Source organism: Aequorivita vladivostokensis (genome assembly GCF_000952855.1).
Taxonomy (GTDB): domain Bacteria; phylum Bacteroidota; class Bacteroidia; order Flavobacteriales; family Flavobacteriaceae; genus Aequorivita; species Aequorivita vladivostokensis.
This window is the reverse complement of sequence record NZ_JSVU01000005.1, coordinates 172,765-229,431: the sequence shown is the minus strand read 5'-3', so window position 1 is coordinate 229,431 and position 56,667 is coordinate 172,765. Positions and strand designations below refer to the sequence as shown.

At 41.1% G+C, this 56,667-nt stretch carries 60 protein-coding genes (2 of these 60 cut by a window edge); 22 read left to right on the top strand and 38 right to left on the bottom strand.

Translation table 11 applies throughout. The annotated features are described in order from the left end of the window. Positions 1-1,541, bottom strand: partial view of a DUF6029 family protein gene (locus tag MB09_RS09980; protein ID WP_045080746.1) — the 5' portion only. It extends 106 nt beyond the left edge of the window; only the first 1,541 of its 1,647 coding nucleotides appear in the window; its start codon is at positions 1,539-1,541; the stop codon falls past the left edge of the window. A gap of 29 nt (positions 1,542-1,570) precedes the next feature. Further along, a complete protein-coding gene (locus MB09_RS09975) occupies positions 1,571-2,053 on the bottom strand; it encodes a TlpA family protein disulfide reductase (protein ID WP_045080745.1) in 483 nt (160 codons plus the stop codon). 232 nt (positions 2,054-2,285) lie between these two features. On the opposite strand from MB09_RS09975, the gene MB09_RS09970 reads away from it, so the two are divergent. After that, the gene (locus MB09_RS09970) at positions 2,286-3,584 is read left to right on the top strand and encodes an Omp28-related outer membrane protein (RefSeq protein ID WP_045080744.1); all 1,299 of its coding nucleotides are present in this window, start codon (positions 2,286-2,288) and stop codon (positions 3,582-3,584) included. Between the two features lie 74 nt (positions 3,585-3,658). Here MB09_RS09970 and pruA read toward each other — a convergent pair whose 3' ends face one another. Then, complete coding sequence (gene pruA, locus MB09_RS09965; protein ID WP_045080743.1) at positions 3,659-5,284, bottom strand: L-glutamate gamma-semialdehyde dehydrogenase; 1,626 nt, start codon at positions 5,282-5,284, stop codon at positions 3,659-3,661. Between the two features lie 204 nt (positions 5,285-5,488). Between pruA and MB09_RS09960 the strand changes: the two genes are divergently transcribed. Further along, complete coding sequence (locus MB09_RS09960; protein WP_045080742.1) at positions 5,489-6,202, top strand: NRDE family protein; 714 nt, start codon at positions 5,489-5,491, stop codon at positions 6,200-6,202. 42 nt (positions 6,203-6,244) lie between these two features. Here MB09_RS09960 and apaG read toward each other — a convergent pair whose 3' ends face one another. The 3 genes from apaG to MB09_RS09945 form a co-directional block, all read right to left on the bottom strand. Further along, positions 6,245-6,631 carry a Co2+/Mg2+ efflux protein ApaG gene (gene apaG / locus MB09_RS09955; RefSeq protein WP_045080741.1) on the bottom strand — a complete coding sequence of 129 codons (387 nt, stop codon included), beginning with the start codon at positions 6,629-6,631 and terminating at the stop codon, positions 6,245-6,247. Positions 6,632-6,634: 3 nt separating this feature from the next. After that, positions 6,635-7,603, bottom strand: a complete 969-nt coding sequence (locus MB09_RS09950; RefSeq protein ID WP_045080740.1) for a DUF3667 domain-containing protein — start codon at positions 7,601-7,603, stop codon at positions 6,635-6,637. 166 nt (positions 7,604-7,769) lie between these two features. Then, entirely contained in the window at positions 7,770-9,023 is a 1,254-nt protein-coding gene (locus tag MB09_RS09945) for a type IX secretion system plug protein (RefSeq protein ID WP_045080739.1), read from the bottom strand. A 279-nt stretch (positions 9,024-9,302) separates the two neighbouring features. Here MB09_RS09945 and MB09_RS09940 point away from each other — a divergent pair, with 279 nt between their 5' ends. The 8 genes from MB09_RS09940 to MB09_RS09905 all read left to right on the top strand — a co-directional run bounded on the left by MB09_RS09940 (position 9,303) and on the right by MB09_RS09905 (position 16,866). Further along, complete coding sequence (locus MB09_RS09940; protein ID WP_045080738.1) at positions 9,303-10,655, top strand: Na(+)-translocating NADH-quinone reductase subunit A; 1,353 nt, start codon at positions 9,303-9,305, stop codon at positions 10,653-10,655. Positions 10,656-10,660: 5 nt separating this feature from the next. Beyond that, positions 10,661-11,860, top strand: coding sequence for an NADH:ubiquinone reductase (Na(+)-transporting) subunit B (locus tag MB09_RS09935; RefSeq protein ID WP_045080737.1), 1,200 nt, complete (start codon positions 10,661-10,663; stop codon positions 11,858-11,860). A gap of 2 nt (positions 11,861-11,862) precedes the next feature. Then, the gene (locus MB09_RS09930) at positions 11,863-12,612 is read left to right on the top strand and encodes a Na(+)-translocating NADH-quinone reductase subunit C (RefSeq protein ID WP_045080736.1); all 750 of its coding nucleotides are present in this window, start codon (positions 11,863-11,865) and stop codon (positions 12,610-12,612) included. A 3-nt stretch (positions 12,613-12,615) separates the two neighbouring features. Next, positions 12,616-13,260, top strand: coding sequence for an NADH:ubiquinone reductase (Na(+)-transporting) subunit D (locus MB09_RS09925; protein ID WP_045080735.1), 645 nt, complete (start codon positions 12,616-12,618; stop codon positions 13,258-13,260). Between the two features lie 74 nt (positions 13,261-13,334). Then, on the top strand, positions 13,335-14,075 hold the full coding sequence (gene nqrE, locus MB09_RS09920; protein ID WP_045080734.1) for an NADH:ubiquinone reductase (Na(+)-transporting) subunit E: 741 nt from the start codon (positions 13,335-13,337) through the stop codon (positions 14,073-14,075). Between the two features lies 1 nt (position 14,076). Beyond that, complete coding sequence (gene nqrF, locus MB09_RS09915; RefSeq protein WP_045080733.1) at positions 14,077-15,387, top strand: NADH:ubiquinone reductase (Na(+)-transporting) subunit F; 1,311 nt, start codon at positions 14,077-14,079, stop codon at positions 15,385-15,387. A gap of 112 nt (positions 15,388-15,499) precedes the next feature. Beyond that, positions 15,500-15,862, top strand: coding sequence for a hypothetical protein (locus MB09_RS09910; protein WP_045080732.1), 363 nt, complete (start codon positions 15,500-15,502; stop codon positions 15,860-15,862). Continuing rightward, positions 15,859-16,866, top strand: coding sequence for an FAD:protein FMN transferase (locus MB09_RS09905; RefSeq protein ID WP_045080731.1), 1,008 nt, complete (start codon positions 15,859-15,861; stop codon positions 16,864-16,866). Before MB09_RS09910 ends, MB09_RS09905 begins: the two co-directional genes overlap by 4 nt. Here the strand turns inward: MB09_RS09905 and MB09_RS09900 are convergent. From MB09_RS09900 to MB09_RS09870, 7 genes are all read right to left on the bottom strand, one after another. Next, the gene (locus MB09_RS09900) at positions 16,855-17,619 is read right to left on the bottom strand and encodes a class I SAM-dependent methyltransferase (protein ID WP_045080730.1); all 765 of its coding nucleotides are present in this window, start codon (positions 17,617-17,619) and stop codon (positions 16,855-16,857) included. The two genes, MB09_RS09905 and MB09_RS09900, sit on opposite strands and share 12 nt — an antisense overlap. 46 nt (positions 17,620-17,665) lie before the next feature. Continuing rightward, positions 17,666-18,040, bottom strand: coding sequence for a GxxExxY protein (locus tag MB09_RS09895; protein WP_045080729.1), 375 nt, complete (start codon positions 18,038-18,040; stop codon positions 17,666-17,668). A 50-nt stretch (positions 18,041-18,090) separates the two neighbouring features. After that, positions 18,091-18,897 carry a type I methionyl aminopeptidase gene (gene map, locus MB09_RS09890; RefSeq protein WP_045080728.1) on the bottom strand — a complete coding sequence of 269 codons (807 nt, stop codon included), beginning with the start codon at positions 18,895-18,897 and terminating at the stop codon, positions 18,091-18,093. Between the two features lie 4 nt (positions 18,898-18,901). Next, on the bottom strand, positions 18,902-19,309 hold the full coding sequence (locus tag MB09_RS09885) for a BT0820 family HAD-type phosphatase (RefSeq protein WP_045080727.1): 408 nt from the start codon (positions 19,307-19,309) through the stop codon (positions 18,902-18,904). Between the two features lie 51 nt (positions 19,310-19,360). Then, positions 19,361-19,951: a thioredoxin family protein gene (locus MB09_RS09880; RefSeq protein WP_045080726.1), complete on the bottom strand. Its 591-nt coding sequence runs from the start codon at positions 19,949-19,951 to the stop codon at positions 19,361-19,363. A gap of 4 nt (positions 19,952-19,955) precedes the next feature. Next, positions 19,956-21,473 (bottom strand): 2,3-bisphosphoglycerate-independent phosphoglycerate mutase, encoded by a 1,518-nt coding sequence (gene gpmI / locus MB09_RS09875; RefSeq protein ID WP_045080725.1) that lies wholly within the window; start codon positions 21,471-21,473, stop codon positions 19,956-19,958. Between the two features lie 118 nt (positions 21,474-21,591). Further along, on the bottom strand, positions 21,592-22,338 hold the full coding sequence (locus MB09_RS09870) for a M15 family metallopeptidase (RefSeq protein WP_045080724.1): 747 nt from the start codon (positions 22,336-22,338) through the stop codon (positions 21,592-21,594). 36 nt (positions 22,339-22,374) lie between these two features. Here MB09_RS09870 and MB09_RS09865 point away from each other — a divergent pair, with 36 nt between their 5' ends. Next, on the top strand, positions 22,375-22,809 hold the full coding sequence (locus MB09_RS09865; protein ID WP_045080723.1) for a GNAT family N-acetyltransferase: 435 nt from the start codon (positions 22,375-22,377) through the stop codon (positions 22,807-22,809). Between the two features lie 666 nt (positions 22,810-23,475). On the opposite strand, the gene pepE is transcribed toward MB09_RS09865, so the two are convergent. Next, the gene (gene pepE, locus MB09_RS09860) at positions 23,476-24,180 is read right to left on the bottom strand and encodes a dipeptidase PepE (protein WP_045080722.1); all 705 of its coding nucleotides are present in this window, start codon (positions 24,178-24,180) and stop codon (positions 23,476-23,478) included. An 88-nt stretch (positions 24,181-24,268) separates the two neighbouring features. On the opposite strand from pepE, the gene MB09_RS09855 reads away from it, so the two are divergent. The 4 genes from MB09_RS09855 to MB09_RS09840 all read left to right on the top strand — a co-directional run bounded on the left by MB09_RS09855 (position 24,269) and on the right by MB09_RS09840 (position 28,457). Next, the gene (locus MB09_RS09855; RefSeq protein WP_045080721.1) at positions 24,269-25,087 is read left to right on the top strand and encodes a carboxypeptidase-like regulatory domain-containing protein; all 819 of its coding nucleotides are present in this window, start codon (positions 24,269-24,271) and stop codon (positions 25,085-25,087) included. 112 nt (positions 25,088-25,199) lie between these two features. Next, a complete protein-coding gene (locus tag MB09_RS09850; protein ID WP_045080720.1) occupies positions 25,200-25,703 on the top strand; it encodes a DUF6702 family protein in 504 nt (167 codons plus the stop codon). 33 nt (positions 25,704-25,736) lie between these two features. Next, positions 25,737-28,043 carry a M1 family metallopeptidase gene (locus tag MB09_RS09845; protein ID WP_045080719.1) on the top strand — a complete coding sequence of 769 codons (2,307 nt, stop codon included), beginning with the start codon at positions 25,737-25,739 and terminating at the stop codon, positions 28,041-28,043. A gap of 126 nt (positions 28,044-28,169) precedes the next feature. Next, complete coding sequence (locus MB09_RS09840) at positions 28,170-28,457, top strand: Sec-independent protein translocase subunit TatA/TatB (RefSeq protein WP_045080718.1); 288 nt, start codon at positions 28,170-28,172, stop codon at positions 28,455-28,457. On the opposite strand, the gene MB09_RS09835 is transcribed toward MB09_RS09840, so the two are convergent. The 10 genes from MB09_RS09835 to MB09_RS09790 form a co-directional block, all read right to left on the bottom strand. Then, positions 28,454-29,095, bottom strand: a complete 642-nt coding sequence (locus tag MB09_RS09835; RefSeq protein ID WP_045080717.1) for an O-methyltransferase — start codon at positions 29,093-29,095, stop codon at positions 28,454-28,456. The genes MB09_RS09840 and MB09_RS09835 overlap by 4 nt on opposite strands. A gap of 10 nt (positions 29,096-29,105) precedes the next feature. Further along, complete coding sequence (locus MB09_RS09830; RefSeq protein ID WP_045080716.1) at positions 29,106-30,662, bottom strand: peptide MFS transporter; 1,557 nt, start codon at positions 30,660-30,662, stop codon at positions 29,106-29,108. Positions 30,663-30,779: 117 nt separating this feature from the next. Beyond that, positions 30,780-31,916, bottom strand: coding sequence for a hypothetical protein (locus tag MB09_RS09825; RefSeq protein WP_045080715.1), 1,137 nt, complete (start codon positions 31,914-31,916; stop codon positions 30,780-30,782). Next, a complete protein-coding gene (locus MB09_RS09820) occupies positions 31,916-33,001 on the bottom strand; it encodes an amidohydrolase family protein (RefSeq protein WP_045080714.1) in 1,086 nt (361 codons plus the stop codon). The genes MB09_RS09825 and MB09_RS09820 overlap by 1 nt, the downstream gene beginning before the upstream one ends. Before the next feature lie 24 nt (positions 33,002-33,025). Beyond that, positions 33,026-33,811 (bottom strand): SDR family oxidoreductase, encoded by a 786-nt coding sequence (locus tag MB09_RS09815; protein WP_045080713.1) that lies wholly within the window; start codon positions 33,809-33,811, stop codon positions 33,026-33,028. A 53-nt stretch (positions 33,812-33,864) separates the two neighbouring features. Continuing rightward, on the bottom strand, positions 33,865-35,313 hold the full coding sequence (locus MB09_RS09810) for an aldehyde dehydrogenase (RefSeq protein ID WP_045080831.1): 1,449 nt from the start codon (positions 35,311-35,313) through the stop codon (positions 33,865-33,867). 21 nt (positions 35,314-35,334) lie between these two features. Continuing rightward, positions 35,335-35,763: a RidA family protein gene (locus MB09_RS09805; RefSeq protein WP_045080712.1), complete on the bottom strand. Its 429-nt coding sequence runs from the start codon at positions 35,761-35,763 to the stop codon at positions 35,335-35,337. Between the two features lie 92 nt (positions 35,764-35,855). Continuing rightward, a complete protein-coding gene (locus MB09_RS09800; RefSeq protein ID WP_045080711.1) occupies positions 35,856-37,259 on the bottom strand; it encodes an FAD-dependent oxidoreductase in 1,404 nt (467 codons plus the stop codon). Between the two features lie 101 nt (positions 37,260-37,360). After that, a complete protein-coding gene (kynU, locus tag MB09_RS09795) occupies positions 37,361-38,626 on the bottom strand; it encodes a kynureninase (protein ID WP_045080710.1) in 1,266 nt (421 codons plus the stop codon). A 52-nt stretch (positions 38,627-38,678) separates the two neighbouring features. After that, a complete protein-coding gene (locus tag MB09_RS09790; protein ID WP_045080830.1) occupies positions 38,679-39,377 on the bottom strand; it encodes a hypothetical protein in 699 nt (232 codons plus the stop codon). A gap of 93 nt (positions 39,378-39,470) precedes the next feature. Here MB09_RS09790 and MB09_RS09785 point away from each other — a divergent pair, with 93 nt between their 5' ends. Then, a complete protein-coding gene (locus MB09_RS09785) occupies positions 39,471-39,773 on the top strand; it encodes a GNAT family N-acetyltransferase (RefSeq protein ID WP_045080709.1) in 303 nt (100 codons plus the stop codon). A 32-nt stretch (positions 39,774-39,805) separates the two neighbouring features. Here MB09_RS09785 and MB09_RS16525 read toward each other — a convergent pair whose 3' ends face one another. Continuing rightward, a complete protein-coding gene (locus tag MB09_RS16525) occupies positions 39,806-39,937 on the bottom strand; it encodes a hypothetical protein (RefSeq protein ID WP_262480967.1) in 132 nt (43 codons plus the stop codon). A gap of 36 nt (positions 39,938-39,973) precedes the next feature. Then, entirely contained in the window at positions 39,974-40,132 is a 159-nt protein-coding gene (locus MB09_RS15920) for a lmo0937 family membrane protein (protein ID WP_014781235.1), read from the bottom strand. Between the two features lie 157 nt (positions 40,133-40,289). Between MB09_RS15920 and MB09_RS16580 the strand changes: the two genes are divergently transcribed. After that, entirely contained in the window at positions 40,290-40,700 is a 411-nt protein-coding gene (locus MB09_RS16580) for a class I SAM-dependent methyltransferase (RefSeq protein WP_317619481.1), read from the top strand. 6 nt (positions 40,701-40,706) lie between these two features. Further along, positions 40,707-41,111: a hypothetical protein gene (locus MB09_RS16575; protein WP_317619480.1), complete on the top strand. Its 405-nt coding sequence runs from the start codon at positions 40,707-40,709 to the stop codon at positions 41,109-41,111. Positions 41,112-41,129: 18 nt separating this feature from the next. On the opposite strand, the gene msrA is transcribed toward MB09_RS16575, so the two are convergent. The 3 genes from msrA to MB09_RS09760 all read right to left on the bottom strand — a co-directional run bounded on the left by msrA (position 41,130) and on the right by MB09_RS09760 (position 43,791). Continuing rightward, positions 41,130-41,801, bottom strand: a complete 672-nt coding sequence (gene msrA, locus MB09_RS09770; protein WP_045080829.1) for a peptide-methionine (S)-S-oxide reductase MsrA — start codon at positions 41,799-41,801, stop codon at positions 41,130-41,132. A gap of 109 nt (positions 41,802-41,910) precedes the next feature. Further along, on the bottom strand, positions 41,911-42,693 hold the full coding sequence (locus MB09_RS09765; RefSeq protein ID WP_045080708.1) for a zinc ribbon domain-containing protein: 783 nt from the start codon (positions 42,691-42,693) through the stop codon (positions 41,911-41,913). 3 nt (positions 42,694-42,696) lie between these two features. Continuing rightward, positions 42,697-43,791: a Nif3-like dinuclear metal center hexameric protein gene (locus tag MB09_RS09760; RefSeq protein ID WP_045080707.1), complete on the bottom strand. Its 1,095-nt coding sequence runs from the start codon at positions 43,789-43,791 to the stop codon at positions 42,697-42,699. Positions 43,792-43,894: 103 nt separating this feature from the next. Here MB09_RS09760 and lpxK point away from each other — a divergent pair, with 103 nt between their 5' ends. Next, the gene (gene lpxK, locus MB09_RS09755; RefSeq protein WP_045080706.1) at positions 43,895-44,902 is read left to right on the top strand and encodes a tetraacyldisaccharide 4'-kinase; all 1,008 of its coding nucleotides are present in this window, start codon (positions 43,895-43,897) and stop codon (positions 44,900-44,902) included. On the opposite strand, the gene MB09_RS09750 is transcribed toward lpxK, so the two are convergent. The 6 genes from MB09_RS09750 to MB09_RS09725 form a co-directional block, all read right to left on the bottom strand. After that, on the bottom strand, positions 44,903-47,149 hold the full coding sequence (locus MB09_RS09750) for a response regulator (RefSeq protein ID WP_052671347.1): 2,247 nt from the start codon (positions 47,147-47,149) through the stop codon (positions 44,903-44,905). Positions 47,150-47,178: 29 nt separating this feature from the next. Then, the gene (gap, locus tag MB09_RS09745) at positions 47,179-48,177 is read right to left on the bottom strand and encodes a type I glyceraldehyde-3-phosphate dehydrogenase (RefSeq protein ID WP_045080705.1); all 999 of its coding nucleotides are present in this window, start codon (positions 48,175-48,177) and stop codon (positions 47,179-47,181) included. Positions 48,178-48,189: 12 nt separating this feature from the next. Next, positions 48,190-49,062, bottom strand: a complete 873-nt coding sequence (gene lipA / locus MB09_RS09740; protein WP_045080704.1) for a lipoyl synthase — start codon at positions 49,060-49,062, stop codon at positions 48,190-48,192. 110 nt (positions 49,063-49,172) lie between these two features. Continuing rightward, positions 49,173-49,739 (bottom strand): RNA polymerase sigma factor, encoded by a 567-nt coding sequence (locus MB09_RS09735; RefSeq protein ID WP_045080703.1) that lies wholly within the window; start codon positions 49,737-49,739, stop codon positions 49,173-49,175. Continuing rightward, positions 49,730-50,824: a glycosyltransferase gene (locus MB09_RS09730; protein WP_045080702.1), complete on the bottom strand. Its 1,095-nt coding sequence runs from the start codon at positions 50,822-50,824 to the stop codon at positions 49,730-49,732. Before MB09_RS09730 ends, MB09_RS09735 begins: the two co-directional genes overlap by 10 nt. A gap of 49 nt (positions 50,825-50,873) precedes the next feature. Further along, complete coding sequence (locus MB09_RS09725; protein ID WP_045080701.1) at positions 50,874-51,095, bottom strand: hypothetical protein; 222 nt, start codon at positions 51,093-51,095, stop codon at positions 50,874-50,876. A 90-nt stretch (positions 51,096-51,185) separates the two neighbouring features. Here MB09_RS09725 and MB09_RS15495 point away from each other — a divergent pair, with 90 nt between their 5' ends. After that, the gene (locus tag MB09_RS15495) at positions 51,186-51,812 is read left to right on the top strand and encodes a fasciclin domain-containing protein (protein WP_052671346.1); all 627 of its coding nucleotides are present in this window, start codon (positions 51,186-51,188) and stop codon (positions 51,810-51,812) included. On the opposite strand, the gene murB is transcribed toward MB09_RS15495, so the two are convergent. Further along, positions 51,809-52,822, bottom strand: coding sequence for a UDP-N-acetylmuramate dehydrogenase (gene murB, locus MB09_RS09715; RefSeq protein ID WP_045080700.1), 1,014 nt, complete (start codon positions 52,820-52,822; stop codon positions 51,809-51,811). The genes MB09_RS15495 and murB overlap by 4 nt on opposite strands. After that, entirely contained in the window at positions 52,822-54,012 is a 1,191-nt protein-coding gene (locus MB09_RS09710) for a pyridoxal phosphate-dependent aminotransferase (RefSeq protein ID WP_045080699.1), read from the bottom strand. The genes murB and MB09_RS09710 overlap by 1 nt, the downstream gene beginning before the upstream one ends. Before the next feature lie 115 nt (positions 54,013-54,127). On the opposite strand from MB09_RS09710, the gene MB09_RS16045 reads away from it, so the two are divergent. Next, positions 54,128-55,456: an aspartyl protease family protein gene (locus MB09_RS16045; RefSeq protein WP_165586696.1), complete on the top strand. Its 1,329-nt coding sequence runs from the start codon at positions 54,128-54,130 to the stop codon at positions 55,454-55,456. Positions 55,457-55,512: 56 nt separating this feature from the next. Here MB09_RS16045 and MB09_RS09700 read toward each other — a convergent pair whose 3' ends face one another. Beyond that, positions 55,513-55,908, bottom strand: a complete 396-nt coding sequence (locus MB09_RS09700) for a DUF1573 domain-containing protein (protein ID WP_045080698.1) — start codon at positions 55,906-55,908, stop codon at positions 55,513-55,515. 128 nt (positions 55,909-56,036) lie between these two features. On the opposite strand from MB09_RS09700, the gene MB09_RS09695 reads away from it, so the two are divergent. Further along, positions 56,037-56,667, top strand: partial view of a valine--tRNA ligase gene (locus tag MB09_RS09695; protein WP_045080697.1) — the 5' end (the start) only. It continues 2,000 nt past the right edge of the window; only the first 631 of its 2,631 coding nucleotides appear in the window; the start codon lies at positions 56,037-56,039; its stop codon lies beyond the right edge, outside the window.

Genomic DNA, 56,667 nt, shown 5'->3' with positions numbered 1-56,667 from the left:
GCAAAGCGAGCTCTGCCTTTAGAATAGCTTCCGCCAACACTGTAATAGTGAAGCTCTTTTTCGCCGCCGTAGTTCCACGAATCTGCTGCATACACCGTAATGGCTGGATTAAAATTATACTCTAGTACCCCGGCAGCCCAATTCTTATCATCATCCGCAGTCCATAAATGCTGGAGCTCCATACGCAAGGCTTTACCCTTTTCAAATCGTCTTGTGCCCTCAATAACTGCTATCTGTGCTCTAATATCTCCTTCTGAACCAAGAATTCCTCCTTTTGAAACAGCTTTATCAATTATAACATCTTGGTATGAAAGCACCGTGTTCCATTTAGAAGACCAGCGGTTTTTAATTTCAATGTTTAAATCACGAAAGTAGCGATCGCCATCACCAATAAATTTGGCGTCATAGGTCAAGTCGTCGGCGTTATAAGTTGCTTCCAAGCCAGCCCAATAAGAGAAGTTTCCGGCTAATTTGGTTCCAATTTTTCCTAAAGTAGATTCTTTGTCAAATGAATAATACACATCTACTTGGGCCCCCACTTCCCCGGCTCTTTTCTCATTTTCACTAAATAGGAGTCGTGGTTGGGAATTGTAAACGTAAATATTTGAAAGTAAATAATCGTGTTGTTTTGTTATTGCCGGTACGTAGTTTACCAACTGCTCATTGTATTGATTGCCTTCTGCATATCTATCGGCATAAAAAGTAAAATTCTCCAACCTTCGGAAAGTAGAGTTTATGCCCAATCCTTTTTGTGCATACCCCAGATTAAGTTGTAGTGCGGTCCCGTCAAAGAGTTGCGGGGTGGTAACCACTTCTTCATTTATCAGTACATCGGGATCTTTTGTTATGGCCTCAATTCCCCCGTAGAAATTGGAAACCACGAAATCCAATCTTCCACCATAAGCATTGACATTGGCCGGAATGGTATCGCTGGAACCATTGGATTGGTAGCGCCCTACATAACTGGCGCCCAACTTTAAATCTACGGCATCAATTTTCATGAGATCGCTTAGATCCAAATTGGCGTCGAGCCCCTGAATAACACCTTCAGAAACGTCAAATCCATTTCTGGTCTGTCCATAAACTCCGGTAAGATTAAACGTTGTCGAGGGACTGAATTTTACGCGTACTCCCTTCAAGGCATTATTAATTCCCAGTTGCCGATCCTCCCATGTTCGGAGAATCAAACCGCTGCCAAATTGTTCGTAAAAATAACCCCCAGTAATATCCAGAGTTTCATTTCGGAAATTAAGATAATAGGTTCCAATTCCGTTTTCACCGTCCCAGGTGGGAGAATATCCCAAAAGAGCAGATGGCAGATACGATTCATATTGAATTCCGGCAGTGAATTTTCCCAGTGTATAATTAAGTTGTAAATAATTATTCGCTCTAAATTGATCTTCTGGGGCAATAAAATCAAAATCTTCATCATCTAGAAGCCATTGTGAATTGGATTCAAGACCTCCGAAGAAATAGCCGTTATCTTGTGAAAAGCCGAGGACGCCCATTAGCATAAAGGCGCCGAAAATAATTTTTTTCATTTTAAAGTTTTGGTTGGTTGAAATTTCTGCTAGTTGGAATATTCCTTTATTTTTTCATAAAGCTCATATTCAGCCCCAGGGCTATATCCCGAATGACGATAAACAATTTCATTGTTTTTGACGAGTAATGTTAATGGCACCGTAGCGGCACCGAGGGCGCGCTTAAAGTCATTGTTAGTGTCCAATAAAACGGTATAATCCCACCCTTTCCCATTAATCAAGGGTTTCACTCTTTTTACGGTTCGACTATCATCCACCGATACGGCAAAAAGTTCGACGCCTGTTTCGGCCTGCCAATCAGCGTAAATTTCGCTTATCGCATCAAGTTCTTTTAGGCAGGGCACACACCAAGTAGCCCAGAGGGAAACAACGACAACTTTATCGTCTTTTGAAAGATCTTTAGAGCTTACGGTGGTGCCATCAACCGTTGATAGGTCAATCCTGGGCATTTCACTTTGCGAAAAACTTACAAGCGATACAAACAAGAGAAGAAGGGGGATTAATTTTTTCATGTAGGAATAGATTTAAATTTCATTTTATTCCAGCAATATTAAGTTTTTTTTAATAAAATCGAATTGGTTTAGTTGAAAAATTGCTCATTTAACAAATTAATTTCATGGGTTTTTCAGAATTAAGCTATATTAGCCTTCTTAAATATTTCATAAATTTTTATTAATTTGAAGTGCCAATGATTTCTTATTGGATTGGCTTCTCAAATCATTTTAAATCTCAAACATTATTCAGATGAAAACCTTTCCGTATTTAAAGATTTTGGTTGTTTTTACTGTTATAACCGTTATTTCCTGCAGTAAAAAGGAAGACCCGTATATTCCCGAGGAACCTGCATTGGCTCTGGAACTAAAAAGTGATGCCGGAACCGGAGAACTTGAAGTTCTATCCCTTGATGAGGCCGTGGTATTTACCGTAACGGGGAGCGATGGGGAAGATTATTCAGAGATATCCACTTATTATGTGAATGATACTGCCATAGCGGGCAGAACTTATACTTTCTCAGCTACCGGAACTTATGCGGTAAAGGCAGTTTATAATGAAGTAACGAGCAATCAGTTAAATTTTGAAGTACTGGCGCCTACTGAAAGAGCATTGACCATTGACGCTCCCAGAGCTATGAAAAATCAAACCGTCACCTTCGGTTTGCTTGACGCCAATGGCGACGATACGGCATCGGAGGCTACTTTTTATGTTAACGGCAGTGCTATTACAGGCTTTACCTTTACCTCTGCAACAGAAGGCAGTTTTGAAGTATATGCCGAATACACGGTTGAAAATGAGAATTATAGTACGCCAGTCAAGAATTTCTCAGTTTACACTCCAAAAAGGAAAGTAGTAATTGAAGATTATACGGGTACCTGGTGCGGTTTTTGTCCAGCCGTAGCCCTTGCAATCGATACAGTGAAGGCAGCCACAAACCAAATTTCGGTTGTTGCAATACACGAAACAGGTTCTACCCTGCCAGATCCGATGCATTTTGAAAGAATAGGGGAGTTAAAAGATGTCTTTGGAATAGGAGGTCTCCCGCAGGCTCGCTTGAATAGAACCCAAAAATGGGTCGACCCCTATAAAGTGGAGGATGTTCTTGCGATGGCCGGAAATGAGACAAATTTAGCTATTGCCATTGATTCCAAACTTACAGGTTCAAATTTAACTGTTGATACTAAGGTGGTTTATGCAAATGGTTCTGAAGCCGGTGATAAGATAGTAGTCTACCTTGTAGAGAGCGGCATTATCCATGCCCAGGCAAATTATTTCAATAACACCCCCAACCATCCTTTGGAAAATCATGGAAACCCAATTCCCGACTTCGTCCACAACGATGCGCTCAGAAATTCTCTGTCGGATATTTTTGGCGATGCCATTGCCAATACTTCGCCCTATACGGAATTTAAGAAACAATACAGCTTGGAGATACCTGCGGACTATAACGTTGACAATTTAGAAATTGTCGTGATGGTTGTGAACGCAAACAATGAGGCTAAAAACTCACAGTTTTCTAAGGTGGGCGAAAACAAACGCTACGAATAGGAAATATATCGCTAAAAATAAAAAACCATCCAGAATATTTCAGGATGGTTTTTTTTATGGCTTAAATTGCTATTTTACCCCAAGAAAGGATATCGATAGTCAGTAGGTGAAACGAAGGTTTCCTTTACCATTCTAGGCGAAATCCATCGGTAAAGGTTTTGCTTGCTTCCCGCCTTGTCATTGGTTCCGCTGGCGCGTGCACCGCCAAATGGCTGCTGGCCCACAACCGCGCCTGTAGGTTTGTCGTTAATGTAGAAGTTTCCAGCTGCATTTTCAAGAATTTTCACAGCTTCTTCCAAAGCATATCTGTCTTCGCTGAAAACGGCTCCCGTTAAGGCATATTCACTGGTTTCATCAACCAGATGCAAGGTCTCTTCCCATTTCTTATCGTCATAAACATACACGGTAAGTACGGGCCCAAAAAGCTCGGTACACATAGTGGTATATTTCGGATCTTTAGTAACGATTACCGTAGGCTCAATAAAATATCCTTTACTTTTATCGTAACCGCCGCCCGCTATAATTTCCACGTTCTTATCTTTTTTGGCTTGGTCTATATAGCCTGCAAGTTTGTCAAAGGAACTCTCGCTGATAACGGCGTTTATGAAATTGCCCATATCCTCGGGCGTTCCCATTTTAAAGGAGCGGATATCGTCAACCAAATAATTTTTTACGTCTTCCCAAATGCTTTTCGGAATATAGCAACGGCTGGCCGCACTACATTTTTGGCCTTGATACTCAAAGGCACCACGGGCCATTGCGGTAGCCACTTGTTTTGGATTTGATGAACTGTGCGCAACAATAAAATCCTTTCCGCCGGTTTCCCCAACAATTCGTGGGTAGGTTTTATAATTTTTGATGTTGTCGCCAATTTTTTTCCAGATTCCCTGAAAAACCCCAGTAGAACCCGTAAAATGGACACCACTGAAATCCGGGCTCGCCATAAGCGTGTCTGAAATCATCGCGGCATCGCCCATTACCATATTGATTACCCCCGCCGGAACGCCCGCCTCGCGGAATACGTCCATTATTACTTTTGCGGAATATATTTGTGAATTACTCGGCTTCCAAACAACCACATTGCCCATCAAAGCGGCACTTGCGGGAAGGTTCCCGGCAATCGCCGTAAAATTGAAAGGCGTAATGGCATAGACAAAACCTTCCAAAGGTCTGTATTCAATTCGGTTCCATGCCGATGAGGTAGATTCGGGCTGCTCGGCATAAATCTCGGTCATATACTGCACGTTGAACCTTAAAAAGTCAATAAGCTCACAAGCCGAATCAATTTCGGCCTGGTAAATATTCTTGGACTGCGCAAGCATGGTTGCGGCGTTTATTTTTGCTCTGTATGGGCCGGCAATCAGTTCGGCGGCGCGAAGAAATATTCCCGCACGTTGCTCCCAAGGCATAACGGCCCACTTTTTTCGGGCTTCCAGTGCGGTGGCAATTGCCTCTTCCACATTTTTTTTGGTAGCTTTATGATAGGTTCCCAACACGTGCTTATGATCGTGCGGCGGAGACATCGTGCCGGTTTCTTTGGTTTTAACCTCTTTACCGTTAATAAATAAAGGCACCTCAATTTTCGCCTTATACATTTTTCTGTAAGTTTCAAGCACCTCTTCCCGTTCCGGCGAACCTGGAGCATAGCTCTTTACTGGTTCGTTTACCGCGATTGGCACTTCAAAAAATCCATTTCCCATAACTGTTTCAATTTTTAATTTATGAAGATTGCAAAGGTACAATTTTTTTAGTGTTCAGTTGGCAGTGGCAGTAGGCAGTTTTTGGTTGCGTTTAAGAAAAACGCTTGTCTGATTATGTGTAAAATTTATTTTAATCAGTAGATTTACCGACGATCTACGGGCGGGCGACTGCAAACTGCTACTGAAAACTGTAAACTTTAAAGAATGTGTACGATTACTTTTATTCCGAAATCCAACAACGATTTTATACTAACATCAAACCGCGATGAAGCTCCGGGACGCGAAACTTTTCCTCCTGAAATATATGAAGAGGAAGGGGTAAAACTGCTTTACCCTAAGGATGCCTTGGCGGGGGGAACGTGGATTGGTTTGAGTGAAATGAAGCAGTGCGTAACCTTAATGAACGGAGGTTTTGTGGCGCACAAAAGAAAATCCTATTACAGAAAAAGTAGGGGCGTGGTAGTGAAGGATTTATTGAAGGCAGCTAATTTCCAAAGCGAAATCAAAACGTACGATTTTCAGGGTATTGAGCCATTTACGGCAATCGTGGTAGAATGGAAAGCGGAAATTCAATTGTTTCAATTGGTTTGGGACGGTACGGAGAGTCATTTTTCTGAAGAACCTTTGGCGCCGCAAATCTGGTCTTCTTCCCCGTTATATCCACAAAATCTCAAGAAAAAGCGCGAACAATGGTTTTCAGAATTTTTAATGAAAACCGTTAGACCATCCGAAGAAGAACTGCTAAAATTCCACAAAACCGCTGGTGAAGACGATTTGAACAGCAATCTTATAATGGACCGCGGTTTCGTAAAAACAAAAAGCATTACCCAAATTTCAAAAAAGCAAGGGATTATTAAAATGCGCTATGAAGATCTGCAAAGTGGTAAAATCGTTAATTCCGTAGTGGATGGTTGGTAGTCGTGAGTCAGTTCGGGCTTTCATGTGGGAGAACGGCTCTCTCTAATTCATCGAAAACGGGGCGCTCAAATTAAAGAGTGGAATGGAAACACGGAATTTCCGGGTAGTGGTGAAATTTACCATATTATAGTGGCCTTTCATTGCGCCAAAGGGAGAATATAAAAGGCATCCACTGGTATATGCATGTCTCTCGCCGGGCTGTAAAATGGGCTTTTGGCCTATAACGCCCTCGCCTTCCACGGTTTCGGAATGGTTTAGGGAGTCTTTTATTTTCCAGCAGCGCGAAGTTAACTGGACCGTGTCCTTGCTTTGGTTTTCAATAGTAATGGTATAGGCAAAGGCATACTGCATTTTACGGTTTTTGTAAAACGTGCCATCAAATTCAGTCTTTACCGAAATTTTAATTCCTTGTGTAACCTGTTGTACCATTTTTTAATAGACTGCTGCGCTTGCCGCCACAAATAGACCGGTGGCCGTTACAAAGCTCAGAAAAAATACAATGCTTAAAAATACAAATTTAAATAATGTCTGCCAGTTTCCCTGGTTATAAAATTTCCGGAGCGCCAGATAAAAATACACGGGACCCACTAAAAGGAATAAAATGGATTGAAAAAAATCCGAGCCCACGATTAGTTCCGGAATCCTAAAAATGACCATCGTTAAAAAAATAAAACTGAATATATGGAACACAAAAATTACGTGTTCCATATAGGTGAATTTTTTTCGGGAATAGAGCAGCCAAAAGAAAAATGCGTAGAACGGGGTAAAAAAGAAAAGGAAGAAAGGGATTTTGGATGAAATAAAATCTACGAATGCCTGGGGCTTATACAGAATGTTATACCAAGTAATAGCTCGAGAATATAACCATCGGTTTTTAAATGTATTATTGTGGCTCAAAGAGTTAAGTGCAGTAATGGGGTTTTTCTCTTTGGTGCGATAAAAGTAAGCAAAATACAAGGACATTCTTTTGGTGTGTCTATCAAGAAATTTCAAATTATTAAGCTCAGCTTCTGAAAAATAAAAAGGAATGCTAAGTTGTGTTGCTTTAAGGGAATCAAGTTTAGAAGATGATGCGAAAATACCGGGAGTTTGATTCGCAAAAACTGAATCCAGAGGAGCCTCTCGTGGAGATTTAATGTCAAGACCCAAAAGATTTTCTTCTGATGAAGTAAAAAAGCCGATAAATCCCTGCAATAAAAAATAAATTATCGAAACACTCAAAAAGAACCGGAACGGATTGGCATATTTTAACCGTTGTCCGTTTACGTAATTGCGGGTTATAACTCCGGGTCGGAACAACAGATCTTTGAGAGTGTTTCTCAGCCGCGAATCATAGACCAGGATACTGCTGAGGAATTCCGCGAAGAAATCTTTTACTGATAGCTGCTTTTTACTATTCAATTGGGAACAATAGGGGCAGTAAACATCATACGTCCAAAGGTTGATTGCAATTCAGGCATTTAGTACCGCGATATTGCAAAGATTTTCTGCCGGTAGAAATCTCGCCTTTCTTGCGTTTCATGGCTGATTGGATAAAAGGTTAAAGTTTCGAATAAAATATTGAAAATCAGTTGTTGCTAATATTCCTCGAGTTAGCATAGCCCGTGCCAATAATACGGTCATATCTTGCGCCCAGATCTCGGAAATATACTATTACGGTATAGTCATTTTCCGTTTGCCAGAAATCTCCACTTACAGCTCCTTCATCTATACTCCCATCGCGGTTTACAACTACATATTTGTAATTGTAAAAACCTTGCTTAAACAAGCGTTCATTTTGGTAGGAATTGCTCTTGGGGTCGTATTTCATATAAGTGCTTCCGTCGATAGTCCAATTGTTGAAATTTCCGTAGAGATGCAATTCTTTGTCTCCAAGGTCATTATAATACTGCAGATTAAAATGCATTCGTACATACTCCGCCTCCAGATCTTGGTTTCGGGCATCTACGTTGCGCACTACAAAATTTCCGTTTATGTCTGGATTGTAGGTATAGGGCCTATCATAGCGGGGAATGTCCGTGTAGAGATAATTTTCGTAAACATCGGTAAGCTCGATGGAACGCACGCCATTTGTGGCAGAGCGCTCGTCTTTATTGTCGAAAGCAAGAAATTCATTACCGCCACCGAAGTATGCCTCCTTATCATACCTATAGATAAGCTCATTGCCCATGGTATATTGCGGCACAAGATCTGTAATGGCAGTTTTTAGATTGCTATTTTGCAACACCAGGGTTTTCACGGTTTGTTTTGGGTTGACCAATAATAAATTTGGAGAATTTATGGTGAAATGCACTACCTGCTTTTCCTCGATAACCTTTAGGTCGCGCGCACGTTTTATTTCTACGCCTACGGAAGCTATGTTTTCAATCACCAAAAATTTCCTCGTAAATACCAACTCTCCATCGCTGTTGAAAATGCTTAATAGGTAATTACCGCTTTTTTGAATAGCGCGTGTATCACGATTGGGAATGGTAAGTTGATAATGCGAAAATATCTGGAGCGTATTTACCGAGTTTTGATAGGTGTCTATGCGCACGTCGTCAAAACCATCCAAATATTCACTTTTTGAGAGGTCGCTGGGGGTCCAGTCAAAGTCGTGATGGGTGATAGTGTAGTAATAGTCCTCTTCTTCGCCATTTAGCGCGTCAAAGGAAAGTTGCAGCTGGCCGCCCAGCCGGATTACGGGCAATTGGCTCAAGTCAGTCCCCCCTCGAAATTGTATGGTGCTGATGTATGGAGGCTCTACTTTCTCTATAATTTGGGAAAAGACTGGAAAAATAGCAAAGAAGAAGATAAGGCTAACAGAAAGTGTTTTAGACATGGCAATGGTTTAAAAGGCTAAGATAACAAAATTTGTGCCTGATACGATTGCGGTTTTCGCACATTTTAAAATGGTTTGGTTTTGAAATTATTGAATTCGACCAATTTCATAATTTAAAAACGTTTTAAAATAGCAGTCCATCCCTTTTTAACACAGAAAATTATAGGCATTTATTGTGCAATGGTATATTTAATTTATAAATTTGCACGCCCTTATTCCCCGCACATTTGTTTTTAGGGGAAATAGGGTGTTAACAAGGCATTATTAATATCCATATTTATGTCCAAAGACATTAAGATTAAAAAAGGTCTTACCATTAAATTGAAGGGCGAAGCAGAGAAAACGCTATCCAGCGCCCCGCGATCCAGAACTTTCGCAATAAGACCCTCCGATTTTCATCTCATCACCCCCAAAATGGTGGTTAAAGAAGGTGGAAAACTTCAGGCTGGCGACACCATTTTCTATTCAAAAAGCAACGAAGCTATTAAGTTTGTTTCTCCCGTTAGCGGAACGCTTACCACAATAGAGCGCGGCGCAAAGCGTGTGATCACTGAAATAACCATCGAGGCAGATGCTCAAGATAGTTTCAAGGATTTCGGCATTTTAAGCCCAGATTCTTCAAGTGCGGAGGCTATTAAAGCGCGCTTACTGGAGTCTGGATGCTGGCCATTTATTATGCAGCGTCCGTATGCCGTAATTGCAGATACAGAGCAAGAGCCTCGAGATATTTTTATTTCAGCATACAATACCGCCCCATTGGCAAACGATTATGATTTTTCTTTGAAAGGAAAAGAAAAGGAACTTCAGGCAGCCGTAACCGCGCTAAGCAAACTCACTAAAGGACAGGTACATGTCGGCATAGGCAAGGGCAATGATTCTCCTTTTAAAGGATTAAAAGATATTTCCCTTCACAATGTTTCTGGTCCGCACCCTGCAGGAAATGTGGGTACCCAAATTAATAAATTGGCCCCTGTTAACAAAGGTGAAATAGTTTGGACCATTGCACCACAGGATCTCGTAATTATTGGTGAATTGCTCCTTACAGGTAAATTCAATGCGGAGCGTATCATCGTGCTTTCCGGTTCCGAAGTAAAAACCCCAAAATATTATAAAACCCGAATAGGTTCTGAGGCCGCTACTTTTTTATATGACTCCGGTCTTAGGGATGAGAATGTTCGCGTTATAAGCGGAAATGTGCTTACGGGTACAAAAATTTCTCCGAAAGGCCATTTAGGCTACTATAGCAATACCGTTTCAGTGATTCCGGAAGGAGACGATTATGAACTCTTTGGGTGGAACAAACCGGTTTTTGATAAAATTTCAACCTCACGTGCCCTGACTTTCTCTTGGTTAACGCCGAATAAGAAATACGACCTCGACACCAATACTAACGGAGAGCACCGCGCTTTTGTGGTAACCGGCGTTTACGAAGAAGTATTTCCGTTGGATATGTACCCACTGCAAATTTTGAAAGCCTGTATGGTTCAGGATTTGGACGAAATGGAGGCGCTGGGAATGTATGAAGTGGCTCCGGAAGATTTTTCGCTTACCGAGTTTGTTTGCGTGAGTAAGCAGCCGCATCAACAAATTATCAGGAACGGTCTTGATTTAATGTATAAAGAAATAGGATAACCGCTATGGGATTGAAACAGAATTTACATAAGCTAAAGGAAAAGTACAAGGGAACCAAGATGGCCCCCGCGTTCAACGCACTGCATACCTTTTTGTACACTCCAAATGAAACTACGCATTCCGGGTCACACGTTCGCGCGGCAGACGATTTAAAGCGTACCATGAATACTGTGATTATGGCGCTTATCCCTTGTTTGATTTTTGGGATATTCAACGCCGGTTATCAACATTATGCGGCAATTGACAATACATTGCGACTGGATCCCTTGGGCAATTTCTTTACTTGGGATAATTTTATCTTGGGAGCATGGACGGTATTGCCTTTGGTAATCGTTTCCTATGTAGTGGGTCTTGGAGTGGAATTCATTTTCGCAATTATAAAAGGTCACGAAGTAGAAGAGGGATATTTGGTTACGGGAATGCTCGTGCCACTTATTGTTCCCATTGATATTCCGCTGTGGATGCTTGCCGTTGCTGTAATTTTCGGGGTTGTGATCGGGAAGGAAGTTTTCGGTGGAACGGGAATGAACATCCTAAACCCTGCGCTTACCATCCGTGCCTTTTTATTCTTCGCTTATCCTACTTGGATGAGTGGCGATAAAGTATGGGTACACGGGGCAAAGGAAATGGCCGGCCAGCCAGATGCCATCTCAGGAGAAACAATTTTAGGAAGCTTGGCTCAAAACCACGAGCCGGTCTATAGTATGTGGGATAGCTTTTGGGGCTTTATTCCCGGATCTGTGGGTGAAACCTCGACTTTTCTAATTCTTATTGGGGCATTGTTTTTAATTTTCACCAAAATAGGAAGTTGGAGAATCATGCTTTCTGCCGTGCTGGGTGCATTGGCTATGGGGCTTATTTTTAATGGTGTTGTGGACGCAGGATGGATTAAGGATGGCAGCAGCTTTTACGGGCTGATGAGTGAGACCTTCTGGCATCACCTTATAATCGGTGGATTGGCATTCGGTATTGTATATATGGCGACTGACCCTGTAACGGCTTCACAAACTAATAAAGGCAAATGGATCTATGGTTTTCTAATAGGTTTTATTTCGGTATTGATACGCGTATTCAACCCAGCATATCCAGAAGGGGTAATGCTTGCAATATTGTTGTTGAACGTGTTTGCGCCTACTATAGACCATTATGTGGTAAGAGGAAATATTAAGAAGAGAATGAAACGTTTAAAAGCTAAAACAGCGTAATCATGGCAAAGTACACAGATAAAAACTCATACACCATAATCTTTTCAGTGATCATGGTTGTGGTAGTGGGATCGCTTTTGGCCGGTGTTGCTCAAGGATTAAAGAGTAAGATAACCCTTAATGAGCGTTTTGAGAAAATGCAAAACATTCTTTACGCTATGGGGATAAATGATAATGAAGGCGATGGCGATATCAACTTTATTTCCACCGATAGAGTGGAAGAGGTATTTGCCAAAAATATTAAGAAGCAGTTGGTAATCCAGGGAGATGAAGTAACCGAAAATCCCGAAGCTTATTTGATTGATATCAAAAAAGAGGAAACCATGGCGAAAGACCCAAATTACCAACGCAGATTGCCACTTTTTGTTGGCGAGAAAGATGGTGAAACTCTTTATATAATACCAATGCGGGGAAAAGGTCTATGGGACGCCATTTGGGGTTTTGTAGCAGTTGATAAATCATTGGTGGTAAGGGGCGTCTTTTTTGACCACGCAGGAGAAACTCCAGGACTTGGCGCGGAGATTAAACAGCGCTACTTTATGGACGATTTCAAAGGTGAAAACATTATGGATGGAGACGCCTTTAAAGGAATTACCGTGGCAAAAGGTAATAACGACCCCGTTAACGAAAACAAAACAGATAATAAGGTTGATGCCATTGCGGGAGCTACCATCACAGGAGATGGTGTAACCGCTATGATAAAAAAGGACGTGAGAATGTACTTGCCTTACCTAAAATCATTAAATCAATAAATTATGGGATTGCTATCAAAAAAAGACAGTAAGTTAATTCTAGACCCATTGGCAGACAATAACCCTATAACCATTCAGGTATTGGGAATTTGTTCGGCACTGGCCATTACCGCTCAATTAAAGGCCTCTATTGTTATGGCCATCTCGGTAATTTTTGTTTTGGGAATTGGTAACGTGGTTATTTCCCTTATGCGAAATATTATTCCCTCGAAGATCCGTATTATCGTTCAGCTTGTTGTAGTTGCTGCCTTGGTAATTATCGTAGATCAGGTATTAAAGGCTTTTGCCTATGAACTAAGTAAGGAATTATCGGTCTTCATCGGATTAATTATTACCAACTGTATCATTATGGGACGTTTCGAGGCTTTTGCTTTGGGCAACGGTCCTTGGCGCTCCTTTTTGGACGGGATAGGTAATGCCGCGGGATATGGGATAATTCTTATAATTGTTGGATTTTTTAGAGAGTTGCTTGGCTCAGGTACACTTTTGGGCTTTAAAGTGCTCGGTGATCCTATTTCCAAAACGGGCTTATATGCAATAGGCTATGAAAATAACGGATTTATGCTCCTGTCGCCAATGGCTTTGATTGTAATTGGTATCATTATATGGGTCCAGCGCTCCAGAAATAAAGCATTAATAGAAGAATAACAAACTTGGCGGTAGCTGATAGAGGCAGTGGGATTCTGCCACAAACAGCAACTGTAAATTGAATACTCAAAAAAATGGAACATATAGAGTTATTTTTTAAATCGATATTTATAGACAATATGGTATTCGCAACCTTCCTCGGAATGTGCTCATATCTTGCGGTGTCTAAAAAAGTATCAACGGCTGTAGGATTAGGAGCTGCGGTTATATTCGTACTTGCGGTTACCGTGCCTATTAACTGGTTGCTGGACCAATATTTATTGCGAGATGGTGCTTTAGCTTGGTTGGGTGAGGAATATGCTTCCTACGACCTAGGGTTCCTCTCGTTCATTCTCTTTATTGCAACCATTGCCACAATGGTTCAATTGGTTGAAATAGTGGTTGAGAAATTTTCACCTTCCCTATATAACTCATTGGGTATATTTCTTCCGCTTATTGCCGTGAACTGTGCTATTTTAGGAGGTTCCTTGTTTATGCAATCCAGAGAGATTCCTACTTTGGGATTGGCATTAAATTACGGAATCAGTTCGGGTATCGGATGGTTCTTGGCTATTTTGGCAATCGCTGCGATTCGCGAAAAAATACGTTATTCAAACGTTCCGGCCCCTTTAAGAGGTTTAGGGATTACCTTTATAATTACAGGTCTTATGGCAATTGGCTTTATGAGCTTTGGAGGAATGTTGACAGGGGGCGACGAGGATACTTCATCATTGGAGGGACAACCGGAAAATATAGGAATACATTCAGAAGATATTCAAAAGGAAAATACAGATGCCGCTCAAACGGTGGAAGTTTCAACTATAACGGAGCAATAGTATGTTTTTAGCAGTAAGTACACTTGGAGTTATTTTGGTAACGGTTATTGCCTTTCTGGTGCTAACCTTGCTATTGGTTGCATTATTACTTTTTACCAAACAGAAGCTTTCGCCATCTGGGCCAGTAAAAATTACGATTAATGATGAAAAGGTAATTGAAGTAGAAAGCGGTGGCACGCTACTATCAACCCTGGGCGGAGAGAAGATATTCTTGCCATCTGCCTGTGGTGGGGGCGGAACCTGCATACAATGTGAATGTCACGTGCTTTCGGGCGGTGGCGAAGCATTGCCCACGGAAACCCCGCACTTTACCAGAAAGGAATTAAAGGAAGGCGCACGACTTTCCTGTCAAGTGAAGGTGAAGCAGGATATGAATATCCGCATTCCCGAAGAGGTTTTCGGTATAAAGAAATGGGATGCTACGGTAGTTCGAAATTACAATGTTGCTTCCTTTATTAAGGAATTTGTGGTTGAAATCCCTGAGGATATGAATTACAAAGCTGGTGGTTATATTCAAATCGAAATTCCCCCCTGCGAGGTGAAGTTTGAAGATATGGACATTACGGCGCACCCAGAGGAGCACGATAGACCCGATAAGTTTCAGGATGAGTGGGACAAGTTTAAACTTTGGCCATTAGTAATGAAGAACACCGAAACCGTGGAAAGAGCATATTCCATGGCCTCATATCCTGCGGAAGGACGCGAAATCATGCTTAACGTGCGTATTGCCACTCCACCCTTCGATCGTGCAAAAGGTGGATGGATGGCAGTTAATCCTGGAATTGCTTCCTCCTATATATTTAATTGTAAGAAGGGGGATAAGGTAATTATTTCTGGGCCTTACGGTGAATTTTTCATTAATGAGTCTGAAGCCGAAATGCTTTATGTAGGCGGAGGAGCAGGAATGGCGCCTATGCGTTCGCACCTGTACCATCTGTTCAAAACTCTTAAAACGGGGCGGAAGGTTACTTATTGGTATGGAGGACGTTCTAAAAGAGAGCTTTTCTATCTAGATCACTTTAAGGAATTGGAGAATGAATTTCCAAATTTCAAATTCTACCTTGCGCTCTCTGAGCCGATGGAGGAAGATAACTGGAAGGTAAAAAAGGATATCCACGACGAATCAGGTGATGGCTTCGTAGGTTTTATTCATCAAGTTGTAATTGATAACTATTTAAATCATCACGATGCTCCGGAGGATATTGAATTGTATTTCTGTGGTCCACCATTGATGAACCAAGCAGTTCAGAAAATGGGCGAGGACTTCGGTATACCCGATGAGAATATTCGCTTTGATGATTTTGGAGGATAATTAAGGTCCCATAGATATATTTTGTAAAACCGTTTCTAATTTTAGAAACGGTTTTTTTATGCTTTGGAAGTAGAAATAATAAGTTCAAATATTCGTAATTTTGAAATCACTTATGAGCGAAAAACTTAGCAAACAGGAACTCCACCACCTCGCAATGAATATTGTGGGGAAACAATTGGAAGATGAAGGCTATGAATTTTTGGGAGTCAATTCAAAATTGAAAAGAGACCCGCAATTTGTGGCCTTAAAGAATAAGGAGCTACATTTTATAATTGTCCGTGCCATCACTTATCCACAGGATGCCCACGCCTACGACCCTGTTTTTATGCAGACTATTAAGGAACACGCGGCCAAGTTTGAGGCCAAAACCTATTATGCAGGTGTGGGTTTAGGCCACGGTACCAATTATGGAAAGCCAGTGATTAAGGGGGAGGATTATACTATGGTCTATAAAGGCTTACAAGAAATACTATGAAAAAATTACTTCTAATACCTGTTTTATTTCTTTTTGTTTTTTGCGAAAATAGCGAAAGCACACACCGCTTTATTCAAGGTGAAGCGTTTGGGACCACCTATAATATTCAGCTTTATTCCGAAAAGGATATTGATTTTAAAAAAGGATTGGATTCGGTGATTGCCGCCGTAAACCATTCCGTGAGCACCTATATTCCCGAAAGCGATATTTCCAAAGTAAACCAAGGCGATTCCACCGTGGTTGTGGATTCCATTTTTAAGGAAGTTTTTGAAATTTCTAAAGAAGTAAACACCAAAACAAACGGCTATTTTGACCCGACAATCGGGGTTTTGCGCAACGCTTACGGTTTTGGCGATGTGAAACCATTGAAGGAAATTGACAGCACCACATTGGATTCCTTGATGAAATATGTGGGTTTCCATAAAGTAAAAATTAACAGCGACGGAACCGTTTCAAAAGCATATCCGCAAATCTATTTCGACTTTAATGCAGTGGCAAAAGGCTTCGGGATTGATTGCCTTGGCCGTTATTTGGAATCTAAGGGCGTTACCGATTATTTAATTGAATTGGGAGGCGAGATTCTTACAAAAGGCGAAAACCTTGATAAAAACCAAAAATGGGTCGTGGGTATTGAAGCCGTAGATTCTGAACTTGAAGACCGAAGCTATGAAGCTACGGTTACATTGAAAAATGAAGGGATGGCATCCTCGGGCAATTACCGCAAATTCAGGATTGATTCCCTTACGGGGAAAAAATACGTCCATACATTAAATCCATTGACTGGTTCTGCAGAAATGAGCGATATAACCAGCTCTACCGTCATTGCCCCCACTTGCGCCCTGGCCGATGCCTATGCCACTTCGTTTATGGCATTGGGTTTGGAAAAATCAAAAACATTGCTGAAAAATCTCCCGAATGTGGAAGCGTATTTAACCTTCAATGATTCCCTGAACAACCATCAGGTTTTTATGACCGAGGGTTTCAGAAAACGTTTAGGAAACTAATTTTTTGCCTACAGGAATTAACTCACCTTTTGGTAATCTGTATTTTTCAATTTCCTCGGAAGAGAGGTTTTGGGTGTAATCTACCGCCTCAACTTTAAAGCCGATACTTTCAAGCTTGGTAAAATAATCCATCCCATACACCCGAACGTGATCGTACTGCCCGAAAATCCTGGCGCGCTCTTTTGGGTCGGTAATGCTATCGTCCTCAAATGTTTTTTCCAAATCTGATTTATAGGGAACTTGAAGAATTGCCGTGCCGCCGGGTGCAAGGACGCGATAAATTTCCTGCATCGCCTTGGTATCATCCGGAATGTGTTCCAAAACGTGGTTACAGATTATAAAATCGAATTCGTTATCGGGAAAGGGTAAATCACAGATATCAGCTTTCACATCTGCAATGGGTGAATTGAGGTCGGTTGTGGTATAATTTAGGTTTTTCATTTTCCGGAATTTCTTATAAAAAGCCTGCTCGGGTGCAAAGTGGAGCACTTTTATATTTTCAGTAAAAAACCCTGTTTCATTTTGAAGATACAACCAAAACAATCTGTGCCTTTCCAAAGAAAGCGTTCCGGGCGAAAGCACATTTTCACGAACGGTTTCATAACCGTACGGAAGAAACTTTCGGTATGATTTGCCGTCAATAGGGTCGGTGTATTTATTTCCCCTAAGAAAAAATGCAAATATAGGCCTGCCGATAATGCTCAATCGTATAAGCAGCGGACGGGGAATGGTATTTAGGAGTTTTTTGAACAAAAGTTTTGGGTTGTTACACAGAGTTGCACAGAGGTTCCGCGGAGTTTCACTGAGAATTTATAAATCTTTTTAAGCCGTTTTTTAAAAGTATTGTATGAAAGTTGAACATCAGGCCTAAAGGATACTTTCCTAATTTAAGATATGTTAAAACTTGTGCTGTATGCACATCTGTGAAATTTTCTACAGTTTTGATTTCTATAACGACTGAATTTTCAACCAATAAATCAATTCTATATCCGTGATCTAATTTTATGTCTTTATAAATTATAGGCAAGGGTTTTTCTTTTTCAACAATTAATCCCTTCGCTCTCAGTTCAAATAAAAGACATTCCTGATAAGCAGATTCTAATAGACCCGGTCCAAGGTTTCGATGAACCTCTATTGCTGAACCTATTATAATTTCTGTTAATTCGTTGTTCATTTCTCCGCGAATCTCTGTGTTTCTCAGCGTAACTCAGTGTAATAGCATTTTCAGTTTGCTCGGAACTCCTTTTCCTCATCGCTCACAATGCCCAAGGCTTCATACACATAAGCAAATGTAGAAAGCAGTTCGGGTTTTCCGTTTACCAAAGCAATATTGTGCTCAAAGTGTGCGCTGGGCTGTCCATCTTGGGTTACGATGGTCCAGCCATCCTTTAATTGTTTCACTTTGTGGGTTCCCATATTTATCATCGGTTCCAGTGCAATGGTCATTCCCTCAATAAATTTCTTTCCACGACCGCGACGCCCGTAATTTGGCATTTCAGGGTCTTCGTGCATTTTTCTTCCGAGTCCGTGGCCAACAAGTTCACGAACCACGCCATAGCCGTGTGCTTCGCAATAATTTTGAATGGCGAAACCTACATCGCCTACGCGATTGCCAGCTTTAAATTCGCGGATACCGACGTAAAGGGATTCTTTTGTGATTTTCAACAGTTTTTTTATTTCGGCAGCCACTTCGCCTACTTCAAAAGTATAAGCGTGGTCGCCGTAAAAACCGTTTTTTATGGCGCCGCAATCAATAGCCACAATATCGCCTTCCTTTAAAGGAATGTCTGTTGGCAGGCCGTGGACCACAGCCTCATTTACACTGGTAAGCAGCGTTGAAGGACAATCATACAATCCCAAAAAGCCGGGAACGGCATCTTGGCTACGGATGTAGTCTTCCGCCATTTTATTGAGTTGGTTGGTGGTAACACCCGGTTTTACCTCTTTTGCGAGCATTCCCAAAGTACGGGAAACCACCAAGGCGCTTTCGCGCATCAATTCTATTTCTTCTCTTGTTTTTGGAATTATCATAGGGTTATTTTAAAAAGGAAAACAATCCCTTTTTTTGTGTTTTGGGTTTTGCGGGTGCGGGCGCGCCAACCAATTGTTGGTATATTTCGCCCCAACTTTTAAGGCCGCCGATGTTACGATCGTCAATAAAAACGTCCGCATGTATTTTTCGACTGTACGAAGCGTCAAATTCCTCTTCAGGGAAACTTTGGTTTACGGCATAAAAAACAATGCCGTTTTCTTCACAGAATTTTACGGCTTCTTCCAAAGTGCGCCCTTTTCGATAGGTCCATAAAATAAGCCGATGCCCTTCATTCTGCAGTTTTTTCAAAGTATCAAAAGCAAAAATAATGGGTCGGCCAATGCGTGGATATTCATCTTCCACAATGGTTCCGTCAAAATCTACGGCTATGGTGAGGGTTTCTCTAATCATCGTCATTTTTCGAGCCGCAAATTTACAAAGAATTATGCCGTTGCTAAAGTTTTATTCGGCGTAAGCGTGTTTGTATTCCTTGCCGCTTAAAATGGCGAGCATGTCTTTTTCAAGGCTTTCAATAGGGTACTCCACAATTCGGCTCAATTCCTTTCCGTTTTTATAGAAAATTAGCGTCGGAACGTTGGTGATGTTTTTGGCATCCTCAAAACCCTGGGGCGTTGTTTTTTCATCAGAAACGGTAATCAAGGTGAGTTTTGATTCATCAAAATTGGCTTCGTCCAAAATTTTATAAAAATGTGGCGTCTCGCGCTGGCTGTCCTCGCACCAAGTGCCCATAAAAACAGTGATGGTCGCATCTTTTAAAAGCGGTTTCAATTTTTCCAAAGTTTCAGAATCTACTTTGTAATTTTCATAACCCGTGTTGAACCAACTTTTAAAAGCGTCCATTTGGAACCCTTTGCGGTTGGCTTTTCCCAAAAGCATCACGGTATCTTCGTAGGGAACGGTGTCGTTTATTTTTTCTTTGTTGTTTTCTGAAATCATTTCTTTGGAGGTGTTTTCATCCAGTTTGTTTTTTTCTTTGGAAGAATTGCAGGCTACCAAAAGTGTTGCCGAGAGTATTATAAATAGTTTTTTCATAGTATTAAATCAAGGAATTTTGCGTCATTATTTCGGGTTTTTCAATACCCATAATTTTTAGGATTGTCGGGGCGATATCTCCCAAAACACCATTTTTTACCGTTTTAATTTCATCATCCACAATGATGATTGGAACGGGATTGGTAGTATGCGCCGTGTTGGGCAAACCGTCGGCATTTCGCATAGTTTCACTATTGCCGTGGTCTGCTATTATGATTGTGGTGTAATGGCTTTCCAAAGCTTGCTTCACGATTGCCCGGGCACAATTATCCACGGTTTCACAGGCTTTTACGGCGGCTTCAAAAACACCGGTATGGCCAACCATATCTGGGTTTGCGAAATTAAGGCAGATAAATTCAGCAGTCTCTTTTTCAATTTCGGGAAGTATCATATCCCGAAGTTCATAAGCGCTCATTTCGGGTTTTAAATCGTAAGTGGCGACGGTAGGTGAGGGGCAAAGGATTCGTTTTTCACCCTCAAAGGGAATTTCCCTTCCGCCCGAAAAGAAAAAGGTTACGTGCGGGTATTTCTCGGTTTCCGCAATTCGTATTTGCTTCTTTTTATTTCTTTCCAAAACTTCGCCCAAAGTATCGTGCAGGTTTTCCTTATTGTAAACCACGTGGATATTTCCGAAGGAATCGTCATAGTTTGTAAGCGTTACGAAATAGAGGGAAATCGTTTTCATTCCATATCTTTCGTAATCCTTTTGGGTCAAAACCTCGGTGAGCTGTCTACCGCGGTCGGTCCTAAAGTTGAAGAAAATCACCACGTCATCTTTTTCAATGGTTGCAACGGGTTTGCCTTCGGAAGTAGTCATCACGATGGGTTCGATGAATTCATCGGAAATGCCTTCCGCATAACTTTCTTCGATACTTTTTACGGCGTTGGTTGAAGGTTTCCCTATTCCGAAGCGCAGCAAATCGTATGCTTTTTTTACCCGTTCCCAACGCTTATCGCGGTCCATAGCGTAATAGCGGCCAATAATGGAAGCGAGTTTCCCGCCTGTTTTTTCCAAATGGTTTTGTAAGTCAGCAATAAAACCCTTTCCCGAATGTGGGTCCACATCACGGCCATCGGTAAAAGCGTGGACGTACATATCTTTTACACCAAATTCTTGAGCAGCAGATAGCAATCCCTTTAAATGGTCAATGTGCGAATGCACGCCCCCGTTGGAAACAAGGCCTAAAAAATGTACTTTTTTGTTGTGAAAAATTGCGTGATTGAATGCTTTTTCCAGCTCAGGTTCACTTTTCAGTGTTCCGTTTTTCACGGCTATATTTATTTTGGCGAGGTCTTGATAAACGATTCTTCCCGCGCCCAAGTTCATATGTCCCACCTCGCTGTTGCCCATTTGGCCCTCGGGAAGACCCACGTTCATTCCGTGGGTGAGCAATTGTGCGTGCGGATATTTTTTATAAAGCGAATCGATAAAAGGGGTATCGGCCTGTGCGATGGCAGAAACGGCAGGGTCTTGCGTAATGCCCCAACCATCGAGTATCATTAAGAGAACTTTTTTGTTCATGGTGCAAAGATAAGTTTAAATGTTTATGGGTTTAAAAGTTTAGAAGTCGATGAGTTGAGAAGTTTATATATGAGGAAACAAAAATCTTGAATTTTAAAACCTTGAATTTTGAATCAATTTAGGAAAGCAACTTCGGATTAATATCAAAAATATTTTCTTTTACATATTTTGAAACGAAAGCTTCGGAAAAATGTTCATTGCCCATTATTTTTTCTTCGGAAAGCATTTTTTTCACGTCAATCTGCTCTTTATAAACTTTCAGCATTGGGATGGAAACTGGTGCATAGCTGAAATGCCACGGTTCATATTTAAACCCTTTTCGATTGCCGTTGTCGGTATAGACTTCGTAAAAGTCGAATTTCTCCGCATTGTCATTCAACCACATTTTCAGTTTGCAGAAAGGTCCGTTTCCGTGGAAATTTTCGGGCATTAACACATTTGTGGGCCGTGGGGCGTTGGCGTCAATAATGTCGATATCTGTTCCCCAATGGTGGCGCGAAGTACCGGGAATGGTGGAATATTCTATGATTTTTTCAATGGCCTTTTCGGGAGTGAGCCCTTCATTTGTAAAGCGCTTGTATTTTCCCTCAAAAATTTCCTTTTGTCGCTGAAAGCTTCGGTACGCGGAAACCACTTCGATGTTTATATTTTCCTTGGCGGCCGCAGCTTTCATTTTTAAAAATGCTTCCTTGGCGGTTTTGTGCATCTTTGAGGTATAGCTATCGCCCACAATATCCGGGTTGCCTTTTCCGATTAATTGGTTTCGGGTAAATTCTTCTGAAAAATTACGAAAGGAAATTTGCGGAAAAATAGCCAAACCGAGTCCGGCAATGCCTGAAATTTTAATAAATTCGTTGCGCTTCATTGTATGAATTAGTGAAGTTTTAAAAGTACCAATATTTTGAAAGATAACGCCATTTCCATCCGTATTATTGACCCAAAAGAAATTTTCACCATTGTCCCTTTTTTGCAAAAACTTGGAAATAATACGGTTGAAGGACCTGTTATCAAAGAGCGTTTGCAGGAAATGATTCAGCAGAATTACGAATGCCTTGGGATTTTTGACGAAGAAAAACTAATCGGCACTTGTGGTTTGTGGTTCCAAACCCGACACTACGCAGGGAGAAGTCTGGAAATGGATCATGTAATAATTGACGACGCCTACCGAGGTCATGGTGTTGGCAAAATGCTTGTAGAATTTGTAAGCGATTATGCCAAGAAAAAATCCTGCAATTGGGTGGAGCTAAATAGTTATGTGCATAACTTCCCTTCACATAAATTTTTTTATAACCAAGGTTTTGTGGCGAAGGGCTATCATTTTGTGAAGGAACTTTAACTTCAACTTTGCGCAGTCAACAGTCTCTCGATCATTGAGCGCAGCTGAAATGACACTTGGGCCGGCCCACAACTAAGCCTGCAATTCAAACAAAAACCTGTTGGATTTTTAATATTACAAAGCCCATTTCTGACCTCTTTGGCGACAGCAAATGCGCAAATCCTATACTGTCAATATCACTTTAAAAATAATCAACCGTCCCAAATAAGTACTGCTTGGGTAAAACATAAGTTATATTTAGATTTCAATTATAACGTATATAAAGTGTATTTATAGTATATATATAGCGTGTTTAAAGCGTATTTATAGTGTATAATAGTTATATAGACTTCTACTTTAATATAACTCCAAAACGATTGCAACCCTTAAAAAGAATCAGGTAAATAAAAATCCTATTGTTTCTATTATAGCTGACTTCGCTACCCCTAGACCCAACAGTAGGTTAGGGATAATGCTTTTAAATACCAAACTCTTGGAATAGATTTTCTAAAGTGTATAAATGCGGAACACCTAACTAAAAAGATAGATAATAGAAACTCTCAAAGGGTTTAAAATTGTTGAATTGTAACAGAAAGATATAGCAATAAAAAAGTTATCAATCCCAGAGAATAACAATATTACAATCGTAGCCCGTCCTAAGCGTCTACCGTTCAATAATATACAACCTTAATGAAATTTTAGCGAAGTCCCGCTTTTCACCTCATACGGCTCTTTTCCCTGTTCAAAAACGCGGGCTTTCAATTCACCTTTTAACATAATCTCATCGCCTTTTACACGAAGCCAACTGCCCTCGCGCAGCCCGATAACGGGAATTGTGTTTTGGGTATGAAATTCCGCAATACGGGTCTCTCGGGTTTCGCCCATGTGTTTGCTATTTGGATCAGGGTCCAAATAATGCGGGTTGAGGTTGAAGGGAATCACGCCCAAAGTTTTAAAAGAGGGCGGATAAACAATAGGCATATCATTAGTTGTTTGCATGGAAACTCCGCAAATATTGCTGCCCGCGCTGGTGCCCATATACGGTAATCCGTTAAAAATAGCTTCACGAAGCGGTTGCATAATTTCCAAACGGTAGAGCGCACTTACCAAAACAAAGGTATTTCCACCACCTGTAAATGCGCCTTTTGCGTTTTTTAATGCTTCCAATGGATTATCAAAAGTGTGCAATCCAACCAATTTCTTGCCGATTTTGGAAAATGTTTTTGCAGCTTTTTCGGTGTAATCGTCGTGGCTGATGCCGCCGGGACGGGCGTATGGGATAAAGATTACTTCATCGGTATTCTTAAAAAGTTCGGCCATTTCGTCGGTTATATAATCTAGATATTCCCCGCCGTAAACGGTGCTGGTGCTTGCTGTTATTAGGTTTTTCATTATTGTTTATTTTCAGAAATGTAAATTTAACTATTGCATCTGTAAACTTTACCTTTTCGATAACAAAACAAAACCGTACTTTTAGGGAATGACAAAAAAACTACTCCTTCTATTATTAATTCTTGCAGCACCGGCACTCTTTGCGCAGGATATTGACCGCACAAAAGTTTTCGGCAAAGTGCATGTTCCCCAAGGGGAGGATGCCGAGGGCATTTCGGTTTATAATATTTCCTCACAAAAAGGAACTGTGACTGATGCCGATGGAAACTTTGAAATTGATTTGGCGGAAAACGACCGTGTGCAAATAACCGCGCTGCAGTACCAATCTTTTACGGTTATTGTTGATAAAGGAGTCATAACCAGAAAAGTGATGAATATTTTCCTGAATCCTTCCGTAAACCAGTTGGAAGAAGTGGTAGTCCGCCCATACGACCTTTCTGGAAATATAAACGTAGATGTAAAAAAAATCCCCACCTATAACGTTACAAAGGACTGGGACCTGAGTTATAAAAACCTGGAATACGGCTACACCTTTGTGCCTGATGATAAAACTGCTGTTCCGGGGAATGCCGCAGAAGAAGCGCTGCACGGCAACGCACTTAAAAATGGCGCAAATATTCTGGCACTTTTGGGAGGAGTGGCACAATTGCTATTTCCGGAAGGCAAAAAAATAACGTTGGTTGAAAAACAGGAAACCCAAAGCGCAATTAGCAATAACATACAACAGCGATTTAGCAAGGATTTTATTGCGGCAAATTTTGATATTCCAGAAAATAAAGCCGTTGACTTCCTTTTCTATGCCCAAGAAAACGGACTTGACCAAAATTTACTGAAATCTGAAAACGAAATGCAGTTGATGGAATTTCTGTTCAAAAAAAGCAAGGAATATAAAGCGCGCGGTGAGTAAATTTAGAAATAAGACGTCTGAAAAAAGTGTATTTCAAAAACAATCTTCCAAAAAACCTGTAACATTTCAGAAATGAACCGTCTAATGTTCCATTAGTTTGCCCAATTTTTATATGAAGTATTTTAGAATCTTACTTTTATTACTCATCTTTCCGCTTATTTCGGCTACTTCCGCACACAAATTTTATGTGAGTATTACCAAAATTGAATATGTGAAGGAGAAAAAATCACTTCAAATAATCACTAAAATTTTTACCGACGATATTGAGGATGCGTTACAGCATCGCTACGACCCCTCCATTTCGTTGGACACCAAAAAGGAAACCGAAGCTGCCGATGAATATGTGCAGAAATATATTCTTCAAAAGCTAAACATAAAAGTTAACGGAAAACCGGTGCAACTTAATTACATCGGAAAGGAATATGATCTGGATATGCTCGTTGCCTATATTGAAGTTACGAACGTGCCCAATCTAAAATCCATCGAAATTGAAAACAAGGTATTGATGGAAATGTTTCCGGAACAGCAAAATATAATTCACCTAAAAACAACAAATAGCCGAAAAAGTTTGATGCTTGACAAGGACGAATCCAGCGGCAAACTGAAATTTGACTAAATCAACAAAATCACTTTAAATTTCCCAATTAGTATGCGATTATTCAATTCCCTTTTATTTACGGCGCTTTTCCTCTTGGCGGGAACGGTTTCAGCCCAGGATGAAACAGATTCCCAAAAACGGGAGCCTGGCCATTATAACACAAACCGTTTTAAGCAGCTTTACGAAGAATTTTCAACCCCAAACATGTTCCGGACCGCAAGTGGAGCTCCCGGCCCCAGCTATTACCAGCAGCAGGCGGACTATGTTATGGACATAGAATTGGACGATAAAAACAAGAAGCTTTCGGGTTTTGAAACCATTACCTATTCAAATAATTCGCCCGACCCGCTTGAGTTTCTTTGGGTGCAATTGGACCAGAACAAAAGGGCAAAGGACTCAAAGTCGCCCTTGATTGAGCCTTCCGATGCACTGCCGGGCGATATGGCCGAAAATTTTGTAAAGAATTATATGGGAAATCCGTTTGACGGCGGGTTCAATATTTTGGAAGTAAAGGACGCTAAGGGTAATCCGTTGAAATATACCATCAACCAGACAATGATGCGGATTGATATGCCGAAAGTTTTAAAGCCCGGAGAAAAATTCGTCTTTTCAATAAAGTGGTGGTACAACATTAATGACCACGTAGTGGACCGTGCCCGTAGTGGGTACGAAACCTTTGAGGACGGTAATCGCGGTTATGTCATTGCCCAGTTCTATCCCCGGATGGCGGTTTATAATGATGTGGAAGGCTGGCAGAACAGCCAGTTTTGGGGAAGGGATGAATTTGCGCTGCCCTTCGGAAACTTTGAAGTGAACATAACCGTGCCCGCAGACCACATTCTGGATGCCACGGGAGAACTTCAAAATAGAAAGGATATTTTCACCAAGGAAATGATGGCGCGCTATGAAGCCGCCAAAAAATCATTTGACAAGCCTGTCGTCATCGTAACCCAAGCCGAAGCGGAAGCCGCTTCAAAAGGTTTTTCAACGGCAAAAAGAACCTGGAAATTTAAGGCCGAGAACGTGCGTGATTATGCCTTTGCAACTTCCCGAAAATACATTTGGGATATGATGGCCGTGAAAATGGGCAGTGGTTCCGTAATGGCGGTTTCACTGTATCCGCCCGAATCCAATCCACTTTGGGAAGATTGGTCCACCCGAGCGGTTGCCAGTACTTTAAAAACCTATTCTCGGATGACTTTTGATTATCCGTATCCTAAGGCAATTTCAGTAAGTGCAAAAAACCAGGGAATGGAATATCCCATGATTTGCTGGAACCACGGCCGCCCAAACAAAGATGGAACCATCAGCGACCGTACAAAATATGGAATGATAAGCGTGATAATCCACGAAGTGGGGCATAACTATTTCCCGATGATCGTAAATAGCGACGAGCGCCAATGGACCTGGATGGACGAAGGTTTGAATACCTTTACCCAATACGTTGCCGAACAGGATTTTGGAGAGCAATATCCCGAAGCCATTGCGCCCAATAAAAAATATCCATCGCGCCGCGGTCCCGCAAAAAACATTGTTGACTATATGGCCGGCGACCAAAGTCAGTTGGCGCCCATTATGACCAAGGGGCTCAATACCTATAATTTTGGCGCAAATGCCTACGCAAAGCCTGCAACGGCGCTCAACATTCTTCGCGAGACCATTATGGGCCGCGAGCTTTTCGATTTCGCCTTTAAAACCTACGCCAACCGCTGGATGTTTAAGCACCCTACGCCGGAGGATTTTTTCAGGACGATGGAAGATGCCTCCGCAGTCGATCTGGATTGGTACTGGAGAGAGTGGTTCTACACAACCGATTATGTGGATATTGGCGTGAAAGAGGTGAAGAAATTTTACGTTACTTCCAAAATAAATGCGGAAGCCAGACAAATGATGGACGCCAATGGTATAAAGGAGAGTGATTTGCCGCCTTTGGTATATTTTGTAAAAGAGGATAGTGAGGATTTTGAGGAAAGTATGCGCGATGTGAAAATTGAAGACGTAAAAACGCTTAAGGAATATATAGCCGATAATATTCCCGCGGAAGAGCGGGCCAACCTAAAAAATCCGAGATTTTTCTACGAGATTATATTTGAAAAGCCCGGAGGAATCCCGATGCCGATAATTGTACAGTTGACTTACAGCGATGGAAGCTCTGAAAGAATAACTTATCCTGCTGAAATATGGCGCAAAAATGATGAATCCGTTGGCAAGTTTTTTGGATCCGAAAAAGAAATTATCAAAATTGAGGTAGATCCAGACGAAGAAACCGCCGACATTGACACGAGCAACAATACGTGGCCAAAACGCAAAAAACTGGGTGCTTTTGACAAATTCAAAAATAAGACGAACCCCGATTAATAAAAAAAATTTCTAAAAATGCCCTTCTTCAATATTTATTGCGGAAGGGTTTTTTGTATGCTATCATTTTCAGAAAAACTCCTCGCACATCACCCGTAACTCATAACTCATTACTATATTTGCACCATGATTTCACAGGCAATCTTTCTTTTTATCAGCGGTGCCGAAATAGGTTTCATCCTGTTCATCGTGCTATTGGTATTTGGCGCAGACAAAATTCCCGAGATAGCACGCGGAATGGGCAAGGCTATGCGACAAGTAAAAGATGCCACCAACGATATTAAATCTGAAATAACCAAGAGCGCCGAAAAACAAGGGATTGATTTAGACATTACCAAAGATGTCCAAAAACAGATAGACCAAGTAAAAGAAGACGTTGATGAGGTTACTGGCCCTATCAAGCGAAAATTTTAAATCACCCTTGAAATGGTCAGTCCATCGCGGATGGGCAAAATCACCGTTTCCAGTTTGGGGTGTTCATTCAGCAATTTATTATACTGAAGAAGCGCCTTGGTGTCTTCGTCATCTTCCTTTAATTCTTCAACTACTTTTCCGCTCCAAAGTACGTTATCACTTAAAATTACGGAACCTTTTTTTAGCTTCGGAAGAATGATTTCCAAATAGTTGGGATAATTGTTTTTATCGGCATCAATAAACACCAAATCGAAGGTTTTCTCGAGCTTTGGAATAATATTCAACGCATTTCCCAAATGCTGAAAAATCTGTTTCCCGAAAGGCGATTCGTTAAAATATTTTCTTTGGAAATCAAACAATTCCTCGTTGATGTCTATGGTGTGGAGTTCCCCATTTTCTTGCATTCCTTCCGCCAAACAAAGTGCGGAATACCCCGTATAGGTTCCAATTTCCAAAATATTTTTCGGGCGAATCAATTTTGAAAGCATGCTCAAAACGCGACCCTGTAAATGGCCGCTCAGCATCCGCGGCTGCAACTGTTTTTGCCAGGTTTCGCGATTCAATCTTTGAAGCAATTCGGGTTCGGGTTGCGAATGTTTTTCAACGTAATCGTTTATTTTTTCGGGAAGAAAATCCATTTTGAAATTTTTAGTGAATGCCGCCCATCATTTTTTTGACAATTGGCGAAATAAGTATTGCAAATATACCAACAACCACGCTAATTACGCCAAAACTTGCATATACCGAAACGTAAGAAAACAACTGCTGAAACGCATCGCTTTGCCCCGAAGCTATCTGCGGCGATAATCCGGTGATGTATTTTGTAATATTTCCGAAGAATCCTTCTGAAAAAACGTTTGAATTTCCATTGGAAACTGTGGTGAGTTTCGCAATTTTTCCTGCGAAAAAGTGTCCGTAAAAATTAGCGGAAAACCACACGCCCATAATGAAAGCTACGTATTTTATGGGCGAAAGCTCCGTCATTTTTGAAAGCCCGATAGGCGAGAGGAAGAGTTCCCCAACGGTCAAAACCATGTAACCGATTACCAAATAGCTCATCGAGGTTCTCGCAAAATCGTCAACGCTGTGGGCCGAAAGGGCGAAAACGATAAAACCGAGACCGAGAAACAGCAATCCCAAACCAAACTTTACGGGCGAATTTGGATTGATTTTTCTTTGGCTTAAAAAAGTCCAAAGCATCGAAAACGGGATGGCGAAAAGTATGATGAACCCTGCATTGATACTATTGGTTCCAGCGGCGTCCATCCAAACCAGATTTACATTTCTATCGGCAAAAAGCGTCAGCGAACTTCCGGCCTGTTCAAAAATTGCTGCAAAAAGGGTGTATAAAATGGTGAAGTAAACGGCCACGAGCAATCGTTTTCTTTCCCTTGAAGTCACTTTTGTAAGAATATACCCAATGTAAAAAACCAAAAACGCTGAAACAATCCACACCAAATACCCTTCAAATTCATTAAAACGGACAAGCGTCGCAAAAACCCCAACCGAAGCGATGGAAGCCAAAACAATCCATTTCCCGCGATTTAACCCCAATTTTTTACGCTCGTAAAGCTGCTGATTTGGCACATGGCCCTTATTTCCGAAGACATTATTTTTCAACCCACTTTTAAAAACCAAAAGTCCGGTAACCATGCCAATTCCCGCCAAAACAAAGCCGTAATGCCAACCGTATGCAATGGCAAACCATGCGCATAAAAGCGGCGCGATGGCTGCGCCCAAATTTATTCCGAGGTAAAAAATTGTGAAGCCCGAATCGCGCCGCGCATCGCCCTGGGCATACAATTCGCCTACAAATGAGGAAATATTTGGTTTGAAAAATCCATTCCCAACAATAATCAATCCGAGGGAGCCATAAAAGAAAACGGGCATTTCAATAGAAAGGAAAAAATGCCCAAAAACCATCAAAATACCGCCGAGGATAATTGCTTTTCGATAGCCCAAAATTCTATCGGCCAAAATCCCGCCAATCATCGGCGTTACATAAACCAAAGACATATAAGCCGCATAAACCCCGAAAGCCATATCGTCGTCATATAGCAAATGTTTCGTCATATAAAGCACGAGCAGGGCGCGCATTCCGTAAAAGGAAAAGCGCTCCCACAATTCTGCAAAAAATAGATAAAGAAGTCCTTTTGGATGGCCGAAAAGTTGCGGTTGTTCCGCCTCGGAGATTACATTGCCCATAACTGAAAATTTAAGTTTGGACGAATGTAGAACGGATTGTAAGCGGAAACTTTCGCAGTTTCAAATTATACCAAAAAATAGCGGAATGTGATTAATTGTGAATGCGGTTACAATGAGTTACAAAAACGCTTTATAGTCTTTGTTTTCGGCGCTTTCTGAGAATTCCTCCAGCAGTCTTTTGTCGATTGAAATGTTATTCGGAACAATTCGCAAACGGTATTTGCTCTCGCCAATAAAGGTAAAAAGGTCGCGACGGTCGAGCTTTTGCGAATCGTCCAATTGAAGAATATCGTTGATGTTTTCGATAATTCGGGTGAGATAGGTTTGGTTTTTTATTTCACCACCAAGATTTACTGGAATGGTTTGCGAATCGCCTTCAGCAAACTTTCTTCGGATGGCAAATTTCAGCAGATTTTTATACTGCGTGGTTTTGGAACCGAAATCGATGGTTTGGTCGTAAATGTTTTTGGTGGGAATATTCAATTTTACCAAACTCCAATCCAAAAAATGGATTGTAATTTCATTCGGTTTTGGAGTACTCGCAAGCCGAATAACCCAAGTTGTCGCCAACACCAAAAAGATAGAAATCAAAGAAGTCTTTGCAATGATTTTGATGAAATTGTTGCTAAAATCATTTCCGAAGGTTAGGAAAACTTCAGAAATCTGGGAAACGAAAATTAAAACTATCACCAAAATCGAAATGACGCCAATCACTTTCAACCCGCGATAGGCAAAGGTTCTATAGAAGGAAACGCCTAGTAAATAACACAAAAAGGCAGAAAGCGACAAATCTGGAATTCCGCTTATGCGTATGTTTTTCACGATATTATTTTCGTTCAAAACAAAGGGCAACACGAAGGTGAGAATTGAGGTTAAAATGATGACCGCAATAATTTTTTTGATGTTTTTTTTGTTGTGATAAATAAAACCCGGCGCATAATAAAAGTAAAATAGCGCGAGCAACAAAAACATATTGTTGACGATAGAAAATAGGTTTACAGCAATATTGTAACCTTGGGTTTGTGTGTAGTTGAAAACAGTGCCCCCATAAATCCAGCAGCCCGAAAGCACCCAGACAAACATGGCGCAACTCAAATAGAGCAAACCTTTGTCAACCCTTTTTTGCGAATCGTCCTCCTCTAAAAGTTGGCTAAATCGGTTGCGGATGTTGAACCAAAGCGCGAGCAGCAAAACTCCGCCAAGAAAGGCGATGCAAATATGTGAAAGGATGTAAAACTTGGCTACTTCGGTCATTATTCGCCCAAAATTCTTTTGACTAATTTTTGTCTGGAAGCTTCGTCGTCGCCGCAAAGCCATTGTATCACGTTGTCTTCCCACATGGCATCGGCTTCTTCGAGGGTTACAATCTTTCGTTCCAAGGCCAGATCCAAAATTTTTCCAGGATAGGAAGATTGGGGGGCGCTCTCCATTTCACCCAGTGGATATGGGTCATCCAGCCCCACCAAAACCTGTTTGGCTCCCTGATTTCTTACCAACAATTCCAGGGAACCCGTATCGTGGACCAAGGTATCAAAGAAAATATTTTTGTGGCCAACAGCTTTCCGGGGATGCGTTTTTCCTTCAAAAAGATCGGGTCGACCGTCAAAGCCTTGGATTCTTCTTCCCAAATTTATCTGTGCCAACTGGCCGCCGTGGGCAAAACAGGTGCGCATTCCGGGATATTTATCTGCATAACCGTTCAGTGTTAAAAAATGATAGGCATCCGCACACTGCGCGAGCATCCAGATAAGGTGAAAACGCCAAGCCGTGTTTTCAAGTTTTATAAATTTTTCGCCATCGTAGGGATGGATTTCTACAGCGAGATTATATTTTGAAGCGAGTTCAAAAATAGGCTCGTTCTCCTCGTCAAAAATGCAGCGCCACGTACCAATGGTATCCATATAATGCGTGGGTAGGCACAGCAATTGCAGACCAAGTTCTTCCACACAGCGCTCCATTTCCCACATTGCCCCTTTGATCAGACCGGGATGTACCACAAAACCGCAGGTAAATTTTGATGGATGGTCGTGCTGTACCTTTGCGTTGAAATCATTCTGAAAACGCAATGCCTGCTTCATTTCTTCCACGCGCAGCCCGTTTCCGTAAAGTTGGGAAAGGTTTAAAACCACGGCGTGGTCTATTTTGAAACGCTCCATCCATTCCAGTTTTTCATTCAAAAAGAAACTGGAATCGGTAACGGGGCGGCTCCAATCTTTTTGGAGCATAAATTTTCGGTCCTTATCTACCCAAAAAATTCCTTTATCCTGCATAAACTGCGGAATTTCCTCGGGATAGGGAAGAAGGTGTGAGTGACCGTTGATGCGGAGTTTTCGTTTCATAAGAAAATTTAAAGAATGCTAAAGTTACAAACTTTTAGTGCGTCCACCATCTACTGGAAGGTTTATTCCGTTGATGTAGCTCGCGGCTTCACTGGCCAAAAATGCAACAGCATTTGCAATTTCACCCGGTTGGGCGAAACGCCTTGCCGGAACAAGACTTTTCATAAACTCACAGGCCTCTTTTTCGGTTTTATTCATGCGTTTTGCAGCATTTCCAACAATGTCATCCAACCGGTCAGTAGCTGTAAAACCTGGCAAAACGTTGTTCACCGTTATCCCGAATTGGCCCAACTCATTCGCCAGAGTTTTGCTCCAACTTGCAACCGCGCCGCGAATGGTATTGCTCACGCCCAGCCCGTCGATAGGCTGTTTTACCGAAGTGGAAATGACATTGATAATTCTGCCGTAATCAGCTTCCTTCATGCCGGGGACGAGCGCCTGTACCAAAATCTGGTTGCAAATTACGTGCATTGAGAATGCTTTTTCAAATTCCTCGGTTTCCGCGGAAACGATGGGACCGCCTTTTGGGCCGCCCGTGTTGTTTACCAAAATATGAAATGTTTTGTTGGAAGCGGCCAGCTCGGCCTTTTCCTTTACCTGTTTCGGATTGGTAAAATCCGCCACAAAATAGTTGTGTTTTTGGCCTTTTTCAAAAGGAAGGTCAATCAAAGTATCTTTTAATTTTGCTTCATCGCGGGCAACCAAAGTTACGGTCGCCCCAAGTTTTGCCAATTGAATAGCGGTTGCTTTTCCAATGCCAGCGGTGCTTCCGCAAACTAGGGCGTTTTTATCTGTTAAGTCTAAATTCATAGTCAATATTCAATGTTCAATTCTTAATTCTCAATTCTCAATATTTTTATTCCTCATCCCTCATACCTAATACAAACATTCTTCGCCTCCGTAAAAAATCGAAGTGCTTCAAAACCGCCTTCGCGACCCACGCCACTGTCTTTCATTCCGCCGAAAGGCGTGCGTAAATCACGGTTTAGCCAAGTGTTTACCCAAACAATGCCCGCTTCAATTTCTTTTGAAATGCGCATCGTGCGGTTCAAATCTGAAGTCCAAAGGGTTGATGACAATCCATATTTTACGGAGTTAGCCATTTGTAAAGCTTCTTCTTCAGTTTCAAAAGGCATTAATGTAACCACGGGACCGAAGATTTCTTCTTGGTTTACGCGGCATTGGTCATCAAATACCTCGATAACTGTTGGTTCTAAATAATAGCCGTTTTCAAAACCTTTTACGCTTACTCTGTTTCCACCGCAAAGGATTTTTCCGCCTTCTTTTTCGGCGAGTTTTATGTACGATTCCACTTTTTCCAAATGTGGTTTGGAAACCAAAGCGCCCAAATTGGTTTCGGCATCAAACGGATTCCCGATTTTTAGTTGTTTTACTTTTTCAACAAAATCTTTTTTGAATTTTTCGTAAATCGGTTTTTCAACAAAAATCCTGCTGCCGCAAAGGCAAATTTGGCCTTGGTTTGCGAAGGAGGAACGCACTGTTACTTCCAGCATTTTTTCATAATTGCAATCGGCAAAGATGAGGTTTGGGTTTTTTCCACCGAGTTCCAAAGAAAGTTTTTTGAACATTGGCGCTGCGGTTCGGGCAATGTGTTCACCGGTTTTGGTTCCACCTGTAAACGAAATTGCTTTAATGTTTTTATGCTCCACAATCGCTTGCCCTGTGGAAGGTCCCGTGCCGTGAACAATATTTAAAACTCCTTTTGGCAAACCAGCTTCGGAGCATATTTCACCTAAAAGAAAAGCCGTCATAGGGGTTACCTCACTGGGTTTTGCAATAACGCAGTTTCCAGCGGAGATTGCCGGGGCGATTTTCCAAGTAAATAAATATAACGGAAGGTTCCACGGCGAAATACAACCCACAACGCCGAGTGGCTGGCGCAAGGTAAAATTCATCGTATTCAACCCCACACTCTCGTGGGCTTCACTTGAAAACTGGGTGATTGCATTCCCAAAAAAACGGAAGTTTGCAGAAGCTCTCGGAATATCAACAGCCAACGCCAAACTCAAAGGTTTGCCATTGTCCTTTGCTTCGGCTTCAGCCAATTCCATTAATTTTTCGTCAATTAAATCGGCGATTTTTAGAAGAATTCTGCTGCGCTCGTCAATTGTTGTATTGCTCCATTTTGGAAAAGCATATTTTGCAGCTTGATAGGCATTTTCAATATCTTCAGTATTTGAATTTGCTATCTGCGAATACACTTCGCCATTGGAAGGATTGTAATTATCCAACCATTTTTTGGAAAGCGGTTCTATGTATTCGCCGTTTATGTAGTTTAGGATTTTCTGCATTTCACTCATAACTCTGCACTCTTAACTCTTAACTGGAGAATAAGCCATCGCCTTAATCTCCACAACCAAATAAGGATGCGGCAATTGATGCACGGCAACGGTAGTGCGCGTTGGTCCCGTTTCTTTATTAAAATACTCAGCGTAAACCTGATTGTAACCTGCAAAGTCATTCATATTTACCAAAAAACTTGTTACGTCCACAACATCTGCCATTGTTGCGCCTTCGGTGGCTAAATAATCTTTTATGTTTTCAAGCACGGCGCGGGTTTGTTCTTTTATATCGAAATGCATCGTGCCCATTTCGTCAATTTTATGAACGCCGGCAAATGTATTATCCGGCAGACGCGAACTTGTTCCGCTTATAAATATAAAATCGCCCACGCGTTTTACATGTGGATATGCGCCGCGCGGCGTTGCTTTTCCTTCTACTAATCTGCTTTTGTTACTCATTCTATTACTTTTTTGTCACACTGAGCGCAGTCGAAGTGTTTTTAAGTTACAATTTCAATCGGGCTTCAACTGCGCTCAGCCTGACATTTTGTTTATTTTAAATTTCCGGCCACTTCATCATCGTGAAGAATGGCTTCGGTTTCTTTTTTTACCAGTTCCAGTTTTTCTTTTAGCGACATTTCATCTTTAATTTTTCCGTCGTCCAAAAGATTTAAAATTGCTTTGTCCTGTGCGCGTCCACGTTTCAATGCTTCTGAATAGGTGATTGATTCCTTAAAGGTAACCAAAGAATATTTGCTGTAATACTCGTCGGGAAATTCTGCTTCAAAAGCGGTTTCCAGCTTTCTTTTCCTTTGGAAAATTTCCATTGCGGTGTGCTCTTTCATTTCGTGGAAATTATCGACAGCCAAATCTGCAATTGCGTCTGTATCTTTTTTCCGAAGGGCTTCGTATTCCTTGAAAAGATTGTTCCAATTGATATTTTCTTCAGAAGTATATTTCTCTAGAATTTCATCAAAAACCACCACGTCTTCAAAGGATGCATTCATTCCCTGTCCGTAAAAAGGAACGATTGCGTGTGCGGCATCGCCCATTAAAAGCACTTTTCCGAAACTATTCCAAGGGGAACATTTTACAGTTCCCAAAGGCCCAGTTGGGTTTCCGAAAAATTCCTCTGCAAGGTTTGGAATCATTTCTACCACATCGGGAAATTCTTTGTTGAAATATTCGTGCACCATTTCTGGCGTAGTCAAATTTGCAAAACAGTAATCGCTGTTTTCATACGGCAGAAATAACGTAACGGTAAAACTTCCATCCAGATTTGGCAGGGCAATCAGCATATCTTCGCCACGCGGCCAAATGTGCAAGGCGTTTTTATAGGTTCTATATCCGTTGTTTTCTGCGGCTGGAATTTCAAGTTCTTTGTAACCGTGGCTGAGCCATTGCTGCAAAAAACTAAAAAGAAACTTGTGACTCTCAAACATACTTTTGCGAACCGCCGAGCCTGCGCCATCAGTACCGAAAATTACATCAGCTTCTATTTTTATTTCTTTTTTTGAATTGAAATCCTTGAATATTGCCGAAGCATTTTCCAAATCAACTTCTTCACAAGCGTGGTTGAAAATTATATTGACGTTCGGCATTTTTTCAGCTTCATCGAGTAAAAGCATATTCAGTCCGGGCCTGGATATCGAATTGATGTATTCGTCTTTTCTGCCGCTATAAGGACTCAAAAAAGTGTTTCCCGCTTTGTCGTGAATCATCCGGCCGTGCATTGGGATACAGAGTTTTTTGGCTTCTTCCTCAACGCCCGCAAGCCTTAAACCGCGCAACCCGCGATCGCTCAAGGCCAAGTTAATGGAACGTCCGGCATCTTGGGTTACTTTGCGCAAATCGGGGCGTTTTTCAACCAGGGTTATTTCATAGCCACGCTGTGCCATTCGCAATGCGAGAAGGCTCCCGCAGAGGCCTGCGCCGATGATTAGGATTTTGTTCATTGTTTATAATTATTTTTTATGACTTATGACGGTAAGACATAAGACATAGGACTATTAATGATTGCAAAAGGGTCTTACGTCCAAAGTCTTAAAGTCGTATGTCAATTCTTCAAAACATCTTTTAATTTTTCCGAAAAACGATACACATCCTCAAAACTATTGTAAAGTGGGGCAGGGGCTACACGGATTACGTCGGGCTCACGCCAATCACTAATTACGCCAGTTTCGGTCAATTTTGTGTGTAAATTTTTATCGGCATTTTTCACTTGAATTGAAAGTTGGCAGCCACGTTCTTCGGGATTTCTTGGAGTGATTACGTTGATTGCATCATTTTTCATTTCGTCTAACAAAAACTCCAAATAGCCCGTGAGTTTTTCAGATTTCTTCCGAAGGTTTTCAAAACCCGCTTCCGCAAAAGTATCCAAAGAAGCACGAATGGCAGCCATTGAAAGTATCGGCGGATTGCTGAGTTGCCAACCCTCGGCTCCGGGAAGCGCATCAAACCCTTGGCGCATATTGAAACGCGTTTTTTTGTTGTGCCCCCACCAGCCTGCAAAACGGTTCAATTTTTCATTGTTTGCGTGACGTTCGTGCACAAAGCACCCGCCAAGACTTCCCGGGCCGCTGTTTAAATATTTATAGGTACACCAAACGGCAAAATCGGCTCCAGTTTCGTGTAGATTTGGCTGAATATTTCCTGCGCCGTGTGCCAAATCGAAACCTACCTTGCAATTATATTTATGGCCGAGTTCGGTAATTTTTTTCAGGGGAAAGGATTGTCCTGTATAATAATTGGTGCTGCCTATCATCAACAAAGCGATTTCGTTGCCGTGGGTTTTCATAATTTCTTCCAAATCCTCAAAACGGCAGAGTTCCTCGCCTTTTCGGGGTTTCCAAAGAATCAATCCGTCTTTTGGGTCGAAACCGTGGAATTTGAGTTGGCTTTCAACGGCGTATTTATCGCTTGGGAAAGCGTCGCTTTCAACCACAATTTTATATTTTGTTTTTGTAGGCTGGTAAAAGGAAACCATCATTAAATGAAGGTTCGTCGTCAGCGTATTCATCACCACAACTTCCGAAGGTTTTGCGCCAACGATTTTCGCCATGTTTTCGGTAAGGAATTCGTGGTATGGAAGCCACGGATGTTTTCCTTCCACGTGGCCTTCAACACCCAGATTTGCCCAATCTGCAAGCTCTTCCTTTATATATTCTGAAGTGATTTTTGGTTGCAAGCCGAGGGAATTTCCGCAGAGATAAATAAGTTCTTTGCCAGTGGTATCTTTGGGAATGTGGAATTTATTTCGGAAAGCGGCCAAAGTATCTTCGGCATCATGCTTTTTTGCGTATTCTAAGGAATTTTGAAACATTTGAATGGGTTGGGTTTTGGATTTTAACAAAAATAGGGAACTAATTACAAGCTTATTTTTTCACCGAAATATCGGTAAAATACAATTTGAAGTTACCCGTGCTATCCTTGTGCATTTTTGCAATTTCTATTCCGTTGAAATTTTCATAATCCTCCCAAGTAGTACTCATAGAGGGAGTTTCGGCATTTCCTTTTCTATAGTTCCATTCCTTTATTTTGAAATTTTCATCATAAAAAAAATCGTATGCATCGCCGGGCGTATAGCCGCCCTCATTTCCATAAACGATGGTTAGTTGGCTTAGGGTGTCTTTGGAAATGGGCGCCACGGTATGTTCTTTCTCTGAAACTGTAATTCCATCATCCCAGACCAATTGAAAGGGGGCGAGAAGCCAGTATTTATCGTTTATAAAGGCTGCGTCAGTTTTCATGCTCAGACTGTCCATTTTGGTTCTGTTATATCGTACGGTGTCTTTTTGGGAAACCATTTTTATATCACTTGTCTTAGGATTCCAGGTCCACGAGCGTTCAAAATGATTCCCGCCGCGATCCACATTAAAGGTAAATGAGATTTCTGAAACATCTTTCCACGCTTCGTAACCATTCGCATTTGCTATGCGTTGGACATTAGTGAGGTTGCTCAGTGAGTCACTGTTCATAAATGATTTTTCGGCGGAAGCTTCCTTTGACTTTTGATTGTTATTGCAGCCGGCTAGGACTACCATTACTATTACTGCGGTACAGATGATCTTCATAAATTGATAAGTTTTTTTGTAAAAGTAAGGAATACTTTTGGCTTTCATATTTTTTGTATTTTTATTGTATTCAATCAATAAACTCCCAAAGGCATGCGTGTAATTGACAATAAAGAGGAAAATAGATTTGAAGCCGAGGTTGATGGCTATAACGCAATTATTGAATATTCGGTGCAACCCGGTATTTTATCTTTAAACCATACCGAGGTGCCCGAGGAACTTTCGGGCAGGGGTATAGCCAGTGAAATGACCGAAAAGGTTTTACTGCAAATAGAATTAAGAGGACTGAAAGTTATTCCCGTTTGTCCCTTCACAAAGAATTATATTGAAAAACATTCTGAATGGAAATCCATAGTGGCAAACGAGGCCAAAAAGAAAAAGCCCTCCCAAGATTAACTGGAAGGACTTTTATGGATATATAGATAAAATTAATCTACAGCATCTTCAATATCGTCTGCTACGTCTTCAACTTCGTCGCCTACGGTTTTGTTTTCGCGGCAGCTAGTAAAGCTTGTTGCCATCAAGCCTGCTGCAAATAAAATTAAGAATACTTTTTTCATATTAGTTTGTTGTTTAAGGGTTAAAATTAAAATTGATTAAGGTCTGCGGCCAGTTGCTAATCGGTACAGAATACCAATAATTGCTAAGACCAGTAAAATGTGAATTAGGCTTCCAACAGCTTCACCGAAACCGAAGTAACCTACGAGCCATCCTATAATAAGGAGTACTACAATTAACCAGATGATGTCACCCATAATTTTAGTTTTTTAAAGTTAGTATTTCTAAAACTACAACAAAACATTTCAGATTTAAATTATTTTAACCGATGTTTAACGAAAATCGTAAATAAATTTGAAAAATGTTATCGAATATTTTTTTTGTGTTAGAGCTTAATTATTAAAATTTAAGAAAATGAATGAAGCAGAAATGTTTGAAACCAATCGCAATACTTGGAATGCCAAAGTTCCTGTGCATGCCGATAGTGAATTTTATGATTTGGCCAATTTTAGAAAAGGCAAGTCATCGCTGAATAAATACGAAATGGAAGCCTTTGGCGAGGTTTGTGGACAAAATATTTTGCATCTTCAGTGTCATTTTGGGCAGGATACGCTAAGTCTTGCGCGAATGGGTGCCAAATGTACGGGCGTTGATATTTCTGATGAAGCAATCAAATTGGCAAAGCAATTGAACACAGAATTGAAACTTGATGCGAAGTTTGTTTGTTGCAATGTTTTGGATACTTCACAATTTGTTTCCGAAAAATTTGATATTGTTTTTACAAGCTACGGAACGATAGGTTGGTTGCCCGATTTAAAACCGTAGGCGCAGATGATTTCGGAACGGTTAAAGCCCGGCGGATTTTTTTATATTGTAGAATTCCATCCCATTGCTTGGATCTTTGATTATACTGTTTCGCCACCAATTATGAAATATGGCTACCAACAAAAAGAAGCGATTTATGAGGAATACCAAGGTACGTATGCCGATAAAAATTCAAAAATGGTGAGCAAGGAATATGGCTGGAACCATAGTTTGGGTGAAGTGATATCTTCGCTTGCCGAAGCAGGACTTCAAATAGAATATCTAAAAGAACATGATGCTTCTCCTTATGATATATTTCCGGGACTAATAAAAAATGAAGAAGGAATGTTTGAGCTCCCCAACAAAATGTATCCTTTGGTTTTTGAAGTGAAAGCAACAAAAAATTCCACAACCGAAGCTGTGGAATTGTAATGGTTTATTTTTATAAAATTAATGGGTGGAATCCTCTTTTAATAACTCCGGAAACTTCTCCTTAAATCGATTTAACCGCGGAATGGAAACATTTTGAATGTACGGATTATCGGGGTTGTTCCGCTCGTAATTTTGGTGGTACGCCTCAGCTTTCCAAAATTTTTGAAAAGGCAAAACCTGTGCAGCAACTTTGTCGCCATTCAATTGCTTATTTAATGCGGAAATCTTTTCATCAATTATTTTCTTTTCAGCATCATTCTGGTAAAAAATAATGGAACGATAGGATGTGCCGTGGTCAGGGCCTTGACCGTTTACCTGAGTTATATTCTGTGAGCCGAAATACACATCAACCAATTGGCTGAAACTCACAACTACGGGGTCGTAAATAACCTCTACCGCTTCGGCGTGGTCAGCGTGGTTTTGATAAGTTGGGTTTTTCGTTTCGCCGCCGCTGTAGCCGGAAATGGCTTCCTTTACGCCCTTTACGCTTTCATAAATAGCTTCCACGCACCAAAAGCAACCACTTGCAAAATACGCTTTTTTTAAACCCTCAACGGTTTCAGTCTGTACGGGGGTTTGTTCTTTTTGGGCAATGGCTTCAGCCTGTTTATTGCTATCGTTTGAAGGCTTGCAGGCTCCCGGAACCGAGAACAATAAAATACCTGCAATAAGAAATGTGATTTTTTTCATAGTGATTATTTTCTGTAATTGGTCTTCTTCAACTGGAAAACCTTGCATTTAAAGTACAAAAAAAGCCCTCACAATATGTGAAGGCTATGTTATATTTAAGGATATTCTTTTATTTAAGCTTCGCAAATTTGGCTTCCATCTTTTCACGCTCTTCGGCGGCCAAGTCTGGATCGACCAAGATTCGTCCACTGTGCTCGTCAGTAATTATTTTTTTACGACCGGCAATCTCCATTTGCACTTGTGGAGGAATGGTAAAGAAAGAACCTCCAGAAGCACCACGCTCCACAGGAACTACGGCCAAACCGTTTTTCACATTGGTGCGAATGCGTTTGTAGGCTTTAATAAGTCGAGGCTCAATTTGGGATTCAAAGTTTTCAGATTCCTTGATAAGCGTTTGCTCTTCCTTCTCGGTCTCTTTCAAGATTTCGTCCAGCTCGTTTTGCTTGTGCTTTAAATGCTCAGAGCGCTCGTCAAAACGTCCTTTGGTTTCTTCAATTACTTGGTTCTTTTGCTCAATCTGTGCGCGATATTCCTTGATGTTTTTTTCCGCAAGTTGAATTTCAAGCTCTTGGAATTCAACTTCTTTACTCAAGGAGTTATATTCGCGATTATTTCGAACATTATCCTGTTGTGCAGTATATTTCTTGATGAGAGCCTTAGACTCTTCAATATTGTTCTTTTTTTCCTTGATTTGCTCTTCAATTACTTCAAGGTCTGCCTTAAGCTTTTCCAAACGGGTGTTCATTCCTGCCACCTCGTCCTCAAGATCTTCCACTTCCAGCGGAAGTTCGCCACGAACGCTTCTTATTTCATCAATTCTGGAATCGATAAGCTGCAAATCGTACAGTGCTCTTAACTTCTCTTCAACAGTAACTTCGGTTTTTGTTGCCATAAATTATAAATAGCTAATAGGATTGGTATTTATTTGTGATAAAAGGACTGCAAAATTAGTAATTTTTTTCTTAAGGAAAGAATGTAAAAGCTCTTTTGTGAACTGTTCGCTTTCATAATGTCCAATATCTGCCAAAAGTAGTGTGTTTTCTGCCTTAAAGAAGTCGTGGTATTTAAAATCTGCCGAAATAAATGCATCGGCGCCCGCATTTTTTGCGGCATCGATTGCAAAAGCTCCGCTTCCACCGAGAACCGCAACCTTCTTAATTGGTTTATCCAGCAATGCGGAATGCCGCACGCAATCCGTTTTCATGGTTTTCTTTAGAAATTTTAAGAATTCGTTTTCTTCCATTCCTTGTTCCAGTTCTCCGACCATTCCCATCCCCAAATGTTGGTTTTGGTTTTCGAGTGTAGTAATTTCATAAGCTACTTCTTCGTACGGATGCGCTTCAAACAAGGCTTTTAAAATATTGCTTTGGATGTGTTTCGCAAAAGTAATCCCAATTTGGGTTTCTTCTTCAAAATGTGTTTCGCCCTTTTTTCCGATTACGGGATTGGAGGCTTCATTGCCCTTAAAACTACCTTTTCCCTCAATATTGAAACTGCAATTTTCATAATTGCCAATATTGCCTCCACCAACTGCAAAGAGGGCGTTTCTAACTTTCTCCGCATCTTTTGTGGGAGCAAATGTTATGAGTTTTTTAATGGTTTCGTTTTGTGGCATTAACACCGAACGATTTTTCAACCTGAGCTTTTCGCAGATCATTGCATTTACGCCGTTCCAGGAATTGTCCAGCGCGGTATGATTTGAGAATATGGCGATGTCGTGTTTTATTGCTTTTTGCACCACGCGTTCCACGTAGGTTTTTCCAGTAATTTTTTTCAGGCCCGAGAAAATAATCGGGTGAAAGCTCACGATGAGGTTGCAGTTTTTTTCAATGGCTTCATCCACCACTTTTTCAAGCGTATCCAGCGTTACCAAGATTCCCGAGACAGTGGCGTTGGCATCGCCGACCAACAGACCGGTATTGTCAAAATCTTCGGAATAGGAGAGCGGGGAGAGCTCTTCAAGCAGTGCGATTACTTCTTTTACCTTCATTTTTCTACATTTTCGGTAAAGATAACGGTTTGCCCAATTTTTAGCGGCTCTATTTTTATTTTAAAGCAATCCTCAATTTCTGCGGAATTAGTACTTTCGTTAAATGAATTTTCTGCGGAAGTTATTATTTCCTTTTTCAATCCTGTACGGCGGCATTACTGCGCTCCGCAACTTTTTTTATAACAAGGGGATTTTGAAAAGCAAAAGCTATGATTTTCCGGTTATCTGCGTGGGAAACCTTTCCACGGGCGGCACGGGAAAATCGCCGATGATAGAATTACTGGTTTCTTTTTTAAAGGACACTAATAAGATTGCCGTTTTGAGTCGCGGTTATAAACGGAAAACTTCCGGTTACCGCGAAGTTTTAACTGAAAGTACTGCGGAAGAAGTAGGCGACGAGCCGCTTCAGTTTAAGAAGAAATTTCCCGAAATAACCGTTGCCGTATGCGAAGATCGGCAAACAGGAATTGAAGAATTACAGAACAGGGCAGACGTAATTTTGCTCGACGATGCCTTTCAACATAGAAAGGTAACCGCCTCCTTGAACATTTTGCTCACTTCCTTTGATGAACTGTATGTGGACGACTGTATGCTGCCCGCGGGAAATCTTCGGGAACCGAAATTTGGCGCACGTAGAGCAGATATAATTGTTGTAACGAAATGTCCCGATTCTATTTCCGATTCCAAAATCGACGCCATAAAGCGAAAGTTGAAACCGAAACCAAATCAGGAATTATATTTTTCAAAAATCGGTTATGCTTCCGAAATAAAAAATTCAAAAGAAGAAAAACCGCTTTCCTATTTAAAAGATCGGAAATTCCTTTTGGTAACGGGCATTGCCAATCCCAAACCGTTGATCGAGTTTTTGAAGGGCGAAGGGTTGAACTTTGACGAAAAATCATTCCCCGACCATCATAATTTTACCGTTTCTGAAATTGAGGAGTTGCAAAAGCAGTCCTTAATACTGACGACCGAAAAGGATTTTATGCGGTTGCAGCCAATTTCAAACACTACGGAAATCTACTATTTGCCAATAAAAACCGTGATTTTGAAGGATGAAGAGGCGAAATTTAAAAGTAGTATTGAGAAAGCGATAAAAGAGAAATCGTAGTTACTTCACCAAAAAATCATTGCTGCGTAGCACGCGGTTTATCTTTTCAAAAAAGTCTTCGGCATTGAAAGGTTTTGGTATAAATTCATTGAAACCCGCTTTATAAAAATCCTCTAAATTTTCCTCAATAGTAATTGCGGTAAGAGCGATGATGGGAACGGTTCTGTTAAATTCACGAATCTTTTTCGTGGCCTCTATTCCGCTAATTCCCGGCATGTGGATGTCCATGAGGATTACGTCAAAATCTTGTTCTTTGGCGTGCTTTATGGCATCCATCCCGTTATCTACTACGGTGCACGACATTTTTTTCTTTTCAAGAATTTTCTTGGTAATCATCTGGTTGATTTTGTTGTCTTCCACAATCATCACTGATTTTTTTTCAAATATGTCATTGTCCAATACAACCTCCATATTTTTAGGGTCAACTATATTGGTTTCCGACTCCGCAATATCATAACTTATATTGAACCAAAATTTGGAACCTTCGCCCAGCTTACTCTCAAGGAATATTTTGCTGCCCATAAGTTCCAATAGATTCTTTACGATAGAGAGGCCAAGACCCGTTCCCCCGTATTTTCGGTTTATCTGAAGTGAACCTTGCGAGAACGATTCAAATATGGTGTTTTGTTTCTTTTTGGAAATCCCGTCTCCCGTATCTTCCACTTCAAAATGGACCACTACCTTTTTGGCGGTTTTTTCGGCATTTTTTACCCGTACCCAGATATCACCATTTTCGGTAAACTTGATGGAGTTGCTGATAAGGTTGATAAGGATTTGTGAAATTTTCAGGGAATCGCCCATCACTTCATTTGGCAAAGTTGGGTCGTATTCGTAATGAACATTGTTGTTTTTGGCTTCCGCAGATTTCTTTAATGCAATCAACACCCCGTCTATCCGCTTTTTCAGATTGAAGGGTGCTTTTTCAATTTCAACCTTATTGGCCTCTAACTTATTGAGGTCTAGAATATTGTTGATTAAAGATAACAGATATTCACCAGAGAATTTTAATGAATTTAGATGCTCTCTTTGTTCCGGCTTCGGATCTTCTTCCAAAAGCAGGTGCGTTAGCCCGGTTACCGTGTACATAGGCGTTCGCAACTCGTGGGTAATGGTTGAGAGAAACTGTGCCTTTGCCTGCGAAGCTTTTTCAGCATTTTCTTTTGCCTCCTGCAACTCGGTGTTTTTGTCCTGCAACAGTTCGTTTGCCTTGGCCCTTAAATTATTGTTTTTATAAAGTGATAGCGTTAAGAGCGAAAGGATCAAAATGAGGGCAATACTAAGCCAGCCTGTAAGTTTCCCAAAAAATAGCGATTTTTCCTGTTTTGTGAGGTCGTCTTGTTGGGTCGCTATTATTTCGTTCAAATCGCCAATGGCAGATTCCGCTTGAATGCCGCGTTCTATTGCTTTAAGATGGGCCTGTCGCAATGAATCCTTTCTATTGAAATAGTATTTTAGTTCTTCTTCTGCTTCAGAATTCTTTTTTTCAGCAATCAAAATCTGCGATTTAATGCGATGGTTTTCCACAATGAATTTTGTGAAACCTTGGGAATGCGAAATCTCAGAAACTTTCTGCAATAGCTCTTTTGCCTCCCTCAGTGGATTGGCATATACCTGTGGGTTAATGAGCGAAAGCGCGTCGGCAATGCTGCTGTAGGCGCTTACTTCGTGGTAAAGCATATCCTGGTCAAGGTAGCTTTGCGCAGCAGGCTTTAAATGGGAGATAGCCGTTTCGTAATCGCCGAGTCGCATTTCCAGCAATCCCTTGGCGTATAGCACATTTGCTTTGCTTTTTTCATCTTCAAGTTCGGAAAAAATTGAATCTGCCTTATGAAGATATTGTTCGGCCAATTCAATTCTTCCTTTAGAAACGAGAATGATCCCTGCCAGATTATAAGCTTTGCCTAGCTTATACGTATTTTTATAGGTTTTGCCATTTTCAATGGCCTTTTTTGTTTCTTCTAATGCTTTATCAAAATACTCCAGATTATAATAAAGCTCTGCTATGCTCAACTCCACGTCGGGTTTATAGCTTCTATATTTGGGCAGCATGGCCAGTTTATTGGCATCGTTCAGATTTTTCACCGCTTCCATAAAATTTTCGGTCTCCAGCGCTTTGCTAGCCGAATATTGAAGTTGTTTTATGGCAACAATAGTGTCCTTAATTTGCGCGGAAAGAGAATTGACTGAAACCAGCAAACACAAAACAAGGGGCAAGAAAATCTTGTATTTTAAAATCAGTCGGTGCATTGGTTGGTTTAAAGGGGCAATAAATATAGTTATTTCACTGAAATTTTGTCAATTAAATCTATAATTCTGGACGAATAGCCAATTTCATTATCATACCATCCGATTATTTTAACCATCTTGCCAATTACCGAGGTCATTCCCGCATCAAAAATGCATGAATTTGTATTGCCTACAATGTCAATGGAAACGATAGGGTCTTCGGTATATTGAAGAATTCCGGCAAGTGAATTTTCGGAAGCGTTTTTGAAGGCAGTGTTTATTTCTTCTATTGAAACTTCCTTTTTCACATTGAGGGTTACGTCTGTCAAGGAACCATTTGGAACGGGCACCCGGATGCCGCAACCGCCGATTACTTCAGAAAATTCCGGAAATATTTTGGTCAAAGCCTTTGCTGCGCCCGTGGTTGTGGGCACAATGGATTGTCCCGCCGCGCGCGCACGGCGCAGGTCCCTATGGGGCTGGTCGTGCAAGCTTTGGTCGGTGGTGTAAGAGTGGACCGTGGTGATGTAGGCCTGCTCAATGCCGCAGAGTTCATTGATTATTTTCAACATTGGGGCGGCATTATTGGTGGTGCAGGACGCGTTAGATATAATTAAATCATCCGCATTTAGTATATTGTCGTTTACGCCAATTACAACGGTTTTGATATCATCGTCCGACGGTGGTACGGAGAGAATTACCTTTTTTGCGCCATTTCTTAAATGGTTTTCAAGTTGTGACTTGGTTTTGAATTTGCCCGTGCATTCTATCACCACATCAATCTTTCCCCAAGAAATATCTGCTATGTTTTTTTCCGAGGAAAATTTCACCTTCTTTCCGGCAACGGTAATCACGTTTTTTGAATGTGAAATATCTTCCTTTAAAACCCCGTGAATGCTGTCATATTTTAGCAGATGACTTAGCGTTTTGGAATCGGCCAAATCATTTACCGCAACCACCTCAATAGTAGGATGGTCCAGCAGTAACCTAAAAAGGTTTCGGCCAATGCGGCCAAAACCATTAATGCCAACGGTTGTTTTTTCTTGCATTTCAGAAATTATTTAGGTAAGATGCTTTTGCGCCTTGTACGAAGAACGTACCAGAGCCCCGCTTTCCACGTGGCGGAAACCCATTTCCAAACCAATGGTCTCATATTTTTTGAACTGTTCGGGCGTAATAAATTCCTTTACCGGAAGATGCTTTTTGGAAGGTTGCAAGTACTGCCCAATGGTCAATACATCCAGCCCCACGCTGCGCAAATCTTTCATGGTTTGAATTATTTCTTCTTCCATTTCTCCCAAACCGAGCATGATACCGCTTTTGGTGCGAAGGTTGCCCGACTGTTTCAGGTAATTCAATACTTCAAGACTGCGTTCATATTTAGCCTGTATCCGTACCTCGCGTGTTAGGCGCTTTACTGTTTCCATATTGTGGCTCACAATTTCGGGCCGCACGGCTATTATGCGGTCTATGTTTCGGGTGTTGCCCTGAAAATCTGGAATTAAAGTTTCCAAAGTAGTCTCTGGATTCATGCGGCGAATCGCCTTCACGGTTTCGGCCCAAATAATAGAGCCCATATCCTTCAAATCATCACGGTCAACAGAGGTTATAACCGCGTGCTTTATATTCATTAATTTAATGGAGCGCGCAACTTTTTCAGGCTCGTCCCAATCTATGGTTTCGGGACGTCCGGTTTTCACCCCGCAGAAACCGCAGGAGCGGGTACAGATGTTTCCCAAAATCATAAAGGTGGCCGTGCCCTCGCCCCAGCATTCGCCCATATTTGGGCAGCTACCGGAGGTGCAGATGGTGTGCAGTTTATATTTTTCAACCACGCCGCGCAGTTCGGTATATTTTTTTCCTGTGGGAAGCTTTACGCGAATCCATTTAGGTTTGGGCGTGGGCTTTTGAATTTCCAAAGTTTCTGTGCTCATAAGGGAAACAAAAGTACGAAAAAAAGCCCCCTAACACCCAAGAGGGGAACCTCATTTTTTTGGAATTCGGTCCCAAAAACTATCGGGATGATTTTTGGGATTTGTATTTCCTACCCTTTCTGCGTAATTATTTCTGCCAGAAGTTTTCTGGCCCGAAGCAGTCTCACTTTTACATTGTTTAAAGGTTCCTCCAAGGTTTCGGAGATTTCATTGTAGCTCATTTCCTGAAAATACCGCAGGTTTATTACTTCCTGATAATGCGGTTTCAGTTGTTTAATGTAGCGTAAAAGCTCGGCGAGATTTTGCTCCCGAATCAATTTGTCCTCCGGGGTGGGCGAGTGGTCCGCAATTTTCTGCACCTGCTCGTTGGAAGCGTCTGTTGTATTGGAATAGATGGAAGCGTTTTTTTTGCGAGTTTTGTCTATTTGGATATTTTTCGAAATGGCAATCAGCCAGGTTGAAAAGGTGTAGTTTTCGTCAAAAGTCTCAATTTTATCAAAAGCTTTTGCGAAGGTTTCAATGGTGATGTCCTCGGCTTCGTGCTCGTTCCTGACCCTTTTCATTTGAAAGCCATACACTTCGTTCCAAAAATAATCCAACAAGAATTTGAAAGCGCCCTGTTTGCCCTTTTTTGCCTTTTCAATATGTAGTGCTATTTCTTCCGAAGTTATTTCCATCGCGAGTTTTTTTCGCTGCTGTTGGAAATAAAGATACTTAATTGTGTGAAGACTAAAAACAATTCGTAAAAAGGAATGAACGGTACCAAATCCTGCTCTTTCAGTTTTTTTGCGGCGCTTCCCACTATAATATACTGAAATACAAGGCGAATGAAAATTATGGCCAACGCAAAATACCAAAAATCTGTAAACAGGGTGGCGATTGCCAGTAACCAAAATAATAAATTAGTCGCGTAATAAGTCGCCAAGAGAAAACGGTGCTTGGGTTTGTAGAGTTTAGCGGTGGAATAATGCCTCTTTTTTTGAAGAAGCCATTTTTTCCTTTTCTTCTTAGGATGGGAATATGTAAAGGCTTTTGGTTCCACACAAAGGGCGACATTTTTGGAAGTAGCGGCTTCATTCACAAAAAGGTCGTCATCGCCCGAAGGTATTTTAATATGGTTCATATAGCCATTATTTTCATAGTAAAGATTGCTTGTATAAGCCAAATTGCGGCCCACGCCCATATATGGGTTTCCGGCTTGGGCGTATGAAAAATATTGCACGGCCGTCATTAATGTTTCAAATCGGATTATTTTGTTCAAGAATCCGGGCTGCTTTTCATAGGCGCCGTAACCGAGAATCAACTGTTTTTCATCGGAAAAATTGGAGGCCATCGTCGCCAGCCAATCCTCGGAGGCTGGGTAACAATCGGCATCCGTGAACACCAGCCGCGTGTTTTTTGCGCGTTTTATTCCCAAGGTGAGGGCATATTTTTTGTTGGCCCAAAAAGCTTCGTTGTTTTTTACGTTTACAATTTGGATTCGTGAATCGTCCTCGGCAAAACCTTCCATAACCTCCAGTGTCTCGTCAATCGAGGCATCGTTTATAAGTATGATTTCAAAATTGGGATATTGCTGTTTTTGCCAAAGCGGAATGTGCTTTTGAAGATTTTCAGCTTCGTTCTTGGCACAAATTATTAGGGAAAGTGGATATTTTTCCGAAGTGGTTTTCTCGGAAGTTTTAAAAAAAGCAAATTTCGAAAAGAGAAGGTAATAAGCACAGTTAATCAACGCAATTGCGCCGAAAACGTAAAGTAGCACCATACAGATTTATGATTGTAATTTTGTGAATAAAGACGAAGCTTAAATTTAGTTAATTGGAAGAAGCCTCAATTTTGTGGGTATCTTCCTTACAAGTATCAAATTGGTCCGGGGTTTTTCCGCAGAAGCCGCACGATTGGCCTTCCTTGTTTAAAAAAGGACTCTGGCTGGCGCAGGTGCCTGCAAATTTTCCATCCTTTTTGGCCCATAATTTTATGGCTATTCCCGCAACGGCAAGTAATAATAAAGCTAATGTGATAAGTAAAAGTTTCATCTTAAGTATTTAGGGTGCAAAAATACAATCTTTCTTGTTGTTGTGCTCAGAATTTAAGTATTTTTAGCCTCAATTTTAAATAATTTAACGATGTTAAAACCGACTACTTTTTTAATTCTTTCGCTTGTTGCGCTTCTCACTTTTTCCTGTAAAAATGATTCCCAAAATCCAGATAAAAATGAAACCGAATCTGTAGCAGTTGAGGCCGCTCCGGAACTGCCAAAAAAGAGGGCGGCAAAGAAAGATTTGACCGAACAGGACATTGCGGTTATAAAAAGTGTGATGGCCCGAGTAATGAACGATGGTTATTTAAAAAGGTTTGCGAGCTACCTTGTTACCGCCGAATTGACGGATTTGCTTTCCAACAATTCTGGGCCTTTTACGGTTTTTGGCGCCACAGATACAGCTATTGAATCACTTCCGGCTAAAAAACGAAATTTCTATTCAAATCCCGAAAACAAGGAGCAGTTGATAATAATGCTGAAATCACATATCGTTGAAGGGAATTATGACAAATCAACCTTGCTGCAAACCATCGATAAAAGCGGAAAGGCGACAATTAAAACGCTTGCCGGCACTACGCTCACCGTAACAAAATCCGGGGAAGGGCTTATGGTCTCTAATGGGAAGGGCGTGAACGCGAAGGTGATTAAAGGCAGTGTGGAAGGATCAAATGGTTCGGTTTACGTTGTAGATGCTTTGCTGAATGCAAATTAAAAAACATTTACTTCCGGTTCAATATAGATGCCGGTCATTTCCTTTACCTTTTTTTGGATTTCCATGGCGAGCTGCCAAATTTCCTTGCCCGTGGCGTTGCCGTAATTTACGAGAACCAACGCTTGATTTTTGTGGATGCCCGCATCGCCAAAACGCTGGCCTTTAAATCCTGCTTTTTCAATAAGCCAGCCTGCTGGAATTTTAAATTCCGTAGGCGAAACTTCATAAAAAGGAGCTTCGGGAAAATTTCTTCGGAACTCTTGGAAGGTTTCAGCATCCACAACCGGATTTTTAAAGAAACTGCCGCTGTTGCCCAAAACTTTCGGGTCGGGAAGTTTTGATTGGCGAATGGCGATTACCGCTTCCGAAATGTCCTTTATTGAAGGGGTTTCGATATTTTTATCGGCTAAAATCTTTTGAATATCGCCGTAAGAAATACTTGTTTTGTGATTTTTTTTGGTCAGTCGGAAAGTAACGCTGGTAATAATGTACTTTCCCTTCGCCTCATTTTTGAAGATGGAATTTCGGTACTCAAATTCACATTCTCCTTTTGTGAACTCCTTTTCTTTTAAAGTTTCAATTTCAACCGTGTTGCAGCTTACAAATGTATCTTTTAGCTCCACGCCATAGGCGCCAATGTTTTGAATGGGCGCCGTGCCAACGTTCCCCGGAATCAAAGAAAGGTTTTCCAACCCGCCAAAATCGTTCGCGATGCAATATTGAACAAACTCGTGCCAGTTTTCGCCGGCCATTGCTTTTACCAAAACTTCGGTTTCGGTTTCCTTTAAAATTTCAATTCCCTTTAAATTTATGTGAAGAACATATGCGTCCAAATCGCCCGTCAACAGCATATTACTGCCGCCGCCGAGAATGAAAAGTTCTTTTGAACGCTTTTCTGAAAGAGCCTGTTTCAGTTCGTCAATAGTTTCAACCGAAACAAAATAACGCGCATTGCAGGCTATGCCAAAAGTATTGTGGTTTTTAAGCGATTTGTTCTCTTCAACCCGCATCAATCCTTATATTTTTGAAGCGCAAGTTTTAGGATTTCAACCGCTCTGATAAGGCTTTCCTTTTTCAAAACATAAGCAATTCGCACTTGGTTCAACCCAACCCCGGGACTGGAATAAAAACCTGCAGCAGGAGCTACCATGATGGTTTCGCCATTGTCGTCAAATTCCTCCAAAAGCCACTGTGCAAAGGCATCGCTATTTTTTATTGGAAGTTGGACAATGCAATAAAAAGCGCCTTTGGGCTCACCCACTTGTACGCCGGGAATGGCTTTGAGGGCGGCAACCAAAGTATTTCTTCTATCCTGATATTCGGTGATTACTTCATTAAAGTAACTTTGGGGCGTCTGCAATGCCGCTTCGCTTGCAATCTGGGCAAAGGTGGGCGGACTTAAACGCGCCTGCGCAAATTTTAAGGCAGTTGCGATAACCTGTTTGTTTTTTGAAACCAAACAACCAATGCGCGCGCCGCACATACTATATCTTTTTGAAACCGAATCGATGATGATTCCGTTTTCGGCCAAGCTTGGTTCTTCGAGAATTGAATAATGTTTATAGCCGTCGTAGGTAAACTCGCGGTAAACTTCATCCGCGACCAAAAACAAATCGTGTTTTTTAACGATTTTGGCCAAGGTCTGTATTTCTTCTTTAGAGTAGAGATACCCTGTTGGATTTCCGGGGTTGCAAATAAGGATTGCCTTTGTTTTTGGGGTAATCAGTTTTTCAAATTCTGAAATTGGCGGCAAGGCAAAATTGTCTTCAATCTTTGAGATGACGGGCACAATTTTTACATCAGATGCCGTGGCAAAACCGTTGTAATTCGCATAAAAGGGTTCGGGAATAATTATTTCATCGCCTGCATCGGCAATGCTGCCCATTGCAAAGAGCAGGGCCTCGCTTCCGCCAGTTGTTACGATAATGTCATTGGCCTCAACCGCAATGTTGTTCTTTTTATAATAATCTGCAATTTTTTCACGGTATTCCTGCGACCCTTCTGAGCGGGTATAGGCTAGGATTTCCAAATGGTGGTGTGCCACGGCTTCCATCGCAATTTCTGGCGATTTTATATCGGGCTGGCCTATATTTAAATGATAGACGGTTTTGTTTGCCTTATAGGCTTTTTCGGCGTAGGGAACCAGCTTTCTGATAGGTGATTCCGGCATGTTTTTCCCTTTATGTGAAACTGTCGGCATAATGAAATTGTTTGTGGCAAAGTTGCAAAATATATTTTATAAAACCACTCTGCCCCAACCAACATTCGGCTTTTTTTTTATATCTTCAATTGTTTTCAAAAAAACTATTAAAATTTTGCGTAAAGCCCTTGTACTTCTGTTCTTTCTTTGTTTTTCGGTTGCTTCGGTGGCGCAAATAGGCTTTTTTCTTCAAAATAATAAAAAGAGGGATAAAATTCCTTTCAAACTGGTAAACAATCTGCCCATTGTTCAAATAGAAATCAATGGCACGCCGCTTTCCTTTATACTTGATACGGGTGTAAAATCTACCATTCTGTTTAGCTTGGAGGAAGCGGACAGTCTCCAGCTTCGTAATACCAATCCGGTTATGTTGCAAGGGCTTGGCTCAGGCGGGGCGGTTGAAGCTTTAAGAAGTTTAAATAACAAGGTAAAAGTGGGAAGCGCCATAGATAACGACCATGACCTCTATATAATTTTTGACAGTACGCTAAGTTTTTCGCCTCGAATGGGCATACCGGTTCATGGCATTTTGGGGAATGAATTTTTTCAGAATTTTATAGTAAAAATAAACTACGCCACAGAGGTCATTACCATTTATAATCCAAAGAAAAACAAATTGAAAGCTTGCAGAAAATGTGAGGATCTGCCCTTGAACTTTGTGGGCGGGAAATCTTATTTTTCGCTTCAAGTAGAATCTGAAAACGCCAGTAAGGAAGTCACGCTATTGGTGGATTCTGGATCGAGCGATGTTATGTGGCTTTTTGATGCGGCCGGCTTTATCCAGGAATCACCGCCAAACTACTTTAAGGATTTTTTGGGACTGGGATTGAGCGGGAACATTTTTGGTAAGCGTACTAGAATTCGCAAACTTTCGGTTGGCGGATTGCAATTAAAGGAAGTTAATACATCTTTTCCCGAAGAGGAGGCTATTGTGAAGGCACGGTATTACGAGGATCGCGACGGCAGTGTGGGCGGAGGTTTTTTGAGCAGGTTTACTGTAACCTTTGATTATGCCAACAAAATGGTTCGCTTCAAAAAGAATAGAAAGTTTAAAGAACCTTTCCATTATAATATGAGTGGTTTGACACTGGAGCATCAAGGTATGGAACTTGTAAAGGAAGAACGGCAAGCAAGTGTAAACACTAACCGAATGAATCAGAATGAAAGTCTGAGCGCAAACAGTATTTCAGTAACAACCGAGGTTCATTTTTCCCTGGTGCCCAAATATATCGTTGCAGAAATACGCGAAGGTTCGCCGGCTGATTTAGCGGGTATTCAAAAAGGGGATGAGGTAATTTCCATAAATGGGAAGCCTTGCTATCAATATAAATTATATAAATTGATTGAAATATTTTCTTCCGATGAAGGCAAACGGATTTCGCTGGAAATAAAGCGAGGAGATTATATAAATAAATTTAAGTTTACTCTTAAAAGCGTATTCTAAAAAAAAGTCCGGTTGAATTTTAACTTCAACCGGACTTTTTATAAAGTGTAGTTTTTTTAGCTTTTTTCCAGAACGCTTGCTGAGTCGCTCATAACTTCGCCTTTTATTTTTAAAGCTACCATTGGTTCGCTTGCGTTTGAATACACCGTAACCGTTTTCCGAATTGGACCCACACGATTAGTATCATATTTAACCTCAATGGTGCTACTTGCCCCTGGGGCGATAGGACCATTAGGTTTTTTTGGAACAGTACAGCCACAGCTGGACTTTACATCACTAATGATAAGCGGGGCATCGCCAGTGTTAGTGAACTCAAATACGCGAACGCCGTCACTGCCTTTAGCGATAGTGCCATAATCCACAGTATCTTCCTTGAAACTGATTTTTGCTTGCTGTGCCTGGGCGGTAAAACCGATAAGCGCAACAAGAGCTATAAGAGCTAATTTTTTCATGATTTTATGTTTTTAATGATTGCTAAAGTATATAACTTTTGAACAACAAGCAAAATAACTTATTCACTTTTATTATCCTTTAGATATATTTACTTTTGCAAATCATTACACAAATACCAGACCAAAGTATGGCTTTAGAGGCAAAATACAATGCAAAACAGACTGAAAACAAGTGGTATAGCTATTGGATGGAGAATAGATATTTCCATTCTGAAGTGGACGAAAGAACGCCATACACCATCGTCATCCCGCCACCGAATGTTACCGGAGTGCTGCACATGGGCCATATGCTCAACAATACTTTACAGGATGTTTTGATTCGCCGTGCGCGTTTGCAGGGCTTTAATGCTTGCTGGGTACCGGGCACGGACCACGCTTCTATTGCTACCGAGGCCAAAGTTGTAGCAAAATTGAAAGCCGAAGGAATAGACAAAGCAACCCTTTCACGCGAGGAATTTTTGCAACATGCTTGGGAATGGACCCACAAGCACGGTGGGATTATTTTAGAGCAGTTGAAGAAACTCGGCGCCTCCTGCGATTGGGAACGAACCAAGTTCACCATGGATGAAGATATGTCAGCTTCGGTGATAAAGGTATTTGTTGATCTATACCGAAAAGGAAATATTTACCGCGGCTACCGAATGGTAAATTGGGATCCCCAGGCAAAGACCACTCTTTCTGACGAAGAAGTTATTTACGAAGAAAAACAAGGCAATCTCTATTACCTAAACTATAAAATTGATGGTAGCGATGAAACTT

Bases quoted from the DNA above. Each gene is read 5' to 3' on its own strand.
- msrA (WP_045080829.1), bottom strand. From the start codon at position 41,801: ATGAAAAAAATCACATTTCTTATTGCAGGTATTTTATTGTTCTCGGTT.
- MB09_RS09820 (WP_045080714.1), bottom strand. From the start codon at position 33,001: ATGAAACGAAAACTCCGCATCAACGGTCACTCACACCTTCTTCCCTAT.
- kynU (WP_045080710.1), bottom strand. From the start codon at position 38,626: ATGTTTCAAAATTCCTTAGAATACGCAAAAAAGCATGATGCCGAAGAT.
- nqrF (WP_045080733.1), top strand. From the start codon at position 14,077: ATGTTTTTAGCAGTAAGTACACTTGGAGTTATTTTGGTAACGGTTATT.
- MB09_RS09925 (WP_045080735.1), top strand. From the start codon at position 12,616: ATGGGATTGCTATCAAAAAAAGACAGTAAGTTAATTCTAGACCCATTG.
- MB09_RS09825 (WP_045080715.1), bottom strand. From the start codon at position 31,916: ATGACCGAAGTAGCCAAGTTTTACATCCTTTCACATATTTGCATCGCC.
- MB09_RS09805 (WP_045080712.1), bottom strand. From the start codon at position 35,763: ATGAGTAACAAAAGCAGATTAGTAGAAGGAAAAGCAACGCCGCGCGGC.
- MB09_RS09880 (WP_045080726.1), bottom strand. From the start codon at position 19,951: ATGAAAAAACTATTTATAATACTCTCGGCAACACTTTTGGTAGCCTGC.
- MB09_RS09850 (WP_045080720.1), top strand. From the start codon at position 25,200: ATGAAGTATTTTAGAATCTTACTTTTATTACTCATCTTTCCGCTTATT.
- MB09_RS16525 (WP_262480967.1), bottom strand. From the start codon at position 39,937: ATGAAAAAAGTATTCTTAATTTTATTTGCAGCAGGCTTGATGGCAACA.
- MB09_RS09870 (WP_045080724.1), bottom strand. From the start codon at position 22,338: ATGAAGCGCAACGAATTTATTAAAATTTCAGGCATTGCCGGACTCGGT.
- MB09_RS09940 (WP_045080738.1), top strand. From the start codon at position 9,303: ATGTCCAAAGACATTAAGATTAAAAAAGGTCTTACCATTAAATTGAAG.
- MB09_RS09910 (WP_045080732.1), top strand. From the start codon at position 15,500: ATGAGCGAAAAACTTAGCAAACAGGAACTCCACCACCTCGCAATGAAT.
- MB09_RS09855 (WP_045080721.1), top strand. From the start codon at position 24,269: ATGACAAAAAAACTACTCCTTCTATTATTAATTCTTGCAGCACCGGCA.
- lpxK (WP_045080706.1), top strand. From the start codon at position 43,895: ATGAATTTTCTGCGGAAGTTATTATTTCCTTTTTCAATCCTGTACGGC.
- MB09_RS09840 (WP_045080718.1), top strand. From the start codon at position 28,170: ATGATTTCACAGGCAATCTTTCTTTTTATCAGCGGTGCCGAAATAGGT.
- MB09_RS09725 (WP_045080701.1), bottom strand. From the start codon at position 51,095: ATGAAACTTTTACTTATCACATTAGCTTTATTATTACTTGCCGTTGCG.
- MB09_RS16580 (WP_317619481.1), top strand. From the start codon at position 40,290: ATGAATGAAGCAGAAATGTTTGAAACCAATCGCAATACTTGGAATGCC.
- MB09_RS09760 (WP_045080707.1), bottom strand. From the start codon at position 43,791: ATGAAGGTAAAAGAAGTAATCGCACTGCTTGAAGAGCTCTCCCCGCTC.
- MB09_RS09810 (WP_045080831.1), bottom strand. From the start codon at position 35,313: ATGCAGAAAATCCTAAACTACATAAACGGCGAATACATAGAACCGCTT.
- MB09_RS09710 (WP_045080699.1), bottom strand. From the start codon at position 54,012: ATGCCGACAGTTTCACATAAAGGGAAAAACATGCCGGAATCACCTATC.
- MB09_RS09830 (WP_045080716.1), bottom strand. From the start codon at position 30,662: ATGGGCAATGTAATCTCCGAGGCGGAACAACCGCAACTTTTCGGCCAT.
- MB09_RS09970 (WP_045080744.1), top strand. From the start codon at position 2,286: ATGAAAACCTTTCCGTATTTAAAGATTTTGGTTGTTTTTACTGTTATA.
- MB09_RS09835 (WP_045080717.1), bottom strand. From the start codon at position 29,095: ATGGATTTTCTTCCCGAAAAAATAAACGATTACGTTGAAAAACATTCG.
- MB09_RS09815 (WP_045080713.1), bottom strand. From the start codon at position 33,811: ATGAATTTAGACTTAACAGATAAAAACGCCCTAGTTTGCGGAAGCACC.
- apaG (WP_045080741.1), bottom strand. From the start codon at position 6,631: ATGGTACAACAGGTTACACAAGGAATTAAAATTTCGGTAAAGACTGAA.
- MB09_RS09790 (WP_045080830.1), bottom strand. From the start codon at position 39,377: ATGAAGATCATCTGTACCGCAGTAATAGTAATGGTAGTCCTAGCCGGC.
- MB09_RS09895 (WP_045080729.1), bottom strand. From the start codon at position 18,040: ATGAACAACGAATTAACAGAAATTATAATAGGTTCAGCAATAGAGGTT.
- MB09_RS09975 (WP_045080745.1), bottom strand. From the start codon at position 2,053: ATGAAAAAATTAATCCCCCTTCTTCTCTTGTTTGTATCGCTTGTAAGT.
- nqrE (WP_045080734.1), top strand. From the start codon at position 13,335: ATGGAACATATAGAGTTATTTTTTAAATCGATATTTATAGACAATATG.
- MB09_RS09845 (WP_045080719.1), top strand. From the start codon at position 25,737: ATGCGATTATTCAATTCCCTTTTATTTACGGCGCTTTTCCTCTTGGCG.
- pruA (WP_045080743.1), bottom strand. From the start codon at position 5,284: ATGGGAAATGGATTTTTTGAAGTGCCAATCGCGGTAAACGAACCAGTA.
- MB09_RS09885 (WP_045080727.1), bottom strand. From the start codon at position 19,309: ATGATTAGAGAAACCCTCACCATAGCCGTAGATTTTGACGGAACCATT.
- MB09_RS16575 (WP_317619480.1), top strand. From the start codon at position 40,707: ATGATTTCGGAACGGTTAAAGCCCGGCGGATTTTTTTATATTGTAGAA.
- MB09_RS09785 (WP_045080709.1), top strand. From the start codon at position 39,471: ATGCGTGTAATTGACAATAAAGAGGAAAATAGATTTGAAGCCGAGGTT.
- murB (WP_045080700.1), bottom strand. From the start codon at position 52,822: ATGCGGGTTGAAGAGAACAAATCGCTTAAAAACCACAATACTTTTGGC.
- MB09_RS09800 (WP_045080711.1), bottom strand. From the start codon at position 37,259: ATGAACAAAATCCTAATCATCGGCGCAGGCCTCTGCGGGAGCCTTCTC.
- MB09_RS09905 (WP_045080731.1), top strand. From the start codon at position 15,859: ATGAAAAAATTACTTCTAATACCTGTTTTATTTCTTTTTGTTTTTTGC.
- MB09_RS15920 (WP_014781235.1), bottom strand. From the start codon at position 40,132: ATGGGTGACATCATCTGGTTAATTGTAGTACTCCTTATTATAGGATGG.
- MB09_RS09935 (WP_045080737.1), top strand. From the start codon at position 10,661: ATGGGATTGAAACAGAATTTACATAAGCTAAAGGAAAAGTACAAGGGA.
- MB09_RS15495 (WP_052671346.1), top strand. From the start codon at position 51,186: ATGTTAAAACCGACTACTTTTTTAATTCTTTCGCTTGTTGCGCTTCTC.
- pepE (WP_045080722.1), bottom strand. From the start codon at position 24,180: ATGAAAAACCTAATAACAGCAAGCACCAGCACCGTTTACGGCGGGGAA.
- MB09_RS09960 (WP_045080742.1), top strand. From the start codon at position 5,489: ATGTGTACGATTACTTTTATTCCGAAATCCAACAACGATTTTATACTA.
- MB09_RS09700 (WP_045080698.1), bottom strand. From the start codon at position 55,908: ATGAAAAAATTAGCTCTTATAGCTCTTGTTGCGCTTATCGGTTTTACC.
- MB09_RS09750 (WP_052671347.1), bottom strand. From the start codon at position 47,149: ATGCACCGACTGATTTTAAAATACAAGATTTTCTTGCCCCTTGTTTTG.
- MB09_RS09730 (WP_045080702.1), bottom strand. From the start codon at position 50,824: ATGGTGCTACTTTACGTTTTCGGCGCAATTGCGTTGATTAACTGTGCT.
- MB09_RS09945 (WP_045080739.1), bottom strand. From the start codon at position 9,023: ATGTCTAAAACACTTTCTGTTAGCCTTATCTTCTTCTTTGCTATTTTT.
- gpmI (WP_045080725.1), bottom strand. From the start codon at position 21,473: ATGAACAAAAAAGTTCTCTTAATGATACTCGATGGTTGGGGCATTACG.
- lipA (WP_045080704.1), bottom strand. From the start codon at position 49,062: ATGAGCACAGAAACTTTGGAAATTCAAAAGCCCACGCCCAAACCTAAA.
- MB09_RS09930 (WP_045080736.1), top strand. From the start codon at position 11,863: ATGGCAAAGTACACAGATAAAAACTCATACACCATAATCTTTTCAGTG.
- gap (WP_045080705.1), bottom strand. From the start codon at position 48,177: ATGCAAGAAAAAACAACCGTTGGCATTAATGGTTTTGGCCGCATTGGC.
- MB09_RS09735 (WP_045080703.1), bottom strand. From the start codon at position 49,739: ATGGAAATAACTTCGGAAGAAATAGCACTACATATTGAAAAGGCAAAA.
- MB09_RS09765 (WP_045080708.1), bottom strand. From the start codon at position 42,693: ATGGCAACAAAAACCGAAGTTACTGTTGAAGAGAAGTTAAGAGCACTG.
- map (WP_045080728.1), bottom strand. From the start codon at position 18,897: ATGATAATTCCAAAAACAAGAGAAGAAATAGAATTGATGCGCGAAAGC.